Consider the following 57,166-nt stretch of genomic DNA (forward strand, 5'->3'; position numbering starts at 1 on the left):
CAAGCTATGCGTGATGAAATCATTCCAGCCTTCCTTGAGGAGCATGAGGCGGAAATCATCTATGTAGCAGGAAATTCCACCGATACCTTGGCTAAGCTGCAAGCCCAGCGTGGAAACCAAGAGCTTGATGTAGTGCTGATGGATGATGGCCCGATGTACCAAGCTATTAATCTAGGCTTCTGCTCACCGATGCAAAATACCGCTATGTTAGACGATGTCTACGACATTGCACGCTTCCCTGATGACAAGGCTGTTGGTGTTGGCTTAGTCGCTTCTGGTTTTGCATACAATGCCGAAATGTTTGAGCGTAATGGATGGGAGCCACCTTCATCTTGGAATGATCTGGCCGATGAAAAATTTGCCGACAAGTTGGTCGTTCCTTCCATTAGCAATACGTATGGCGTGCATGCCTTGGTGATGGCGGCACGACTTAACGGTGGGGGGGAAAGCGATATCGATCCTGGCTTCATCTTTATGCAAGAAGAAGCCGCGCCCAATATTCTCTCTTTTGAGCCTTCTGCAGGCAAAATGTCAGAACTTTTCCAAAATGAGGAAATTGCTTTATCAGTTTGGGGTAGCGGGCGTTTACGCGCGCTTGCTAATACCGGTTTCCCTGGCGCCTTTGCATATCCTGAAGAAGGTGCCGTTGCTTTGATGGTTGCTGCCTGTGTAATAGAAGGTAGCGAAGAACGCGAGTTAGCCGAAGCGTTTGTTGAACATTTGCTGACCCCTGAGTCTCAAGAATTGTTGGCTGATACGCAAGGCTGGGGGCCTGCGCAGCGAAATGCAGAATTACCCGATGATTTAGCGGAAATCCTTCCTTATGGGGAAAAGGTCGACCAGCTAGTGGCTGTGGATTGGGATGTTATTAACCCTAATCGTCTTGAGTGGACTAATCGATGGAACCGTCAGGTTGAGCGCTAATCCTGCGCTTAATCTCTTTCTTTATTGATAACACTTAAGACAACACACCCTTGCTTTCAACACGATAGGTAAGGGTGTGTGGGAGTCCTATACCATGAGTTTTCTGCATTTAGAGTCACTGACTAAGCGTTATGGCAATAACGTGGCTGTGCAAGATATGACGCTTGATATTGCCCAAGGCGAGTTTGTCTCCCTGCTTGGCCCATCGGGGTGTGGGAAGACAACTACATTGCAAATGATTGCTGGTTTTGTTGAGCCTTCTCGCGGGCGCATCTGGATGAACGGCGATGATATTACGTCCTGTAAACCCAATCAGCGGGGAATAGGAATTGTGTTTCAAAGCTACGCCCTTTTTCCCCATATGACCGTCGCAGAAAATGTTCGATTTGGTCTGGAAATGCGCAAAGTTCCGATCAGTGAGAGTCGCCAACAAGTATGGGAAGCGTTGGAACTGGTTCGTCTTGAGCATCTGGAAGATCGGTATCCTCGCGAACTATCTGGCGGGCAACGCCAACGTGTCGCCCTGGCTCGTGCTCTCGTAATTCGTCCGCCGTTGTTGCTACTTGATGAGCCTCTTTCAAACCTTGATGCACAATTAAGAGAAAACATGCAGATTGAGCTGCGGAATATTCAGCAGCAGGTTGGCACTACAACCCTGATGGTTACACATGATCAATCGGAAGCACTTTCACTTAGTGATCGTGTTGTGGTTATGAATGAGGGCAAGGTAGTACAAGTTGATGAGCCATTTTCAGCTTATGAAAATCCTAAAAATAAATTTGTTTCATCTTTTGTTGGAAAGACCAATTTATTTGCTTGCCACATAGATCAGCAAATCGGTAGCCAAGCTCAGGTCAAACTAGGTGATTATCAGCTTGAAATCTCTGTGCCTATCGATATTCAAGGTGATCAGGTTCAATTATCAATCCGTCCAGAAAAATTAGAGCTAACACATCAAGGTGCTGGCCAACTAAACGGATGTGTTCGTACAAGGTTATTTCTAGGGAATCACTGGTTATACCAAGTGGATAGTAGTATCGGCGAGCTATTAATTACTCAACCTAATTTAGGAGTGCAGGGAGCCGCAGTTGGCGAAGATGTAGGAATTCGCTGGCAGGAAGGAGCTGTACGTATTCTGGGGGAGCAAGCACATGACTGAGCTCACCTCTAGCCTATCTCCTTCTATGTCGCGTACTCGTACAATTAATCCGGTGCCGTGGTTACTGAGTGCGCCAGGTGCTATTTTTTTTCTTGCCCTATTGGGCATGCCACTAATAATGACGCTGATACTTAGTTTTAATAGCTTTGATTATTCGATTGGTATTGTTTCTTCATTTGGCCTTGAAAACTATTATGAAGTTCTTCGAGATAGTTACTTCCACGAAATATTTCTGCGTACCTATAGTATTAGTATAGCAGTAGTAATTCTCTGTATTATTATAGGCGTACCAGAAGCTTATATTCTTTCAAGAATGCGTAATCCGTGGCGTTCGTTATTTCTAGTCGTTACTTTGGCACCATTATTAATCTCAGTAGTAGTGCGAACACTTGGTTGGGTATTGCTGATTGGTGGTAATGGCTTACTGGGTAAATTTTTGGAAGCAATTGGTATTGCTGAGTCTAGTGCAGGTAACTTGATGTACACTCACACCGGCGTAATTCTTGCGCTGGTACATGTTTTAGTTCCATTGATGGTGATCTCGGTTTGGGCCGCTCTTCAGAAGCTTGACCCTGCGGTAGAACATGCTGGTTTGTCGTTAGGCGCTAGCCACGGGACAGTTTTTCGACGCGTAGTCATTCCTCAAATATTGCCCGGTATCCTTTCCGGCAGCTTGATTGTATTTGCCTTATCAGCCAGTGCTTTTGCCACCCCAGCCATTATTGGTGGGCGCCGTCTAAAGGTAGCGGCTACTGCTGCTTACGATGAGTATCTCAACACTATGAATTGGCCTATGGGGGCTGCAATAGCCATTGTGCTGCTGGTGGCCAATGTTGTCGTGGTGATGAGTTATAACCGCATGATGGAGCGGCGTTTTCGTCGCACCCTGGGCTAGGAGACTTCCGAATGCTACATAACAGTAAACTTGCCCTTACGTTTCACTCGTTATTTGTCGTTTTTCTACTTGCTCCCTTAGTAGTGGTAATGCTGGTAGCTTTTACACCGAATGGCTATATCTCTTACCCGACAAATGGATTTTCTCTTCGCTGGTTCGTGGCAATCTTTGAGTACCCTGCTTTTATCCGTGCTTTCTGGAATAGCCTTTATCTTGGCGTTGCTGCTGCCAGTATTTCGGCCCTGTTAGCGGTGCCGGCAGCGCTAGCTATTGTCCGCTATAGTTTCCGTGGTCGTGATGCATTAGTGGGTTTGTTTTTATCACCGCTAATGATTCCTCATGTTGTACTTGGGGTAGCATTCCTCAGTTTCTTCTCTCAAATAGGCATTTACGGTAGCTTTTGGGCACTCATTGCAGCTCATGTGATTATCGTTATGCCCTATACCATGCGCTTGGTGATGGCATCTGTATTTGGCATGGATCGTAGTGCGGAAAAGGCTGCTTTATCACTAGGCGCTTCCCAGTGGACGATGTTTCGGCGCATCACCATACCGATGATTCTCCCAGGAGTCGCCGGTGGCTGGATCTTAGCGTTTACTACCAGCTTTGATGAGTTGTCGATGACCATTTTCGTGGCCTCACCCAGCACAACAACGCTGCCTGTTCAGATGTACAACCATATTGCTCATACCGTCGATCCATTAATTGCCTCTGTTTCTACGGTGTTAATCGTTTTGACGGTGCTATTTATGGTGCTGCTCGACCGGCTCTATGGAATTGACAAAGTTCTTATCGGTAAAGGTTAAGGAGCCGACTATGCAGCAGTGTGATTTCGCCGTCATTGGTGGGGGATTAGTAGGTAGTGCAATTGCTTATGGCCTAGCCAGCCAAGGTCACCAAGTTAGCATACTAGATGAAGGTGATGTGGCCTATCGTGCATCGCGAGGTAATTTTGGATTGGTTTGGGTTCAAGGAAAGGGGCAGGAAATACCGCGTTATTCCCAATGGAGTATGCGTTCTGCATCCAAGTGGTCGGCACTTTCTCAAGAGCTCTTTGAGTTGACTGGGGTCGCAACTCAGCACCACAACCCGGGGGGAGTCCATCTTTGCTATAGCGAAGCGGAATTGGCGAGTCGCGAAGTAGATCTTGATGCACTTTCTCAAGCAACGGATCGCCAGTTTTCGTTCAAAATGCTGAACCATAGCCAGTTACATGACTTGATTCCTGAAATTGGCGAAAGCGTAACGGGCGCTTCATGGTCAAGCTGGGATGGGCACGCTAATCCTCTTTATCTGCTTCGAGCGCTACATGCTGGCATTCGTTGCCATGGAGGCCGCTTCCTTGCTGTTGGCAAGGTAAAGGAGATTCGGCGTAATGGGGAGAGTTATGTGATCGAGAGCAATCATCAAACCATTACGGCGGACCGTGTCATTTTGGCTGCAGGGCTTGGCAACCGAGAACTAGCTCCGCAGGTAGGGCTAGATGCACCATTAATACCTAATCGGGGTGAAATCCTGGTTACTGAACGAATGCGGCCACTGCTTAACCTACCAACGACCTATCTACGTCAGACCGGAGAGGGCTCAATTCTCATGGGCGACTCTCATGAAGACGTCGGTTTCAATGACGGTACTGAAACACCCGTGCTTGCTCAAATTGCTAAGCGCGCCGTAAGAGCGTTACCGGCACTTGCAAATACTCGAGTGGTTCGCAGTTGGGGAGCCTTGAGAGTTATGACACCTGATGGTTATCCGCTTTATCAAGCATCTGAAAGTCATCCTGGGGCTTTTATCGCTTGTTGCCATAGCGGTGTGACGTTAGCCGCAGCCCATGCAAAGTGTTTGGCGCCCTGGTTTGCAGGCGCTGAAGCACCTTCTGAAATCACCCCTTTTACTGCGGAGAGATTCCATGTTCAAACGTCTATCCCCGCCTGAAGCCACTAACGAAGCGGTAGTAACTTTCCACTTTGATGAGCAGACCGTGACGGCTCGCCTTGGCGATACTGTCGCTGCGGCATTACTCACTTCGGGCATTAGTATCTGCCGGAGTACGCCGGTTAGTAATGCCCCTCGTGCTCCTTACTGCATGATGGGTGTGTGCTTTGAATGTTTGGTGGAAGTTGATGGCAATCCCAATGTTCAGGCCTGCCAAGTGGAGGTTCGCGATGGGATGCATGTCCATACACAGCAGGGTGCCAGGAGATTAACTTCATGATTACGCATGACCTAGTCATTCTCGGTACAGGCCCAGCAGGTATGGCCGCAGCAACTACTGCCCTCGAATATGGCATTACGCCGGTGGTAATAGATGAGCAGCCTGCGGCGGGTGGTCAAATTTATCGTGCATTGGAAAGTACCCCTGTGCGTGATCGGCGGATTCTTGGCGAGGATTACTGGTCTGGCGAGTCTCTAATCAAGGGGCTTAAAGACCCTCAAATTGACTATCGTCCTGCAACCACCGTGTGGCAGTTGACCCGGCAGCGCGAAATCGGGCTATTGCATGATGACAAGGCAGAAATGATCTGTGCGCGACATATCATCCTTGCCACAGGAGCCATGGAGCGGCCAATGCCAATACCTGGTTGGACATTGCCAGGGGTCATGACAGCAGGAAGTGGTCAAATATTGCTCAAGAGTGCCGGGGCCGTGCCCCAGGCTCCAGTCGTATTAGCCGGCTGTGGCCCCTTATTATTGCTGCTAGCCACTCAGTATCTTCGCGCAGGTGTCGAGATAGCGGCCATTCTTGATACTACGCCACGGAATCGATATCGCGCCGCTCTTAAGCACACTCCCGGTGCGTTACGTAATGCCAGCACCCTATTAAAGGGGGTGGGACTCTTACGTGAACTACGTCGTGCAGGTGTTCGCCACATTAAAGGCGTAAGCGCTCTGCGCGCCGAAGGTAGTGGTCAGTTGGAGCGCGTTTTATGGAAGCAACAGGGCGATGATAATTGGCAGACACTTGAAACGCCTACCTTGCTGCTTCATCAAGGCGTTATCCCCAATACCCAAATCACTCGGGCGGTGGATTGCCACCATGAGTGGGATGAGCAGCAATTATCTTGGAGGCCACGTCTGGATGAGTGGCTGAGCACCGATATCCCAGGTATTGCCGTAGCGGGTGATGGAGGCGGTATCGTAGGAGCCAAGGCCGCGGCCATGCAAGGTCAATTAGCGGGCCTGGGGGCTGCCCTGGCGCTAGATAAATTAACCTTGGCAAACAGTACTGAACGCGCCCAACCAATTCGTAAAGCACTAGCGCGTGACACTGCTATTAGGCCTTTTCTCGATGTGTTGTATAGACCTGCAAAACAATGGCGTTTACCCGATGACGATACGCTAGCCTGCCGGTGCGAAGAGGTAACCGGCGGAGAAATCCGGCGTATGGCCGAAATGGGCTGCCGAGGGCCCAACCAAACTAAGTCGTTCACTCGTTGTGGCATGGGGCCGTGTCAAGGCCGTATGTGCGGTATTACCGTGAGCGAACTGCTGGCAGATGCCAATCAGCAGAGTGTTGAAGAGACCGGCTATTACAGGCTGCGACCACCTTTCAAACCGATCACCCTCGGACAGCTTGCAAAGGCGGCGGAGGAAGGCTGATGTCTCGTCGTGTAGTGGTTGTGGGCGCGGGATTTCATGGTTGCAGTGCTGCGCTGCGATTAAGTAATCAAGGGTATGAGGTCACTGTCATTGATAAGGCCTATGCCGGTCGCCATGCCTCGGGCGTCAATGCCGGTGGTGTACGTCGGCTCGGCAGGCACCCGGCAGAGATACCGTTAGCGATAGCTGCTTGGGAACGCTGGCAGAACATGACGAGTATTGTCGGTGACGATTGTGGGTTTCGTCCTGTTGGGCAAATCAAAGTGGCTGAAAACAATAATGATATGGCCATCCTCAACGAACGTGAGCGCCAAGTGCAAAACCTGGGGTACCACCATGAAAAGCTTATCAACCGTGATGAGCTACGCAAGCGGCTACCGGCGTTGGCTGGCCATTGTCCAGGTGGGCTTGCGTGTGATGGCGATGGCTTTGCCAATCCTTATCGCACTGTTACTGCCTGGCGTCGCGAAGCTGAACGCCAGGGCGCCTGCTTCCGCGAAGGTATCGAGATAACTGATATAGAGCCTAAGGGAAATGGCTGGCGCCTAAGTGGAGGCGAAGAGCATTTTGATGCCGATTTGCTTGTCAATTGTGCTGGCGCTTGGTCAGGAGAGCTTTGCAAATGGCTTGGAGAACCGGTTCCCCTCACTGCTGAGGCTCCCATGCTAATGATCACTGAGCGACTATCGCCATTTTTAGGGACAGTAGTGGGCGCCACATCGCGGCCATTATCTTTTAAGCAGTTTGAGAACGGTACTGTTTTGATTGGAGGAGGGGTGTGCGGTGTCGTGGATATTGCTCGCCATGTGGCCGAAACCCGCTTGGGTGGGTTGGCGGAGAATGCCGATACCGTCGTCAGCCTGTTTCCGTTCATGAAAGAGGCACGCATCATGCGAACCTGGGCAGGCGTCGAAGCAGTCATGCAGGATCACATTCCTGTAATAGGTCTCAGCAGTCAACACGACAATGTTATTCACGCGTTTGGGTTCTCTGCTCACGGCTATCAGTTAGGCCCCATTACTGGAGAAATAGTCGCCGATCTTGCCATGGAGCGAGAGCCCAAGCTCCCCATTACTCCTTTTTCTATTCAAAGGTTTCAAACACCTTGTCCTGAATAGGACGAGTTAACGTACGCCAATTAAGGCAAACTGGAGATTATTATGATTAAACGACATATCCAAACACCTATTATGCACCGCGCTGTAGAAGCGAATGGCTTTGTTTTCTTCGGTGGAATAATTGCTGATGATCTTACGCTTGATATGGCAGGCCAAACACGCCAAGTGCTTGATAAACTGGAAAGCTATCTAGCCGAAGCAGGTACAGATAATAAGCGAATCGTTACCGCAACTGCTTATGTCTCTGACTTGAATCTCAAGAAAGGTATGAACGATGTGTGGACTCAATGGTTTGATGCTGACCATCTGCCAGCCCGAGCCACATTAGGCGTTGCTGACCTTGGCGAGAATGTACTTTTAGAATTAGTAGTGACTGCGGTTAAGTAATCGCGTAACACTATTGCTGGCGAACTTTTACGCCAGCAATAGTGCTTGATTGCTCTATCTAGCCACGAATCCCCAGCGCCTCACGCTGCTGTTCACGCAACTCATTGCCTGCTTTTTCAGCGAGGTCGAGCATGGCGTTGAGCTCGGCGCGGTTAAAGGCGCCCGCTTCAGCGGTGCCCTGTACCTCAATCAGCTCGCCGCTTTCGGTCATCACCACGTTCAGGTCGGTGTCGGCTTTGCTGTCTTCCGGGTAGTCCAGATCCAGCACCGGCTCGCCTTTATAAATGCCCACGGAAATGGCGCTCACCAGCTGCTTGAAGGGATCCCCTTTGATCTTCTTCTCGCGCTGCAGGTAGCGAATGGCATCCACCAGTGCTACACAGCCCCCGGTAATCGCAGCGGTGCGGGTGCCGCCATCCGCCTGAATGACATCGCAATCCACGGTAATGGTGAATTCGCCCAACTTCTTCAAATTTACCGACGCGCGCAGGCTGCGGCCAATTAAGCGCTGAATTTCCAGGGTGCGACCACCTTGCTTGCCGCGGGTTGCCTCACGGCCGCTACGTGAGTGGGTAGCGCGGGGCAGCATGCCGTATTCGGCGGTGATCCAGCCCTGATTTTTGCCACGCAGCCAGCGCGGCACGCCCGCTTCTACGCTGGCATTACACAGCACCTTGGTATCGCCAAACTCCACCAGTACGGAGCCTTCCGCGTGGCGGGTGTAATCGCGGGTTAAGCGAATATCGCGGAGCTGGTCGGCTTCGCGACCGCTGGGGCGAACAACATCAGGACGCATAGCACCTCACATCAGACTATTGATAAAAACAGTGACCCCATTGTACACGTCAACACAGCGGCTGACGGGTCTATTCAAAGCGGGCCTCTCAACCTCGTCTGGATCGGGTAGACTGTCCGAAATGCGCGACTAACAGGAATCACGAATGGCCAGCCCACGCCACGTCCACAGTATGACGGCTTTTTCACGCGCCGAGCACGTCGCCTCCTTCGGTACCTTGCAGGTGGAAATTCGCTCGGTTAACCAACGCTACTTAGAACCGCACTTTCGCCTGCCTGACACTCTGCGCGAGCTAGAGCCGCTGCTGCGCGATGCCCTGCGCGAGCGCTTAGCACGGGGAAAAGTGGAATGCAGCGTGCGGTTTGACGCCGCTGAGGCCAATCAAGCCCCGGCGGTAAATAGCCAGAGACTAAAAGATATCGCCGACGCTCTGGCGGCGGTTCAGCAGCAGGTGCAAAGCGCCGTGCCGCCGACTACCCTGGAGCTACTTAACCAGCCGGGCGTGCTGGAAACCCAGCACCTTGACCAAGAGGCTATCAAAGCTGCTGCCGCCACTTTGTTTGATCAAGCGCTGGACGAGCTGATCGACGCCCGCGCCCGGGAAGGCGAAAAGCTCGCCGAGATGATTACTATGCGACTTGCGGCAGTCAGCGAGCAGGTGATTACCGTGCGCGGCCTGCTGCCGCAGATCCTGGAGCGCCAGCGCGCCCAACTGCTGGAGCGCCTGGAAGTCGCCAAGACCGAACTCGACCCGCAACGCCTGGAAGCCGAGTTGGTACTGGTGGCGCAAAAAGCTGATGTGGATGAAGAACTCGACCGCCTAACCGCACACGTTGAAGAAGTCAGCCGCCAGCTCGCCCAGAAAGGCCCCAAAGGTCGCCGTCTGGATTTCCTGATGCAGGAGCTCAACCGCGAAGCTAATACGCTCTCGTCAAAATCTGTCGTAGCGGAGACGACTCGCTGCGCCGTGGAGTTGAAGGTGTTGATCGAGCAGATGAGGGAGCAGATTCAAAATATTGAGTGACTTCCAGTTAAATCCAATATCGTGTATTAAATATTGATTTTATTGATATTTTTATAATTTTTTGTCCAGTTGTGTCCAGCGATATCTAGCTTAAGCCAGCATAAAGTGGGGAGTAGATTGGGGAGTAGGTAGGGCTACTCCCCACAAAATGAGGTAAAATATAAGAATATACTCCCCACTTTCAATAAAAAATCTATATTTTTCATATAGTTGTGTTAATTTCATGATTTTTTATTATTTTAGAAATCAATAGGTTACGGGTGGCTCAGGCGCAGAGATAGGGAACACGCTATATGGGAAGCTTTACAGCCCGACGGGTACAAGCATATGTGAAAGATGGCAAGCCAGGCCGCTACAGTGACGGCAATGGCCTTTACTTCATGATTCCTAAAGGGGGTGCCGCTCCCTACTGGATGCTGCGCTACACGATTAATCGAAAGCGGCGGGAGCTGACTTTGGGTAAATACCCGCATGTGTCGTTAGCGGAAGCCCGGATAAAGACAGTCGAAGCTCAGGGTTTGATTCGTGACGGGGTTGATCCCATTGAGGCTCGTAAGCGTGAAGAGCAAATCACGATCCGCACGGTCGATGATCTGTTTTTAGATTGGCACAAAGAATTACTAAAGCGGCTGAAGCATCCGGGCATCCCTGAGCGAATTTTTAATAAAGAGATCGCGCCGTCCCTTGGTAGCATGACGGTTGATAGCGTTACTCCGATGGATGTTCGCGACATCATCAGAAAGGTCTCAGCAAGCGGGCGCCCTACCATCGCTAACGATACCCTGATGTATCTTAAGCAGCTGTTTAATCATGCCATCAAACTGGGCTTGCTGACATATAACCCAGCATCGGCTTTTAATGTAAATGACGCAGGTGGTGTCGAGAAAAGCAGGGATAGAGCGCTTAGCATTGATGAACTCCATCACGTCTTCAAAATCTTCAGAGATAACAACGACAGCTTTAGCCGTGAGAATTATTTAGCCTGTGCTTTGTTGCTCGTGCTAGGAGTGCGCAAAACGGAGCTGATTGAAGCTCCGTGGACAGAATTCGATTTAGAAAACCAGCGTTGGAAGCTGCCCAGTGAACGCAGTAAATCGGGAACAGGGCTCATCATCCCGCTCCCGCGCCTTGCCGTCACATGGCTTGAGGAGCTGCATGTACGTGCATGTGGCTCTCCTTATGTGTTTCCGAATCGCCGAAGCAGCAAACAGCCTTTTATGGGGAAAGACACGCTCAATCGTGCCATTGCCAAGCAGTTTGGTCATGAGGCAGGAAAAAAGAAGCAGCCAGCGAATAAAATGGGCGAGACACAAATGTTTACGGTCCATGACCTCAGACGTACCTGCCGCAGCTTGCTAGCTGAAGCTGGGGTGCCTGGTCATGTTGCTGAACGCTGTTTGAATCACAAATTAAAAGGGGTCGAAGGAATTTACGACCGTTATGACTACTTTAAAGAGCGCAAGCAAGCGTTAGAGAAGGTCGCTTCGTTGGTGTGGCCTATGATTGAAGCTCCTGAGTCCAAGACCTGTTAGGGCCAGCCTATAAGGAACCCGCGCAATTTAAGCGTGGCTGCCATGGCAGACATAGGCTTGGCGGGTGTGTTGCCCTAAACCCTGGAGGCCAAATGCCGAGCATTCAAAATATTAATACCTGTTATGCCGGAGACGCGTTGTGCCGTTTAGGCCAAAGCAATGAGAGCTAGAATCAATGTCTCATCATTACTTGCTGTTGCAGCCAGGTATCAATTTCTTCCTCTAGCCAAGCAACAGCTCTTGCTCCAAGCTTGATTTGCTTCGGGAAAGTAGGGTCGTAAGCCGATGATTTTGGATCAAGTTTGCTGTAGATGGTAGATCTGGACAACCCCGTTCTTACCTTGACGTCATTGATTCGTAGCATACAGGTAGACGTAAATCCTCCGTGTTTGTATGGCTGAGTGGTGCTGCGGTAGGGCTCGATATTCATGAATGTCTCCAGGTTCTTATGTCACAAAATTAACTGATGTGTTTATATAGTGACATTCTAGCCCGATTCTAGACGGAGTCAACTCAATATGTACGAAACAACACGATTAGCGATCGCCCTACGGATGGCGCGGGCCGCTTGCCAATGGACCCAGCAAGAGATGGCTGACAGGTTAGGCGTCACAAAAAGCGTCATTACTCGTAATGAAAAGCCAGATATGGCGATGCGAGCGGATACGCTGGTAAGGCTTGTCTACGTCATGCGGGAAGAGAAGGTAGAAATTGATGTCTTCAGTACGCTTGATTGCGTCAGGCTATACGCAGAAGGGGAGATGCTTGACGCCATGGCAATGCGCGTGGCCCGTGCAGCACTGAATATCAGCCAACAATCTTTTGCAGACCAGGTAGGCTTGACCAAGCCGTTAGTGACACGTGGGGAGAGGCCTGATCATAAAATGCAAGAACCCAGGTTTTTTACTATGGCCGATAGCCTTAGAAACCAGGGTATTAAAATTGATTATGTACCAATCGTCAGTGACCTTACCGTTACCATACAACGACACGCTGTGGAGCTTATTGAAGCGAGATCCGGTAGTTCTGCTTTGCCAGGTGAGCCAACGCAAGAACTGATTCCGACCAGTTTTGCAGATAAGCTTAGCGGGAAAACTTATAAAAAACATGAAGTTAAAGACAAGGTGTAGATATCGCTTCGTACATGGTGAGCTTACCCGTGATTGGTTCACAATAAGGGGGAGGCGAGGATGATTTGCGGCAGCTGTTATTTCTATTTTTATCAGTAATGTTTTGATTTTAATGGCTAAAATCCATATTTTATTTTTTGTTCATGTCGTGTTTTTGTATTTTAAAGCCTGAAGGTATAGAGTAATTCCAGTCATTGCCCAGCTACTGGAGGCGTTACATGACCACTCCAACACTCGAGTCACGCATTCGTGACAAAATTCGCAAAAGTCGGCGAATGGTGTTTCTACGTGATGATTTTGCTGCTCTGGGTGGTTACGACCAAGTTGGACGTGTGCTTCGGCAATTAGAAGCGCAGGGAAGATTAGTACGTATTGGTAAGGGGCTATATGCCAAAGCGCGCCAAAACCGTATCACGGGTAAGCCAATGATTGCGGCGCCCGGTGGCTTTGATCAAGTCGCCAAAGAGGCATTGAATCGCCTAGGGGTTCAGTGGGAGCCAGCCAGTGCAGAAAAGGCTTATCAGGCGGGACGCACACAAATTCCCGCGCGAGTGATGGTCAAAGTGAAAGGCCCGTTTCATCGCCAGATTGCCTACGGGAAATATCGCTTGGGTATTGAGCGTGCTTCAGCATGAACATCGATCCGGGGTTGTTTCCCGACGTGGCCGATGCGCTGGGCATTGATAGCCCCGCTATCGTGGAAAAAGATGTATATGCTGTCCAGTTACTGAGTCTGCTTTCAGAGCTGCATTCGGGAACTTTTGAGTTGGTATTCGCAGGCGGTACCAGCCTGGCAAAAGCCCACCACAAGCTTTTCCGTATGTCCGAGGATATCGATATCAAGCTTGTTCCCCGCGATGGGGTAGCAACGGGCATGTCTCGAACGGCGCTTAAGGCAGCAAGGAAAGCGGTTCTGTCTGAAATAGAAGCAATCATCAGTCGTTCCCAGATCCTGGCAATTGATCCCGATAGTGAGGTCGTCAAGCGTAACGAGTACCGCTATGCGGAGTTTACCGTTCGCTATCCCCGTACCCAGGGCAGCATTTCAGCGCTTCGACCTGACTTGAAGCTAGACGTCACTGCATCAGAGCTATACGAGCCCGCCGTGGCTTGCTCTGTCAGCTCTTTGTATGCCAATGCTCTTCAGCTACCGCCAGAGGTAGCTTCCTTTCCGGTGGTTAGCCTAAATGCCACGATCAGCGAAAAGCTGGTGGCATTACTGCGCCGTACAGCTCATGTGAATCGTGATCCTTCCCGAAAAGACGATGAAACGCTAGTGAGGCACGTCTACGATCTTCACATGGCGACATCTGGCGGATATGACATGGCCGCATTACGCACGCTGGTAGAGGCGGTCATAAAGACCGACTTAGCTCAGTTCGGTAATCAACATGCGCAATTTGCCAATAGCCCTGCAGATGAATTGCGATATGGCCTCGGGTGCTTACAGACCGATCCTATCCATCAGGATCGCTACGAGCGTTTTATCGGCCCGCTGGTTTATCACGATGAGCCCGCGTCCTGGCATGAAGCCTTGCAGACTGTGGACGAATTGGCCAAGCAGCTGCTGCCGGATGCTAGTGCTGAGTGCTGAAGCTTGCTTTTACCCATAATGCCATCTGTTGTTCGCCTATCACGTCGTACCTTGAATAACGGCCTCAGCCGCTTTGGGCGGCTTTCTATGCCGTTACCTAGCTACCTATTAGCTTTATGGAATAAAGCCTGGGAGGCGTGGGGTATCGTTTTTGGATAAACTACTAATCTTTTAGGCATTTTAGCGGCTATGAAAATTTCTTCTGCCCCCGTCAGCTATCAGACCCACGTTCGTCCGGCGCAAGTGCGTGACATGATTCGATGCTGTGAGGATCTACAGCAGACATTCAACCGTCTGGCCGATGCGACGACCAAAAACCTTGACCATTTTCAAGATGTTAGTAAAGAACCCGACTGGAAAGCAGTAGCGCTTCGGTGGCCGCAGCATTCAGCAGTACGGGCATTCAAGGAAGCCGCGCTCAATAACCACTTCGTATGTGCCAATTGGAAGACGTTTGATGAGCTTCAAAGTGAAGCGTATCGGTCACGCGAAGAATTGCTGACAACACGGTCTTTAGTGCCAGCGGAGGCTGACTTCATTTGGCTACGCCGTTTCATTCATTCAGTGGTGATGTGGGAAATTAACACGATCGAACCTTATCCGCCGACGCTGCGGGTGGCGCGGGCAATTCAGGGCTGGAAGGGTGTCGCCAATGCCTTACAGAAGGAGCTGAATAAGATCGATGGCAGTGACGACCCTTGGGCGACACTAAGACGTTGAGGTTATTTAGCGTTCAAAGTGTTCTGCCAACCTGTTGGCATGCCGGCTATCATCACCGACAGCATTGATTAAAACATCGTCGAAATGCCAGAAAATGCTCAGCAATTAGTAGGGCTCCTAGGTGACATATTAGTCACAATCTGTAAATTACAGCCATCATGCGGCGTGCAATGCAATGCAATGGAGAGGCAATGAGTAGCGAACACGACTTCTCGTACGACCCTAGAACAGGCGAGTGTGAGGCCCCCAAAAATGAAAACTGGGGTATACCACCAAATCCGTTTTTTCAGCCGCCCGCCCAAAGCAACGTGCTTTCAGAGAATTCCCCTTCTCACCACGCCCAGCAGCAAGTAGTACCAAAATCTTCAATAAAGGCGAGGGGCGGGAATCGAAGTCGTAAAGACAGGGTCGTGACTGAAATTTATCACTTGTTAAAAAAACATTATTTCAAAGGCATGACACCTCGTGGTACGGAGCTGTTGATTAATTACAAAACCTCACTTGCAACCCCCTTGGAAGTGGAGGGTTTCGTCAGCGATATTCAGAGCTTGGCTCTTCACACCACAGGTCTAGCGATTAATACCAAAGAAGTAGGGTTGGCATTAGGAGCTATCAAAGGCGATGAACCTGATGCTCAAGGGGTGGCGGCGAGTACTGGATTGACAGTACTAGGTGGGCAGGGAAGTCTATATTTATTGGCTCATGAAGAGATTGTCGAAATTCATGCGCAAATGGGGTTCCACCCATTGAAACAGTTTCAGGAACCTATCGGCTTCGTTCGCCTAAAAAATGCGAGGCCACCAATTTTTTACGCTCTGTATGGTCAGGTAGCTTATCAGCCACTAATTAGCTTTTTAGATCTGCTAAACGTGCCTAGGGAAAGCCAGCTACTAGTTTTAGCGTGGCTAGTAACTTGCTTGATTCCCAATGCTGATAATGTGCTTTTAGAAATTGTTGGTGAGCGCTTCAGCGGGAAAAGCACGCTGCAGTCTGCTTTGAAAACCTTGATAGATCCTAGTTTAGAACCGTTGATAGGTGATACTCCCCAAAAAGAGGCACAAATGTTCGAGCTAGGCAAGCGAGATCACGTGATCAGCCTAGATAGGGTAGACAAAATGTCCCCAAAAGCCCAAGAAGCATTAATGACTCTTTTGAAGGGCAAGCTCACTGACATTAGTGCAAAAAAGTCCTCGGGACAAACGCGAGTATTCCTTAGTCATCCTGTCATTATCAATAGCGCTGAAAGTGTGGTGACGTGGGCAGATTTGGCCGATCGCAGCATCTTGGTTTCGTTACCCCGGCTAGAAAAAATTGTGGATCATTTTCTTGAAAAACCGGCGGCTAATAGTTCTTTTCAGCCTGCCTTTGCAAGTTTAGTTGCCTTGCTAAGTTATGTTCATGCTAGTTGGAAATCCGTTAGAGCGACTGCAGCTCCTGCAGGGATGGTGGATTTTTACTGTATTGGTATAGCGGTAGCTGAGGCGATGGGAGGAAGCGCTTCGGACTTTGATCAGCAGCTGACGACAAGCTTGGAACGGCGTTTCGAGATGGAGCTTTATGAGTACCCTGTAGCAGCAGCTGTTAGGGATTTACTGGGAGCTTCTGGCAAAGAAAGCTTGGATCTGCCTGTCGGGGAGCTGTTGCAAAAATTAAATGACTTTCGGCCTGATGATGCACTGGATAGCCAGTGGCCTCGTGGCCCAAGAGATCTAGGATCAAAGCTAGATAAATGTTCAGGCTTGATGGAGGCATATGGCATGCGTGTCGGCCCAACTGAGCGTAAAGGAAAACGCGGTGTTTACCATCGTAAAATTGAAAAATGCACCCCTCAGCTATACCGCGCACGATCACCATTTTAAAAATTGCTAATCCTCTAACCAAGGATCAGGTAATTTTTCGAGGCAGGATGTCTGGAGGTGTAAAATTAATTTATTTGTTAATTTTCTGTATTTATAGCGTTTATTTTTAATAAATAAGCTATAGATGTCCAGTTATCTGGCTGCGGTGTCCTTCTAGCCACCGGCAAAGCAGCGTCTGCCCTGGACCTTTCGGATAGCGCCGCCCCTGCAACCACTCCTCCAGGGTGCGGCATGGCACCCCCAGCTCTTCAGCCATCTGGACTTGAGTGATCCCTCGCTGCTTACGCACGGCAGCAGCATCGCGGATTAGTCGGCGCTTGGGTTCATCTTGCTCCATGGCGGCTAGTCGTACTTGGTCGGGGTCTAATGTTTCCGGCAGGTACACCTGTGACTGGGGCTGAGATGGCGTGTTTGAACCAGCAGCATTGCTTATCGACGCGGTAGGGTGTTGCCAAGGGTATCGTGCCATGAGAACTCTCCTGTATACCAAAAGGAAAGGCCCGCGTTGACGGGCCTATATCATGGTAGAGCAGGTGCTACTTATTGCTTGTCAGTAGCCCCCTGTGGCGCTGACCATAGACTTTGGTATGCGCCTTGCAGAAATAGCTCATCCGGTAGAATGCTTCAGAGAACTGGGCGTATTCATCACTGGGTTCCAGGCGGTAAAAAGTACAACCAATCTTTTTCCTTGTACATTGCACCCTTTTCCCGGCTTCTGTTGGTGAGATCTCCAACGCACTGGCCCAAGCATCAGCGATACGCAAAAAATTGTTTTCACCCTCGTAATCCCTACTCCCCATCGTTCGAAAGGCATTACCGTTCAGAAGCAACATGACGTGAAAATGGGGGCGCTGGCTGTTGGTGCCAATTTCACGGGCAATAATGTGGCGAACCGGGCACTTATGTTTCACGTTGTTTCGCTTCAAGTGTGAATCGATCTTGCTCTGAAACGAGGATAAAAACCGCCGAATTACCTTATTGGTCTCGGCATCGTCTGGCAGTGTAAGCCCCAGCGGCAATTGCAAGTCAAAGCGCAGCACCAATACCCGCTTGTGTGCATTTATGGCCTTTTTAAAGACTCGATACCCATCTTCCAGGTAGTCAGGGAGTAGCGGGCCTTTGTCGGTCATTACATCCATGTGTGTGTCGTCGGAGGTAATGAATATTGGCTCGTAAAGGAGGCTGTGATTGCGATTGGCTTTTAAGCGCTTTGGTTTGTGGATCATGATGATAAGTCTCGCTGACGATTAGGAAAAAGTGAGCAGATGAAGCTCACGGCTATCGCCACGATTCATTGGCAGAGGAACCATTACCCGCCTCGAATAAGCACCATATAGCCATCAGGGATAATTTAGCGTTGCTAGTATCCCGAATTGACGGCTTCCCATGAGTGAGCTTGCTACGCGCTCATCGTTGCTTACTCGCGCTGTATTACTCCTTCGGAGATACGCTTAGTTCGATGTTCCTATATATACTAACGGACCCCTAAAAATCAGTAAGATACGTCAAGGGAGCTAGGCTGGGTTTCGTTACCTCAAACACCGTCTGTACCCTCGCTTGGCTGGTTTTTAAAGCTACGTCAGCTACTCTCACCGGAAATGAACTCGTGGCATCAGATAGCCACGCCGTGTAAAGAATTACACCACCCTGTCTAAGTACTCCGGCACTTGCCGCCGGAGGCCGTAATTCCCCACTTTTTTACGTTGCTGCCGGATACATACTATGTACACATCGAGCGCAACTTTCTAAATCGATTGAAAAAAATCTCAACTACGTACTACCTCCATGAAGCTATCAGGAATGGCTTGATACGCATCCATTCGCTGTCCTTGGAGGAAAATCATCATGACGATCCATTGCCCTAACTGTGGTTCACCACACGTTATATCCCGCAATGTTGGAAGAAAGCTGGGCGGTACCACTGGAGCGGCTGCCGGTGCTGCCTCTGGTGCAGCCGGTGCCCTTAGCGGTGCCAAAGCAGGTGCGCTGGTCGGCGCAATGGTCGGGCCCGCAGGCATTACGATTGGCGGTTTGTCCGGTGCCGTATTTGGTGGTTTGTTAGGCGGCACAACCTTTGGTGTTGCCGGTGCCAAGCTGGGCCATGAGATTGATCAAAAAATGCTCGATAACTACGCCTGCTGTGCCTGTAAGTGCACCTTTCGTCCCCACGCTGAGTAACCGCCTGTCAGCGGCCCTTTCTAACGCTTAATTCGTTCACTCCCCCTATCCGCATCCGCTTGCCCGCCTTATTCAGGGCGGGCCGTTATGCCGTGTGCGCTCATTAATATTGAAAAATCTGAAGGAGTTTGTAATGGCTCATCTCGTTGAACAAATGGCTTACGTTGGCGATACCCCTTGGCATGGCCTGGGGCAGCAACTGACCCGTCATCAACCGCTGGAAGTCTGGCAACAACAGGCCGGTATGAACTGGCACATTGAAGAAGCCCCGGTGCGTTTTATTGCCGAGGGTGCAAGCCACTTGGGCAGCATCCATTCGTTCCCGGAGCAAAAGGTGCTCTACCGCTCGGATAGCAAGGCCCCACTGTCGGTCGTCTCGCAGCGCTACAAGGTGGTGCAGCCTGAGGAAATCCTGGAGTTTTACCGCGACCTGACCGAGTACGCGGGTTACGAGCTGGAAACCGCCGGTGTGCTCAAGGGCGGGCGTAAGTTCTGGGCCCTGGCACGCAGCGGTTTGAGCACGTCGCTGAAAGGCCAGGATGAGGTGAACGACTACCTGCTGCTGGCCACCTCATGCGATGGGACGCTGGCGACCATGGCCACGCCGACTACGGTGCGGGTGGTGTGCAACAACACGCTGCAAATTGCCGTGGATGGCACGTCGCAGGCGGTGAAGGTGCCCCACCGCTCCGAGTTCGACCCGCGTGCGGTGAAACGTCAGTTGGGGATATCCGTTTCCCAGTGGAATGACTTCATGTACCGCATGAAGGCCCTGTCGGAACGCAGGATCGACCACCGTGAAGCGCAACAGTACCTGCAGTCGGTGCTCTGCGGTGCCGAGAAAGCCATGGACGATCCCTCCAAGCTGCCCAATTACCGGGCGCTCAATAAGGTCCAGAAGCTTTACCACGGCGAAGGACGAGGCTCGCACCTGGTAACCGCCAAGGACACGGCCTGGGGCCTGCTCAATGCGGTAACCGAGTACGTCGACCATGAGAAACGGGCACGCAGCAACGATACCCGCATGGATTCGGCGTGGTTCGGCCAGGGTGCCCAGCTTAAGCAGGAAGCCCTGGACGCAGCCTTAGCGCTGGTTGCATAGCCCGCCAGCCTGGACGCTCTTCCCCAACAAGCTGTTTCCATTTCCATGAACCCTATCCTCACGGCATAGACGCCCGGCCCCTCAAAGGCCGGGCGTTTTGCTATGGGGCCAATATGACGAGGTACCGACATGACATTCGTATCCAACACCGTCGAAACCGGGCTGACCCGACTGACCGAAGCCCTGCTGGCCAAGCAGGCCCACTACGCCGACACGGTGGTCTGTGCCCAGGGCAAATTCTACCGGGCGGAAGTCCGCCTGGAACCCATTGATCCCGAGGCGCTGGCCGAGCACATGGTTGACTAACCCGATACCGAGAGAGACACCTCTTCTCGCCCTGATTTTCTGTTGATTAATTTCTGGAGGTGCCCCATGGCACAGCGTCACTCAACACCCCACACATCATCCACGACCCCATCACCCACCTTGGTTAATGGCGCCGCATCAGTGAACGTGCCTGCGTCAGTTGAGGCCCACCCAACCGCTGACAGTACCGCGATCATTCAGGTGATCGAGCGGGCCGCACTTAACCCTGACGTCGATATCGACAAGATGGAGCGCTTGCTACAAATGCAGGAACGCGTCATGGATCGCCAGGCGATGATGGCCTACAGCGCTGCCATGGCGGCCATGCAGACCGAGCTGCCCAGCATTGAGGAACGTGGCCAGACCAACAACGGCCACTACGCCACGCTGGAAGACATCGTCGATACCGTGCGCCCGATCATGCAGAAGTATGGCTTTGCGGTGAGCTTCCGTATTCAGACGCAGGAACGCGGTATCCAGATCACAGGCGTACTGATGCACAAGGACGGCCATCGCGAAGAGACCAGCATGCTGTTACCGGCGGATATCAGCGGCAACAAGAATGCGGTGCAGGCGTTTGGTTCCTCTACCAGCTATGGCAAGCGCTATGTGCTGTGCGCACTGCTCAATATCACCACACGCGGCCAGGACGATAACGGTAACGCCAGCACCAAAGCGGGTATTAAGACAGTGACCGCTTTCCAAGCGGGACAGATCCAGCGGCTGATCAGCCAGTGCCCAGCGACGACCCAGGAGTGGTTCAGCGGCAAGTACGGGTCTGCCGTTCAGGTGCCCTACAGCGACTTCGACAAGCTACGGGCGTCCCTATCCAAGCGAGCGGTTAAGTAACAGGCCTTTTCCCCCTATCTAACCCAAGGAGGCGACCATGCAGATCCTCAACATGACGCAAGGCTCTCCCGAGTGGCTGGCGGCGCGTTTGGGGCGCGTCACCATGTCGGAGCTCAAGACCTTGCTGGTCAACGGCAAGGGCCCTGGTGGATTCGGTGCCGGGGCCATTACCTACATGCACCAGTTGATGGGCGAACGGATGACCGGTGAATTGGCCGAGCCGTTTCAGGGCAATGCCCATACCCGTCGGGGGCACGAGCTGGAAGGCGTGGCCCGTTCGCTCTACGTCAATGCATCCGGCGAGCCGAACCCGCAGGAAGTTGGGATTATCCTCAACCATGACGTGGGCTATTCGCCCGACAGCCTGGTCGGCGCTAACGGGCTGCTGGAAATCAAGACCAAACTGCCCAAGTTCCAGATCGAGGTTCTACTCAGCGGGGAGATTCCGGCAGAGCACGTTGCGCAGTGCCAGGGCGGCTTATGGGTCAGCGAGCGGGAATGGATCGACTTTGTAAGCTACTGGCCGGGGATGCCGCTGTTTATCAAGCGCGCCTATCGCGACGACATTATGATTCGCATGATTGCTGAGCGGGTCGACGCTTTTCATGAAGAGATGGAGCGGCGAATGAGCCAAGTGATGGCAGCGTGACAAAACCCTCCCATAGTTATACCAATCGATCATTAACGACATAGACGCCGGGGCCTCCACCCGGCGTTTTTTATTTTTTGGAGACAACCATGACACACGCCAAACTCAAAGCTGGGGAAGTGACTGGCACCTACCTAATCACTACTCCTGTTACCGAAACCGATATCATCACCATGGCCAAGCGTTTTACACGACGTAAACTCGCTAAAGGCCGCAAAATTACACAGCCTTCGCAGGCAATTGAACATTTACAGCTGCTGCTTCAAGACTACGAGCATGAGGTGTTTAGCGTGCTGTTCCTGGATAGCCAGCACAGGGTTATCTGCTTTGAAGAATTGTTTCGAGGCACCATTGATGCGGCAAGCGTTTATCCACGTGAAGTACTAAAAGCCGCCCTTGCCTACAATGCCGCAGCGGTCATCTTGGTACACAATCACCCCAGTGGAGACCCCGAACCCAGCGAAGCAGACCGACGTATTACCGAGCGACTGAAGGAGGCACTGGGGCTGATGGATATCAGAGTGATTGATCACGTGCTAGTGGGAAGTGACGGGTGTAAGTCGTTTGCGGAAATGGGGTATTTGTAGATTTTCACTGAGACCAATGGATCCGGCCACATGGCCGGATCAAGGGTCGTATCCATTATTTTTTTGTCAAAGACAGGTATCGGCCAAAAGCGGTCTTTTAGGCGACACTGATATAATTCAAAGGCAAGTTTCAAAAAGAGCAACGTAGAAGGCGACAACTTGCTCCAATTGTTTTTCAGTCATTTATTTGTGGTCCACGTATGTGACTGGGCGGTCTCAATGACCAAGTGCAACACCTAACCTATCAGGTAGGGTATTGCCATGACTCACTGTTATCGCCATCTTTCTGCTGCAGACAGAGCCGCTGTCGGCCTCGCCTTGCCCAAAGCTGCTTCTCGATGGTGAGCTATTCGAGCTGGTCGTTTACCTGCTGCGCAAGTACTGGTCACCAGAGCAAATAGCCCGCACACTGAAGCGCATGTTTCCTGGTAACACTGACCGCCACGTCTAGCACGAAGCCATCTACAATGCTCTCTACCTCATGCCGCGCGGCACGCTCAAGAAAGAGCTGATTGCCTGTTTGCGCCAGGGTAACGGTAAACGACGCCCTCGCAGCCGTGGCAAGGATAGGCGGCAACAGATTCCTGACCTGGTGAGCATCCACCTGCGGCCACCTGAGATTGAAGACCGCCTGATGCCTGGCCACTGGGAGGGGGATCTCACCATTGGCGCTAACAATCGCTCTGCCGTTGGTACATTGGTGGAGCGCACGACGCGTTTAGTGATCCTGGCGAAAGTGGATGGCACCACGGCCACAGCGGCGGCTGTTGGCTTCAGCGACAAGCTCAATGAGGTGCCGCGCGCTCTACGCCTGTCCATGACCTATGACCAGGGCAAAGAGATGGTGAAACATGCCGAGATCACTCAGAAGACGGGGACAGCGATCTACTTTGCCGACCCGCATAGCCCATGGCAGCGGGGTTCCAATGAGAACACCAACGGGCTGTTGAGACAGTACCTGCCAAAGGGCACGGACCTGTCGGTCTACAGTCAGGATGAGCTCGACGAGATCGCCGACTCACTCAATACACGGCCGCGCAAGACACTGGACTGGCGCACGCCGTTGGAAGTTTACGCCGAGGTACTCAAGAAATCCGTCGCCGGCCCGAGCACGCTTCAATAGTTTTGCACTTGGAACTTGAGGCCGCCCAGCTAGGCCAGAATGAAAAGGATACTCAACAACTTTAAGGAGGTCGGAAGTTGACCAGTGTCCACTCTTGCCGGGTAAGATCAATGAGACAGACTAGACAATACCCGACGGGCAAACCCGATAGTGTTGCCAGGCTAACGCGATTTGTTATCGCCCGCGCGAACGGGTACTTTTTACCGAAATTTGGTTAAAAAAGATACCGAGCGTAATAAGGTGTGCGGACAAGACAAAGGCGACGTCATAAACGATGCCCTCGGCCCCGGCGGTCACGAATATCTTCTACTTTTTTTTAAGGATACGAACCATGAGTCAGGCACATAGGGTGCTATTGGTCGAAGATGATCAGGCCGATGCTTACATCACGCAGAAGGTCTTTCGAGATATTGCAGAAGATATTGCCCTGTCGCATACGGAAACGGGCGAAAGCGCGCTGGAATGGCTAGCGGCGCGCCAAAAAGAAGGCACGCTGCCCGACCTTATCCTGCTGGACCTCAACATGCCAAGGATGGATGGCTTTACCTTTCTTGAGCAGGCCAAAGGGCAAGAGAGACTGCGTTCAATTCCCGTGGTGGTATTAACCACATCGGCATCGCAAGGCGATGTCGATCGTGCCTATGCCCTCGGAGCGGCGGGCTATGTGGTGAAGCCAAGCAGCATTGATGACTTCACCCACTACATGCAGCGGTTAGTCAGCTACTGGTTCAGCTTGGTAAAGCGGCCTGATTAGGACACGATTTCTTATAGGTAACCATGATGCAAAAATTATCCGTCGTACTGGTTGAGGATGAGCCGGGCGATGCTGGTTTAATCCAGTATAGCCTGAAGTTTACTAAAGGAGATCACGAAGTCCACTGGTTGACCAGTCTGGAAGATCTCAACACGCACCTTAGAGCGACAACGTCGGCTCCTGACGTCATTCTGCTCGACCTAAACCTGCCTGACTCTAGTGGGCTTGACACCATCTCACGCTGCAAAGCAATGGCGCGCGGTATACCCATTGTGGTATTGACCGGCCACGATGATATGGACTTTTCACTTAAAGCATTGGAGACGGGAGCCCAAGATTACCTGATCAAAAATAATGTCGAAGCGGATGCGCTTTTACGTGCGATGCGTTACGCCATGGAGCGCCACCAGCTCGAACGGCGCTTAAAAGAGTCCGAAGAGCTGACGACAGCTGCCATCGAAGGAGGTGGCCTAGGTATCTGGGAGTGGAACCTAAAAACGGATGCCTGCTACACCAGCGAGCGCTTGCGGAAAAACGCAGGATTCGATGTGGATGATGACACCGCGCCGCAAACATTATCGGAGTGGATGACGCGAACGCACCCTGACGACACTGACGCTATCGATGAGGCGCTCAAGCGCCATGTGAAGGGTGAAGAGAAGCGATATGAAATCGAGTACCGACTCAAGCACAAACAAGGGCACTGGGTCTGGGTATTTGAGTCCGGTCATTTAGTCAGCCGTGATGCAGAAGGCAACCCGGAGCGAATGGTGGGCATCCTGCAAGACATCTCTTCTCGCAAGGAAATGGAAGAGCAGCTGCGCACGCTTGCCATGCGCGATCCCTTAACAGGGCTTTTCAACCGCCGCAGCTTCATGGAAACCATGGACAGCGAATACGGCCGGGTCAAACGGCATAACGATTATCACACCAGCATATTGATGATGGATATCGATCACTTTAAGCACGTTAACGATACCTATGGCCACGCCGCAGGCGATGACATTCTCAAGAGCTTTGCTCGCACGATTACCAACAACCTGCGCGAAAATGACGTATTCGGTCGCCTAGGCGGGGAAGAGTTTGCGATTTTACTACCGGATACCGACCAAGACGGCAGCACTCATGTTGCTGAAAAAGTGCGGGCCGCTGTCGAAGCCATGCGCGTACAAGCGGAAGATGAAACGATCCGTATCACCACCAGCGTCGGCATAGCCATGCTATCGGCCAACGACAAACGGCCCGACGGTGCCCTTGCCCGTGCGGATGCCGCGCTTTACCGTGCGAAACAAAATGGACGTAATCGGGTTGATCAGGCAAAAAGCTCAGCTGATACACCCATAGCATCGGAATAACGTATTGATATCGCACACTGATACAGCAAAGGACACCTCAATGCCCTTACCTGCTTGCCTCCGTTCGCTGATACGGGGGTTATTGGCCGCGACGCTAATACTTTCACAGGCTGCGGTGGCCGCCCCCTCGACAACGCTGGGTGTTTTTGCATACCGCGACGTTGAAACGGTTCGCGAGCAGTTCGCCCCTGCGATTGAGGCGATGCAGCGGGCGCTTCCGCGTCATCAGGTGCACATGCAGGTGTTGTCACTTGAGGCGCTGGATGACGCACTCGAAGCGGGCAACATCGACTTTATTCTCACCAATCCGCGCCATTTTTTAGCCGTGCGGCAGCAATATAATGTCAGTGGCGCCTTGGCGACGCTCAAGGCATACCAGGGCGGCCGTAGCCTAAGCTTGCTCGCCGGCGTCATACTTGCCCCAGCTGAAGCCAACATAGAAACACTGGCTGAACTCGAGGGGCGCATCATCGGCGTGCCCGGCAAACGTTTTCTTGGCGGGTTTCTTACCCAAGCCTATGAAATACATCAGCAAGGGTACGATCCTGAGCGCTTTGCCGACTACCGAGAGCTCGGTTCTCACGACGCGGTCATGCAGGCACTGCTGAACGGCCAGATTGACGCCGGCTTTGTGCGCAGCGGCATTTTGGAAGATTGGTTAGCGAGCGGACGCTTAGCGCCGAATACGCTTAATGTCATACACACGCACTCGTTGCACTCGCATACACGCCTCCCACTGGCACATTCCACCCGGCTCTATCCGGAGTGGGCACTGGCCGCCATGCCGCATGTGCCAATGGAAGATATCCGCCGCGTCAGCAACGCCCTCTTGCAGCTTGATGGCGTCGTGCCGAATGGTAATAACTCGGTTGGATTCGACCCTCCGCAGGACTATCTCTCGGTTGAGTTGGCGGCGCGCGCCCTCGGCGTTGCGCCTTTCGCGGCAACGCCTCAAACGCTTTGGCAGCAGCTGAAATCTCGCTTCGGCACTGCCATATGGCTACCGATAGCTCTTGCAGCGGCGTGCATATTGTTGCTAGCGCTTTTTATCGGGCTTTATATTCGTAAATCTCGGCTATTTGAACGCTTTACTGCTCTGTTTTACTACTCACCGAGTGCCAAGTTACTGCTGCATACCGACGAACAGGGTCGCTTTGTCATTGCAGAAAGCAATTACGCAGCGCTATCGCTGTTTAAAGCGCAAAACACTGACGACTTACTTGGCAAGGACATTATCGATCTCTCGCCTAACACGCAGCCTAACGGCCAATCCTCCATCGCTCGCGTGAGAGAACTACTAACAAAAGCCTCCCAACAGCGCCAGCGTTTCATCTGGGAGCACAAAGACCTACAGGGCGCGCCCATTCTAGTCGAAGCCGTATTGATTAAGTTTACACACAACACGTTACTGGATGTGTTGCATCAAAAACCAACATTTTTGGTAGCCCTACACGACATCACCGAACACGAGAATGCCCGTATCAAACTAGAAGAAGAACGCAATGCGCTGCAAAACATCCTATGGGGCACCGCGGCTGGCACCTGGGAATGGAACGTTCAAACGGGCGAAACACGCTTCAACGAACGCTGGGCCGAGATGGTGGGATATCGCCTTGATGAACTGGGACCTACCACCATCGATACGTGGATGTCGTTCTGCCACCCCGACGATCTCAAGCGTTCGGAAGCGTTACTAACCGAGCACTTTGAAGGCAAGCGTGATGCCTACGATTTTGAAGCACGCATGCAACACCGTGACGGCCACTGGATCTGGGTGCAAGATCGTGGCCGCGTCATTACACGCACCGAGGCCGGTGAGCCGCTATGGGTCGCCGGTACGCATACGGACATCACCGCACGCAAAGAGGCCGAAGCACGCGCCAACGCCGCCATGGACCAGACACGCAAGCATGCGGCGCTGCTGCCGGGCATGTTGTACCAGTTCTGGCATCACCCCGATGGGCGCAGCGCCTTCCCCTACGCCAGCGTTGGTATTCAAGATATTTATGGCTTTACACCCGAGGAGGTGCAAGAAAATGCCAGCGCGGTATTCGATGTCATTGCCCCTGAAGACGTCGCGGCGGTAGCCGACAGTATTTCCACCTCGGCCACTGAACTAACCACATGGCGACAGACATATCGCATCAACCACCCCGACGGCCAGCAAATATGGGTCGAAGGCATTGCCACGCCTGAGCGGTTGGATGATGGCAGCACCATGTGGCATGGCTACTTACGCGACGTCACCGATGAGCACACGACCCAGTTGCAGCTTGAGCAGTATCGCGAATCGCTTGAGCGCTCTAATAAAGAGCTTGAGCACTTTGCTTACGCCGCGTCGCACGACCTTCGCCAGCCGCTGCGTATGGTGACCAGCTACGCCCAACTGCTGGAACGCCACCTCGGCGGGCTCGATGAAGACGGCGAAATGATGCTGCACTATATGCGCGATGGCGCAAAGCGTATGGACGACATGTTGCTATCGCTGCTGGACTACTCGCGCGTGGGGCGCAAGGGGCAACCCATGCAGGATATGCCATTAAAGGATGCCCTTGATGAAGCGCTGCATTTTTTGACACCGGATATCGAGCAAGCCAATGCCGCCATCAAAGTGACGGGAGACTGGCCCACCGTTAATGCCAGCCCTGATGAGATGACGCGGCTATTCCAAAACCTGGTCAGCAACGCCCTGAAATATTGCTCACCAGACAGCAACGCCGTGGACGTCACCATCGACAGCAAAGCGCTGACCGATAGACAACAGTGGCAAATCAGCGTGACGGATAACGGCATCGGCATCCCCCCAGATCAGATTGAGCGCTTGTTCAAAGTGTTTCAGCGCCTACACACCCGAGAGCAGTACGAGGGCACCGGTGTGGGCTTGGCCGTATGCCGCAAAATTGTCGAGCGCCACGGCGGGCAAATTTGGGTGGAATCCGAGGGGGAAGGCAAAGGAAGCCGTTTCACGCTAACACTCCCCATGAAACTCACCACAAAAGGGGAAACATGATGCGGCGAACTCGGCGTTTATGCCTTGCCATCTGTGCCATTGCCCTTTCGTGGCTGCCGGTGACAGGTTGGGCCATGTTGGACTTTAGAACATTTTTCGAGGAACACTCGACGCCGATGTGGATGCTTTCTGTCGATAACGGAGAAATTTTGGAAGCTAATCGGGCAGCAGAAGATTTTTACGGCTTCGAGCAGCTAGAGGGCATGCATATTGATCAAATCAACATGCTGACGCCGGAGCAATTAGAAGAAGAACTAAAGCGTGTTGCGCAAGCCGAGCGCAATCACCTTTACTTTCGCCATCGTCTCGCCAATGGCGAAGTCAAGGTAATGGGCGTATATACTGATCGTTACAACGTCGATGGGCGTGAGGTGATGATCTCTTCGCTTTACGATACCAGTGAATTTGAAAGCTCCGCCGAGCGGCACTATATCGAACGCGTGGAGGAGCAGGTCGACTTACAAACGCAACAACTTCAAGCTTCACGGCAACGGACGCTTTGGCTGGCGATGGGAGCGACCCTGCTGCAGCTTGGGGTCATCGCCATTCTCTTGGTGATTTTGCAACGCTTACGTCGCTCTCAGCGAGAAAACCGCCGCTTGATCGACGAACTTTCCTTTCGCAACCAGGAGCTTGAGCGCTTAAGTCATGTGATGGCGCATCACTTTCAGGAGCCCAGCCGGCGGCTCGTCAGCTTCGCCCAGCAGCTGTCCCAACAGCTCTCTCAAAAACCGCCCCAACAATCGTCTCAACAACCGTCTCAACACAATTCTCGGCTGCTTACTGAGGCGGATAACGAAGAGGTGTTGATGGCCGTGGGCTTTATCGAGCGGCAGGCCAAACAGCTCAAGGAACTGGTCAGTGAGATTCAGCGCTATCTCAGCCTCGATATCACGCCAAAGCCGGAAACACTCGAACCGGAACGAGTGATTGAAGCAGTCTGCCATCGTGACCCAGAGCTTGCAGAGATAAGCCGTGCCGGCGCAGTGGAAATTCCTCAGCGACTGCCGCCGGTAAACGCGGATGCACGCCAGCTCAAAATGATTTTCCGCGCCCTGTTGCACAACGCCTGGCTTTACCGCGACCCTGAACGCCCCCTCAGGATTCGAATCACGGCACATACGCTCGGTGAACGCGTAGAATTTCGCGTCGAGGACAACGGCAGCGGTATTGCCCCTGAGTATCGCGAACAGGTATTAGAAATATTCTCGCGCTTAGTACCGCATAGCGAACAGTACCCAGGCACCGGGATGGGGCTCGCCCTGGTGGTAAAAGCCCTGCGCAATGTCGAGGGGCATATCGCTATCGAAGAAGGGATCTCAAGCGGCACCGCCATTATTTTCGACCTACCACGCGCAAGGTGAAGTGTTGTGACAATGGAAAGTGATTTTACCGTTCTTCTGGTTGAAGACGAACCGGCTGATGTCCACCTGACAAGGATGGCCTTCAAGCAGAGCCGGCTGCTGGTCAACGTATACGATGTCGGTGACGGGGTTGAAGCATTGGCCTTTTTACGCCGTGAAGGCAAGTACCATGATGCCCCATGGCCGGATATTATCCTGCTAGATCTCAACATGCCGCGAATGGACGGCAAGACCTTTCTCGATCATTTAAAACGGGATGAAACGCTAAAACGTATTCCTGTCATTGTCCTTACCACGTCAGAGGCAGAAACGGACGTTATGGATTCTTACAACCTTGGCTGCGCCGGTTTCGTCACCAAGCCTGTGGATCTTACGCAATTTTTGAAGGCCATACAGAACGTCGAAGATTACTGGTTAACGCTGGTCAAACGGCCTTAGCTGAACATACTGCGAGAACATTGATGAGTGATAGCCCCGAGCACGCCGATTACGCCACGCTGGTTGAGCACCACCCGTTTATGCTCAATCGTTTTTTGCCGGATACCACGCTGGTTTACGTCAACTCGGCAATGGCCACCTTTTTTGAGGCTAACCCTGACGCACTGATTGGCAAACGCTGGTTGGACATGGTGGGTGAAGAAGAACGCCGTCAGTGGCATGAGCACTACGCCCAATTTACGCCGGAGGCACCACGCCATCAGCTGATCAATTGCGTGGGAGGGTCAAAGGGTGATTCGCACTGGGTAGAGTGGACCAATACGGCGTTTTTCGGCGACGACGGCTCGCTTATATTCATTCAAGCCGTCGGTATCGATGTGACCGCCCGCATGGAAGCCCGCACCGCCCTGGAAATAAATGAGGAGCGCTACGCGCTTGCTCAGCAAGCCGCAGGGTTCGGCGTTTGGGAGTGGCACCCTGAACGCGATGAAATTGTTTGGGACTCTCAATGCTACCGCATGCTCGGGCTTTTGCCTTCTGATAAACCGCTGACGTTCGCCGAGTGGCAGGCACGATTGCACCCCGACGATGTCGAGTGCTGCAGCAAAGCAGTGAACGAGCAGCTGCTTGAAGGGAACGAATTCATCATTGAGTTTCGCTACCAAACGGCCAGTGGCTACCTCTGGGTACAGGGGCGCGGCCAAGTGTTCGAACGCGATACATCTGGGGCACCGCTGCGTCTGATCGGTACTCATCTGGATATTCAATCGCTCAAATCTGTACAGCAAGAGCTGACACGCTCAAACCAAGAATTGGAGCAGTTTGCTTACGCGGTTTCGCATGATTTGCGACAGCCACTACGCATGGTCAACAGCTACTTGCAGCTTTTAACCCGCGAGCTTGGCAACGACTTAAGCGATGATGCCCAAGAGATGATTCATTTTGCCCGCGAGGGCGCTGAGCGCATGGACAAGATGATTTTGGGGATTCTCGACTACTCGCGCGTGGGACGTAAAACATCCCCAATGGAATGGGTCGACAGCCGCGCCGTGCTAGATGACGTCATGGGCTTTCTTAAACCCATGCTGACAGAAAGCGGCGGCCACGTTCACATCAAAGGCGACTGGCCCGAGGTTTACGCTAGCCGCGACGAGCTCACGCGGCTACTGCAGAACCTGCTGGATAATGCGCTAAAGTACGTAGAGAACGGCACGACCCCAGACGTCACCATCACCGGTCACAAGCAAACGTACGAATGGCAGGTAGACGTGCAAGATAACGGCATCGGGATCGCACCGGAACAACAAGATCGACTCTTTGGTGTTTTTGCGCGTTTGCAGCCGCGCAGCCGCTTTGAGGGCACGGGTATTGGGCTCGCTATTTGCAAACGCGTCGTCGAACACCATGAGGGGAAGATTCACGTCACCTCGCCCGGCGAAGGTGATGGCAGCTGCTTTACCTTTACCCTGCCAATCATGCGACACTATCTAAACACTAGTGAGCTGGACACCTCTGACTCTGCCCTTTAACACGGCATAAATGCCATGAAGCCTCCCCTCGTGGTCGAGGTCATGCGGACGGCCCGCTACCTGATCCCAGAGGGCATATCGCTTGGAAGTGTTAATGGCTCCCCATCCTCTCAAGGTTTGGAGCCTCCCGGAATCCCGGTGTGTTTTAGGCGATTCAGAAAGCCTTGAAAAAATAGATGATAGGTAAGCGCTGTTCAGGAATTTAAGAACTTTTCGACCTTAAGCTAATAACAATACGATTCCTTCCTGTCTCCTTGGCTTCGTAGAGCCCATTGTCAGCGCGCTTGATAGCGGCTTTTAAGGTCTTTTCGCCTCTTTCGATGTGCGTCACACCGAAAGAGGCGGTAATGTAAATGGTTGTAGGGACGTCGGCGTTCTCAATGGAAACCTGGGCCTGTTCCACGGCAGCCCGTATGCGTTCTGCTACTTGCTGGGCTCTATCAAGCGCGGTACTGGGAAGCAAGATGGCGAACTCCTCGCCGCCAACACGGCATAAGAGGTCTTCTTGACGCAGTAACCCTTTAATCACGTCGGTAAAACGTTTAAGTACTTCATCGCCTGCGTCATGGCCGTATTCATCGTTGATATGCTTGAAATGGTCAATATCGATGGCGATGAGGGAGATAGGCGTGTCGTGCCTTGAGGCGCGGGAAATCTCGATGCTGGCCTGCGCTTGCAAGTAGCGCCGATTGAAAACCCCGGTTAACGGATCGGTCATGGCCTGGGCGCGCAGTTTTTCTTCAAGTTGCTTCCGCTCAGTGATGTCAAAGACCGTGGCATTGGAGTACATAAAGCGATTATTTTCTCGATACCCGACGGCTTGAATGATCACATGGCGCGTTTGGCCGTCGTCGGCCACCAGCGTGCATTCTGCTTCAGCTTGTTGGCCTGCTTTGACATCCTGAAACGCGGCTTCAACATCTGGCAGTGACGCTGGCGAAACAAAGTCTAGATAGCAACGTTGCCCGATGGCATCACGGTCCAGGTTCAGCCAGTCAAGTTCGGTCTGGTTCATTTTAAGAATCACGCCATCAGCGTTTAGTGAGTGGTAACCGCAGGGCGCGCTATCATAGAGCTTGCTGACTTCATTGGCATGCAGCACAGCCTGGTGACGCAGCTTGCGCTGCTGATGGCTGCTAAATGACCAATAGATGCCCAATGCCACCGCCGTGGAGTAGGTGAGCAATAAAAACCAGATAACACTGGCATCATCTTGCAGCAGCGTTTTCCAGGTGGGCATCGTTAGGCTAACTCCCAATACCCATGGGAGGGTATCGTCCTGACTGAAAATACGTCCCGCGAGTCCTTGGTAACCTTGGCTGCGTATATCAAAACGCTGAAAACGCAATTGATGGTTTCCCAGGGTAAACGCCCCTTCGACTTGCTCGGTAACAGGCTGCCAAGGTTCAGCGGCTAATCGGGCGTAATTGTCACCAAAGCTGATCATCGGCAGTCGCTGGCTACCCTCCGTGAGCAGCCAACCCCCCTGGGCATCGGCTAAAAGAACGCCTGCATCGGGGTCAATGTGCATGGCCTGATGAACGGCCTCGGACAAGTGCTGCCAGTTGAGGCTAAGCAGGACCACGCCCTCGCGTTCGCCTTGATCGTCAAAAATGGGGGTGGCGACATTGACGACAGGTATCACTTCGCCGCTGAAAAGCTCATATTGAAGATTGCGACCGGGAGGCGAGATGTAAAGGTCACGGGCAAGGAGCTTGCTAGCGGCTTTGAAGTAATCCGTACTCGCATGACGTTTGGCAGTAAAACGCGGGTCAGAGGCAAGTTCAGTTGGTGCGCTCAGAACCTCGTTGCCCTGATTATCGATCAGGGTCAGTTTTGTGTAGCGCGGGTAATGTCTGACCAGCGTCGATAAAAAACTGCTCAATTGCGCCGACGTTGAATTCTCAGTATTTTCAGTGTCTTCGCTTGTCATGTGAGCTTTGATGATCGGCATCTCAGCGATAGCAAGCGCGTAGCTGAGCGTCTCGTTAATATCGCGCAATAAGGTGCTTTCACCGACTTGCAAAATGGCACGAGTTTCTTCGCGAATGCTTTCCTGGCGGGTTTCCAGGTGCATATGAAGCACTGGCCACAGCGTAGCGGTGACTAAAATCAACGGTAAGAGCACGGCCAAAATGAGGCGTGCGTACAAGCGTTGCTGAGTCAATTGCGTCTTCCTGTAGTGGACGAGACGGGGCATTCTGGATGACTAACTATCATACGTCGCCAAAAGGCAGGCCAATACGCTACTAAAGGCGCTGCCCACGGGGCATTTAACGTTTATCTAACTGATGCGGAAGTCGCTTTAATTCTCTGAAAGGGATAGGCCGAGAGAATAAAAACCCCTGCAGTAGATCGCACTGGCGTTGGCGTAAATCGTTTTGCTCTTCTGGCGTTTCAATGCCTTCGGCAACTACCACCAGATTGAGGTGGTGTGCCATGGTAATGACGCCTTGAACAATGGCCGCGTTTTTCGGGTTATGGGCAATTTCGCGAATAAACAACCGATCCAACTTTACCTTGTTAATCGGCAGATCTCGCAGGTAGCCAAGGCTTGAAAAACCCGTACCAAAGTCATCCAGCGCAACACTGACGCCCAATGCTCGCACTTGGTCAAGTAACGTAATCGCTTGGTCAGTGTTACACATCAAGGTGCTTTCTGTGACCTCTAGCTCCAATAGCCTGGGCGGTAAACCGCTTTTTTCCAACGCGGATTCCAGTTCGGTCAAGAAGCCACCGCGCTGAAACTGCATGGGTGAGATATTCACCGCCACTTTAAGTGGCTGAGTGCTTTCGCGGTTCAGCTCGGCAATATCACGGCAGGCGCGTTCAAGCACCCATTGACCAATCGCAATAATTTGCCCTGTTTGTTCGGCAATGGGCATAAAATGCCCAGGCGATAACAGCCCCCGCGTGGGGTGGTGCCAGCGAATTAACGCTTCCACGCAGCAGATGGTGCTGTCCTGAGCTGCCACAATCGGCTGGTAGTAAGCCGCTAGCTGGTTGTCGTGAATCGCCTCATGTAGCTCCCGGCGAATGATGACGTGCTCAGCAACATTGTCGACGTTCTCGCCACAGTACCATTGCCAGGTATTGCGGCCCTGGCGTTTGGCGTCTTGCATGGCAAGGTTAGCATGATGCAGAAGCTCTTGTGGCCTGGCGGCGCCGCCCCGCTCAGACGCAATGCCAATACTGGCACTTATATGTAAGCACAGTGAATCCAACGTGAACGGCTCGGCAATGGCGCTGAGGAGGCGGTGGGCGAGGTTGATGACCGCCTGCTCACTGGGGTAGCCGGTCAACATAATGACAAATTCATCGCTGGACAAGCGTGCCACAAGATCATCGGATCGTATTAGCTGGCGTAAGCGTTGACTGATGGTTTTAAGCAGTTTGTCGCCAACCGTATGGCCAAATGCATCATTAATGGGTTTGAAATCGTCAAGATCGATATAAAAAAGCACTAAGTGTTGGTTCAGTCGAGTTTTATCTAAAAACACCTGCTCCAGGTGCATTTGTAGCGAGCCAAGGTTAGGGAGCCCCGTCAGACTATCGTGGGAAGCTTGATGGGCAATGCGTGCCTCTTGTTCACGCTGATGGGTAATATCTTCCTGCGCGCCGATAAAATGCGTACATACGCCCTGGGGGTTGATCACCGGGGTCAGCGTGAACTGATTCCAGAAGGGCGTGTTATCACGGCGGTAGTTGAGCAGTACCACTTTAACGGTTTTGCAGTGCGCAATGGCGCGACGGATTTCTTGTATGGCGCTAGGGCTCGTGTCTTCGCCTTGTAAAAAACGGCAGTTCTGGCCGAGTACTTCTTGTCGGGTATAGCCGGTTAAGCATGTAAAGGCTTCATTCACATAAATGAGGGGGAGTCCGGGTTGGGTGGCATCAGCCACCACCATACCGTTTGGGCTTGCCTCAATCACCTGGGTTAATAAATGACGTTGCGATTCACCGAACGGGTACTGATTAATCTCTAGGCAGCGACCATAGACGCTGACTACCTTGTCCTGTTCAAACACCGCCACTAAGGTGAGGACTAGCCACTGTGAGTTCCCTAGAGCGCTGGTCGTTTTGCAATGAAACGACTGAGCTTTGCCTGTGCAGGCGGCTTTGAAGGCCCGCTGCATGAGGGAATGATAAAAAACAGGAAGTAGGGACAAGTAACTAAGCCCCGTTATCTCGGTCTCGGTTTTGTCGAGGACTGACAATAGTCGAGTATTCCAGCGTAGCAGTTTGCCTAGCGGATCAAGCTCAAAGAGTCCCTCGGGGTAACTCTCAAACAAGGCATGATGGTGCGCCTCCAAGCGATGAAGCGCGAGGATGGCAGCGGTCTGGGTCGCCGCCGCAGGCATTAAGGAACGAAAAGATGGCGTCATGGCAGGCAACCACGCTGTTAAAGGTAAGCGTCAGGGCGGCTAGATGAGGGGAGGCGCCTCATCCACTAGTTCCCATTTTAAAAACGTGCGGCGGAGGCCTGTCGTCCACCGCACGCTCAGTATTAATTAACCCACTATGCGTTCAGCTTAAAAAGCTTCCCACTCGGGTTCCTCTCCACTATTTGAGCGCTTTGGCTCAGCGGGGAGGCGCGTTGATGAGACAGCAGGTGCTCGACTGGTGCGAGAAGGTTGTTGAGCATCACTGGGTAATTTAAAGCCAGCAATTAACTGGGCAAGTCGGCTTGATTCCTCTTGCAGTGAATCTGCTGCCGAGCTGGTCTGGGTGACCAGTGACACGTTCTGCTGGGTGGCTGAGTCCATTTGGGTAATGGCCGTGCTCACCTGATCAATGCCGCTTTTCTGCTCATTAACGGCCAGGGCAATTTCCTGCATCAGGTCAGTGACTTGTGTAATGGCTTCAACTGTCGTGTCCATGCCTTCGCCGCTTAGCTCTGATTGATGTACACCATCTTTAATGCGCAAGGCGACATCATCAATGATGCCACGTATCTCGCCTGAAGATTGGGACGTTTGCGTGGCCAGTTTGCGAACCTCGCTTGCCACGACGGCAAACCCGCGACCATGTTCACCTGCTCTGGCAGCTTCAACCGACGCATTCAGTGCCAGTATATTAGTTTGGAAGGCAATGCTCTCGATGACTTTAATAATGTCCTGAACCTTTTTGGAATGTTCTTCCATTTGGTTCATCAATTCGGTGGTTCGATCGACTTCCTTGCGAGTTTCAAGGGCCTTTTGCGATGCGTTTTCGGTTAGCTGGCGTGCCGAGCTCGCGGCTTGGTTGTTCTGGTGAACTGTGGACGACATCTCTTCCATGCTGGAAGCGGTTTCTTGCAGCGCACTGGCCTGCTCTTCGGTGCGAGAAGCCAGATCATCACTACCGCTGGCAATTTCCCGGGCGCTGTTGGCAACTAACTCTCCCGTGTTGTTTAGCGTGACCATCATGTCGGTCAGCTTGCTTTGCATGGTGCGCATGGCTTGATAAAGCTGGCCAACCTCGTTGCGCCCTTCGTTTTCGATTCGGCTGGTCAAATCACCCTGTGCGATATTTTCACAGATATTGACGGCGCGGCTGAGCGGCTGGACGATAAAGCGACGCATGCCTATTTGAAGCACAATAAACAGCACGATGGCGACAACCAGTAACACCGTAGCGATCGAGATAGCCTGGGTGCTGGCGGCATCGGCTGCAGTCTCCATTTCGCTTGCACGTTCACTGGCAAAATGATTGAAGTCGCGTACTGCTGAGGTTAAGCCGCGTGCGTTATCTTCAAGGTGTTGTTCATCGGCAGTCATTTGCGACACATCGGCCGCCTCAATACCTTCAATAAGGTCGCTGGTAACTAATCCACGGTACTGACGCTCTACTTCCATGTAGTAAGGGTAGCGAGGCAAGGTTTCGTCGATGTCATAGGCGTCAAAGGCATCAAAACGAGCTTCAGTGCGTTCAAGGCTGGTGCGTACTTGGTCAAGGGTCGTACTGGCTTCTGAGCTACCTTCGTTGACGTACTCAATATAACGGGCCATGCGTAAGCGTAGCTCCATCAGGTTGACTTCCATCCTGTTAGCGGCGACTACCTGCTCGGCACTCAACTCAGACAGTTCATTGATGTCGTCCATACTGTTGCGCGAGGCGTTAATCGCAAAGGCGCTAATAACACCAATGATAAGCACCAACAGCGCCATGGCACCGGTCAAGCTGTATTGAATACGTATGTTTTTCATTTACATTTCTCCGCCGGGAGGGTTCGCAAAGTTATAAATGGCCAAAATGCTTATAATTTTTTATATTCTATTTTGCTGTATTAGCAGTTTAAGAAAAAGTTATCGACCTTGCAGGGAGGTGTATCGCCATAAAGTATGCCGAGTTTTTCCAATCATGTCGTGCAGTGGCTTAATCTAATCAGTTGATTTAAGGATAAAAATAGCCCCTTTTTCGTTGGTAAAAAGGCGAGAAATAATTAAAGAAGGCACTCTTTTGGTCGATTACATATGCGGTTGAGTGAGCTGACGGTGCTAACCTTGTCCGCAATAGCTAGCCGCCCTGTCGTTCGCAAATATCTTTGGTCAAATGGCCTGCTCACAATTTTATGTCTATTCAATGTGGGTAGTAGACTGGGGGGTAAATCTATTTTTACATCCCTATTTTTATTTTAAGTAATTGTTTTATTTGAATTTTATATATTTTTTCAATATTCAGATTCAGAATATTGAGTGATGTCTATGATGATTTATTTAGTTTTGTAAGTTACTGTTTATAAATATTTTATTGCAGTTTTTGTCTGCGCGAGTCTGCCAATATCCAGTGTAGTGGGCAATGGCAGGCAGCCCGACCTTATCGACTTCATCCTGGAAAAAGATAATTCCTCTTTGTCATACTTTTTGATCAGCCTAGTATGCTACTGCCAGCGGCTAAGCCGTTTACGACCATAATGGCTGTATCTCGCAGCAAGTATTTGTGAAGCACCTCAGTGAACGCGTTATACTTTATTCAATCAAAAAGCCAGCCCAGCTTGGGCATTTTTTCACAGACGCATCCGGTAACTTATGGCGACGGCAGAGCAAATCAAAGCATTATTGAAGAGCCACGCTGATCACGATGATCAGCGGTTCTACTCTATTGCCTTGCAAGTCGCGGCCAAAGAGGCTCGCAAAGGCCACCATAAATTGGCCAGCGAGCTAAAGGAAACCATCGAGCGCTCACAGAAGTCGACCAAAAGTCTTACTGTTGCGCCTTCTAAGCTGACCCCTCTCGCCCAGCATCCAAAGGGCGATTTGAAGGGGCTTCTGGAGCTGACGCACTCCATCGCTCGCAAAAATGAGCTAGTGCTGTCGAGTGAGGTGAGTGAACGGCTGGATAAGGTGCTACTTGAGCAACGGCAAAAAAGCCGCTTGGCTCAGTTTGGCCTTTCTCCAAGGCGCAAACTGTTATTTACCGGCTCTCCGGGCACGGGTAAAACCCTATCGGCCGCTGTATTGGCCTCAGAGCTGAAGCTTCCGCTTTACACGATCGTTCTGGACAACTTGATCACCCGCTTTATGGGGGAGACCGCCGCGAAGCTTCGGTTGATTTTTGATCACATCAAGCAAACGCGAGCGGTGTATCTGTTTGATGAATTTGACGCTATCGGCACGCAGCGGGGCGCTACAAACGATGTTGGTGAAATACGCCGGGTGTTGAACTCGTTCCTCATGTTCGTCGAGCAGGACACCTCTGAAAGCATCATTTTGGCAGCCACTAATCACCCAGAGCTTTTGGATAAAGCGCTCTATCGGCGTTTTGACGACATTATTCAGTTCGAAAAGCCTGGTCAGACGCAAATAAAGCAACTGATTGAAAATCGTCTATCAGCTTTTGAGACCGGCAGCCTGAGTTGGGAAGAAATCACCCAGGCAGCATGCGGGCTCAGCTCAGCTGACGTAACCCGAGCCTGTGAAGATGCGGCCAAAGAAGCTGTTTTACACCATGATGCCCAAATTACCACTGCAATGATTATCAAGGCCTTGCAACGCCGACAAAACGGAAAACAATAAGGGGACTTCATGGCGGATCAGAAACCGCATCTACTGTTAGGCGGTATTGGCCGCAACGAAGATTTTCAGTCCCGCAACCAAATTAGAAGTACCGGTGTTCCACTTAGAGATCGCTATACACATGGCACCGCTCTAAGGCAGCAATACTCGGATATACTTTCTAGGCATCAGGCTCGCCAATCTGAACCACAGATTCCCATTACTGATGAAACGGGTATTTACGTTGAGATCGTAGGGTTTGCGGATGTCGAGCTTCCTCTTGATAAGCTCGATAATCGTGCTTTTAAGCTTCGGTCATGCCGTAAAGTGGATGGAAGCGAAGTAGCAACGGTGTTTATCCCTGAACCTCAGCGAGAAGCTTTTCAAAACAAGGTGCATGAGTACTTAAATAAGGATAGAGCGAAGGGAAAGCCTGCCAATCAACCGCTCATCGACAGCATCGCTGAAATCAAGCTGGCAGACTTGCGTTCCTTCTGGACAGATGACCTAGCGCTATTCCCCAAAGTGACTGATCAGCCCGTGTGGTGGGAACTGTGGCTGAAAAAGCGTGCTACAGATTTACCTGCTAAAGAGGTTGCCGACCAGCTTGCTGAGCGGCTTAACGCTGAGCTAAGCAACACCTCACTTAGCTTCTTCGATAGTTTTGTTATTCTCATCAAAGCGTCCGTTGAACAGCTTGAGTCAGCACCAGAGCTGATTGCCAACCTTGAAGAGTTGCGTCGCGCCAAGCAACCCCCTAACGCGTTCATTTCCATGCCTGCCAAAGAGCAGCACGAGTGGGCTAGTGAGCTAGCTGATCGGATACGGCTAGACGAAAATACCACCACGGCTATTATGGTTCTGGATACAGGGATAAATTACCACCATCCACTGTTAAGCCAGGTTACTACGCAGCAATTAGCACAAGCGTGGGAGCCTTGCTGGCCTCTCTATGATAACTACCAGCCTACCTACCCCCTTGCGGCCTATAATGATCATGGTTCTAGGCAAGCGGGGTTGGCAGCATTAGGCGAGCTAGATAAGTCGTTACTCACTTCTCATGAGGTCTGGCTCACTTACAGAATCGAGTCTGGCCGCATACTGCCACCGGCTGGCAATAACGATCCTGAACTTTACGGTGCTATTACCGTAGGCACCGCTGCGAAGCTTGAAATTAATAACCCCGAATTTTCCCGCGTTTATTCTCTGGCTGTTACCTCGCCTGCTGACTCAATCAGTGGGCAGCCTTCGTCCTGGTCTGCCGAAATTGATCTGTTCGCTTGCGGCCTGGAAGACGACTTACAGCGGCTGTTTGTGATTTCTGCTGGTAATAACGAGAACTTAAACGCGACGGTAGATTACGGGGATCAGGTACTCCTCGCAGAAATTGAAGACCCGGCACAAGCATGGAATGCCCTAACCGTTGGTGCCTACACAGAAAAAACTATCAACGACGACCCAGTCTTTGCAGGCTGGGCACCCTTTGCTAAACCTGGGGATGTTGCCCCTGCTAGTCGATCATCGGTGAATTGGGGCTGGAAAAAACAAGCGCCTTACAAACCGGATGTGGTCGCAGAAGGTGGTAATCGGTTGTTATCGCCTGACGGCATGGAAGTGTCCGATGCCGACGTTGTTTCGCTACTAACCACCTCAGGCAGAACTAGCGGGCAGCTATTTGAGACCACCAAAGATACCAGCGCCGCCTGTGCCTTGGTGTCTAGGCAGGCCGCGCTGCTGATGTCGGAATACCCTGACTACTGGCCTGAAACGATACGCGGGTTGATTGTTCATTCAGCGGAATGGACACCCAGGATGAAGGAGCGCTTTGATTTACTGCAAAAAGACCAAACGCATTCAAATGCCGCTAAGACGATGCTGAGATGCGTTGGGCTTGGTGTTCCCAGCTTAGAGCGTGCACGGTACAGCGCGAACCATGCCTTGACGCTGATTGTTCAGGATTTTCTACAGCCTTTCAACAAACCTAGCACCAGAGCTTCTAGCGATCCAAAGCTGAACGAAATGCAGCTTTACCAGTTGCCCTGGCCTGTTGAAGAATTACGCAAACTGCCGCCAGAATTGGATATTAAATTACGAGTGACGCTTTCGTACTTTATTGAGCCAAACCCTGGCCGCAGAGGCTACCGCCAGCGTTACAGCTATCAATCCCACGGGTTGCGCTTCACTGTCATTCGCCCCGGCCAGCCGTTAGAAAACTTTCGTGCTGCGATTAACCGAGTAGCCAATGACGCTACTGAGGGCTATCAAGGTGTCGAAGGTGATGGTAGTGGTTGGCTATTAGGTTCCCAAATTAGAACCCGAGGTTCGCTGCATTCCGATACGTGGGTGGGATCAGCGGCGGATCTTGCCGATATGCACACGCTAGCGGTTTATCCCGTTGGAGGCTGGTGGAAATACCGAGCGGGAGAAGAGCGCTGGCAAAACCGCGTTCGCTTTAGCCTGATCGTCAGCATTGATGTGCCGGATAGCGAGGTGGATATCTACTCAGAGGTTGAGAATCTGATTGAAACCAGTATTCAAGTGTAGGCCTATGGGCGGCATCCCCACAAAGGCAAAGCCTTTGCCTAGTTCCAGTAAAAACTGTTGTAGGTTACTAATAATGGCCTGCTCTAGCTGACTTTCCTGATAGGTTTGGTTTTGTAGGTTAAGGAAATCCAGAATGTAGGGATCATGCAGGTAGTCTTTAGCGGCTTCCGCCAACGGCAGGGTGCTTTATTGCGCTTCGACTTCCACCAGGAATTTGTCTTGGCTGGCCAGCAGGCGCTCGTGGTAGAGGGCGCTAATCTGGCGTTCTAGAGTTCTGGCACTCCAGCTTTGGTTGATTGTTTCTTGCAAATACCAGTCGCGAGCTTGGGCATTTTCTATACGCAGTTGGACTCCGATAGTGAGTTCAGCTCAATTCGGTACGCACTGCGTTCTGTTTTGGAAAGCTTTGATAAAACTGGCGCATATTGCGTAGATTACGGATATCAAAACCCTATCCAGCCGCTCGGTAAACTGTTGTGAGAGCTGTTGCTCGCTGTGCTGAGCATATTCTCGGCCACTGCCCCGGCAAACGAGGCAATCTGGCAGGCGCTTGAGGAAGGCGGCTTGGTGATTCTCATGCGCCTACCCCCTGGCTGGATTCGTTCTTCCGCGGGCGCGGTGATCAGGCGTCAATCACTCAAACCGCCCAAGAGCAGATTGCCGCATGGCAGGGGCCGGGCAATTTGCTGCTAGTCACTCACCAGGTAAATATCACGGCATTGGTGGGTAGCGGTGTGGGCTCAGGAGAAATGATTGTGGTGCGCCCAGTGGGTGATGAGATGCAGGTCGTGGGGCGGATAAGCGGTAGTGGTCAATAATTCGTTTCTTATCCGCATGAGACTTTATACAGTGAAGAACGCTAGAGTTTAGGAGTTCTTTATGAAAGCCGTTGTTTTTGAGGAATTTTCCGCCCCACCAAAGATCCAGCACTTGCCTGACCCTACGCCTGAGGCGCATGGCGTTGTTGTGAAGGTGATGGCGAACGGGGTATGCCGCAGCGACTGGCATGGCTGGGTAGGGCACGATACCGCTATCCAACTGCCCCATGTGCCGGGGCATGAGCTGGCAGGCGTTGTCGAAGCCGTGGGTAAAGACGTAAAAAAGTGGTGCATTGGCGATCGCGTCACGGTGCCGTTCGTTGGCGGTTGCGGTACTTGCCCAGAGTGTCACTCCGGCAACCATCAGGTTTGCGATAACCAGTTCCAACCAGGCTTTACGCACTGGGGATCGTTTGCCGAGTATGTAGCTATCCACTACGCCGACGTCAATTTGGTCGCGCTGCCAGAGACACTCGACTTTGCGACGGCGGCGAGCTTGGGTTGCCGGTTCGTTACCTCTTTTCGGGCCGTGGTGGATCAGGGCAAAACAGCGGCAGGCCAGTGGGTGGCCGTCCACGGCTGCGGAGGTGTTGGTCTCTCTGCCGTGATGATTGCCAACGCCGTCGGTGCCAACGTGGTGGCCATCGATATTTCGGAAGACGCGCTTAATCTCGCCCGTCAATTGGGTGCCACTGCCACCGTGAATGCCGCCAAGGTACCCAATGTGGTCGAAGCGGTTGCGGAGATAACCCGGGGAGGCGCTCACGTATCGCTGGATGCACTGGGCCATCCGACGACCTGTCTTAACTCCATCAGCAATCTGCGTAAACGTGGCAAGCATGTTCAGGTAGGGCTGATGTTGGCCGAGAACAGCACGCCGGCCATTCCCATGAGCAAAGTTATTGCCCACGAACTTGAAATATTGGGCAGTCATGGCATGCAGGCCCACCGTTATGACGCCATGCTGGCGATGATTCAGTCTGGAAAGCTGGCGCCTGAAAGGCTAATCGGCAAACGAATCAATCTTGAGCAGTCGATTGATGCGCTGATGAACATGGATAAGTTCGAAGGGGCAGGCGTGACGGTGGTGACTGAGTTTTGAGGAAACCGCTGAGACGTTTAATAACAATTTCCTTCAACGAAACGGGGCAAATTATTCGCTCCTCATCTGCGGGTTGAGGTTTTACGCTGGGCGTATTGATAAGGAGTAAATTATGCCATCAGATACAAACCAAACAGTCCGCCGCGTGATCGCTCAGCACCCGGCCAAGCGCGATGATATCGGCGATTTAACTACCCGTCGGCCATTGCCGGGGCCGCAGATTGAGCAGCTCGATCCGTTCCTATTTCTTAACCATCATGGCCCGCAGACCTATCCGGCCAATAACCGTGGCCTACCTTTCGGCCCGCACCCGCACCGGGGCTTTGAAACGGTGACCTTTATTCTGGAAGGCTCGCTGGCCCACGCTGATAGCACCAAGCATCAAAGCGTGATCAACGCGGGTGGCGTGCAGTGGATGACGGCGGGCAGCGGCATTGTGCATGCGGAAATTTCGCCAGAGGAGTTTCTGCGTGACGGCGGCCCTTTGGAAATCCTGCAGCTGTGGGTCAACCTGCCGTCGCACTTGAAAATGAGCGAGCCGCGCTACGTGGGGCTGCAGCAAGAATCGATACCCGCTATTGCGCTGCCGGGTGGTGGTGAGCTGAACCTGATCTCAGGTGAGTGGCAGGGTAGTGCTGGCCCTATCGATACGTTGACGGGCGTATTTATGTCAACGCTGCGGCTGCCGGCTGGTAGCCAAGAACAGTTACCCGTGGCGCCAGGCCGGCAGGTGTTTCTCTACGTGGTGGAGGGCGATGTCGCAGTGGGCGGTGAGCCCGTTAAGTCCCATCATCTGATAGAAGTCGATCGCGATGGCAACAGCCTCGAAATTGAAGCCAGCAGCGACGCACGCCTGCTGTTTGGCCACGGCGAGGTGATCGATGAGCCGGTCTATTCCCACGGGCCCTTCGTGATGAATACCCGCGAAGAGATCGTTCAGGCGGTCGATGATTATCAGAACGGCAAATTTGGCGGGCTCGACGCCTAAAGTTTGTACAGAAAGTCGCTATAAGGGCTCGCCGCGGTAGTAGTGACGCAGAAGTACCAGTGCCACAAATAGCGAGCCCACGATAGGCGTTGACTTTAAAATCCGAAATCTTCAAACTGGATATAAATGGACTGGGAGTGCCCGGTCGGCGTCTAAACCTCGGTGAGCTTCATCGGGGTTTTTCGCTATCTAGGGGAAATGCTTTAGCCCCCACTGATCATAGCCATTCCCAACCGCCTGTCGGCCTCCCTCGCAATAAAACTTGTGTTTGAGAACTTCAAACGCTTGATTAGGCTGATTTGGAGCCAATACATGTCGACCGATAGGTCGCGCCACTAGATCCGCAAGCTGCAACCCGGCTGAATTGCTCGCTTTCGCCGCCATACGAATTTTAAATGGCAAGTCGCGCTGGTATTTATTTTCGCCATCACAAATACGGCGAAACTCTAGTTCGAGCTCGTCATCTTCCTTCGCTCCCCGCTTTTCAACGATGACATGTGTTTCCAGCGATTCTTGTCCTTTTTCTTTGACGAGATCGAACAGCGTCTCCAAGCAATGTCGCAACGCTAGGTGGTAGGGGTTCGACATCTCTTCACGGCTGGTCAGCCTGTGTTTGTCGATCACGCATGATGCAAGAATGAAGTTACTTTCGTCGATCAAATGGCTCAAACGCCCCATGAATGCCTGCTTTTCAGCTCTATCCTTAAACACCCTAAAATCGCCTTTCTCTTTGCGTATTTCATGCTCATGGAAGATAACGGGGTCGTGGCCGAAGTAATCGAATTTTAGCTGCTGAAGTGCGGGCACTACCTTTGCCATGTAATGCTGTTTATAGAATATGCAGAAAGCCAGCACAAAAACCGGATAGTTGGGATCGATATTAAGCAATCCGTGATCGCCACTTTCATCGACATACACCACAAAGTCGCTGAATCCATGCTCTTGACCAGTATTTTCCTCTATATCGCTAGTAGCCATTATGTTATTTCCCTTCTACTTCTGTGCCATGCTCGGCTAGCCCTAGCTTGAGCGTCTCGTTATCTGGCATTGATGATCGTTAATGTTAGAAGAGGCGTTGGCCCCTTCGTGATGAATACCCGCGAAGAGATTGTCCAGGCGGTCGAGGACTATCAGAACGGCAAATTTGGCGGGCTCGACGCCTAAAGTTTGTACAGAAAGTCGCTATAAGGGCTCGCCGCGGTAGTAGTGCCACAGAAACAGCGACCCCGCGCTGCGCCAGGGCGCCCAATGTTCCACCAACTGGCGGGCCTGCTTGGGCGTGGGTTTCTCGTCCATGCCTTTTAAGCGGCCTAAAGCGACACGCAGGGCGAGATCGTCGGCGGGAAAAATATCGGGGCGCTTCAGCGAGAACATCAGATAGATCTCGGCACTCCAACGGCCAAAGCCGCGTAGCTGGGTAATGGCGGCTATGGCTTCGTCATCGCTTAGCTGTTCAAGCCCCTCGGCGCTAAAAGTGCCTGCCAACTCTGCTTCTGCCAGCCCTTTAGCGTACTCGATCTTGCGCCAAGAGAGTCCCGCATCGCGCAGCGCCTGGCCTTCAACGTCGATGACTGCGTTGGCATGCAATTCGGGCAGCAGCGCATTGACGCGGCCCATAATGGCGCTGGCCGCTTCGATGGATAGCTGTTGGCTGACGATGGTGGAGAAGAAGGTCGCAAAGCCTTTATCGCGCTCGCGAGGCGAGGGTGCGCCCACCAGCGGGTAAGCGCGGGCGATATCGGGGTCGGCGTTGGCCAGTGTCTGCATGGCCTGTTCGATGGTGTCGGGCGTCATGGCGACCTCGCGCTGCTAAATTGAACCGTATTGTGCGCAGACTCGTCATTAAAGCTCAAACCGTGGCCGAATTCCTCAATAAGCGTTACGCATTCTCTTTGCCCGCTAACTTTTTAAGTGTTGCGTATTTATACCTTCGTCTAATCCTGCGATCATTCACCTCATAAAAGCCGGTTTGTTAAGCAGGCGCTAAAGGTGCCTTGGGGAACATTATGCAGGAATCGTCATCTGGGTTGGCGCGTAACCCGCGTCTGGCCGAATTTGTATTGGCGCTGGGTGGCTTTGGTATTGGTACCAGCGAATTTGTGATTATGGGGCTAATGAACCGCGTGGCGGGAGATTTAGCGGTCACCGTGCCCCAGGTGGGTTATGCAATTAGCAGCTATGCCTTGGGCGTAGTGGTGGGCGCGCCGTTGATTTCAGCGCTGGCCGCACGAGCACCTAAGCGGCTGCTACTGATTGTGCTAATGCTGGTATTTGCACTGGGCAACATTGCCAGCGCCATGGCGCCGGGCTTTTGGTCATTTGTTGGCCTGCGTTTTATCGCTGGCTTGCCCCACGGCGCCTACTTTGGCATTGCAGCGTTAGTCGCCGCTGGGGCGGTGCCAGTCGATCAACGGGCGCGGGCTATTTCCCGAGTAATGTTGGGCTTAACCGTGGCGATCCTGATTGGCGCACCGCTGGGCACCTGGGCGGGTAATTTGCTTGGCTGGCAAATCGCCTTTGCTGGTGTCGGCGGCATCGCGCTGCTCACCGCCCTATTGATTCGGTTTTATGTGCCGATTCAGCCCGTTGATGCCCTGGCGAGCCCCGTGCGCGAGCTGTCAGCGCTGCTTAAACAACGCGTCTTAGTCACGTTGGCACTGGCCTGCATTGGTTGTGGCGGCATGTTTGCGATTTTTAGCTATGTGATGCCGACGTTAACCCAGCAAGCGGGTATGAGCGAAGCGCTGGGGCCCTTGGTACTGGTGATCTTCGGCCTGGGGTCGATTGCCGGTAATTTAATCGGCGGGCGCATGGCGGATAAAAACCTGATGCGCGCTATTCCGACCATTCTTGTGTGGTGCGCGGTCATTCAGGGCCTGTTCTACTTTGCAGCAAATAACGTTTGGTCAGGGCTTTTGTTTGTCGGTTTGGTAGGCACCAGCATGGCGTTGGCGCCTTCGTTGCAAACTCGCCTGATGGATGTTGCGGAAGATGCCCAAACCATGGCGGCCTCGCTCAATCACGCGGCCTTCAACGGCGCCAATGCCTTGGGCGCGTGGCTTGCCGGGCTTGCGATCAGCGCAGGCTTTAGCTGGTCGAGCACCGGGTTGGTGGGCGCTGGTTTGGCGCTCTGCGGACTGGTGATTTTTGCCGGCGGGCGGTGGTTGGAAAAGCGCCGCCCACCGACCGCCGCACATTGTGCTCGCTCGTAACCAATGGCATGAATTAGCGGCATAGCGTGAACCCGCGCATACCCAAGTGAAAATGATCGGCATGGGCGGCGTTATAGTCGGGTCCTAGCGTGTTGCCGAAAAAGTCGCAGGTCTCGTCGCGCACGTCGTGAAGAAATGCACCTTTTGCGTTCTCGCTGGCCCAGTCGTTACGCAAGGTAATGTGCTGGCCGTTTTCCAGTTGAAAGCCGGACACGTCCAGCGCTTCGGCGGTGGCATGTTCGCTGAGCCGACCGCTTTCGCGGCCATAAACATTGCGGCAGGCAAAGCTACCAAGATGGTTAACTTGGCGTACCCGGCTGCCGAAGGCCGTCTCGGCACTGGGTTGTAGCGCGTGGCGCTCGAACATCACCCAGGCCAGCGCCAGGGGGCAGGAGGCCACGAAGCTCTGATTGAAGGCGACGCTGCTTGATTGCATGCGCACGATATTGGTGAGCGGACAGTTGCTGGTTGGCGAGTAATCGGCCAGCGGCGTGTAGCGCAGCTCGCCCTTGGGAACGGTATCTAACGCGGCTAAACAGCCAGCGCGGTCATTGTCCAAGCGGTGAAGCTTCAGCGACGTTACCGGGGTTATCGGGTCGTCGACGTGCAGCGGCGCCCACGGTGCCCAGTGGCGGGGGATCTCGATCAGCCCTTTGTCCAGGGCAACGCCTAGTGCGATCAAAGCCACTATTAATAGAGTGCTGCGCATCGTGGTTCCTCGTTAAGGCGAAACGCTACAGTCGAAGCAGTGGGTGTGCGATACTGCGGCCCTTCCATACACTGCTCTGATCGCATGAGTTTACTTCGCCAATAAGGGAAGCGCGTATGTCCCAAGGTACACTGTTTGTTGTTTCTGCGCCGTCGGGGGCAGGTAAAACCAGCCTGGTTCGCGAGCTGATTGAAAGTCTCGATGGTATTCAGGTGTCGGTATCGCATACGACGCGCGCCAAGCGTGACGGTGAGGTAGACGGGGTTAATTACCACTTCACCGATGCGGCAACCTTTGAGGCGATGATCGAGCGCGGTGAGTTTTTTGAGTATGCCAAGGTGTTCGATAACTACTACGGCACCTCGCGGGAAGCGGCTCAAACGGTGTTAGCTGCGGGGCAGGACGTGATCCTGGAAATCGATTGGCAGGGGGCTCAGCAGGTGCGCGCACAAATGCCTGACGCCGTGTCGATTTTCATCTTGCCGCCTTCGCGCAGCGAACTCGAGCGACGCTTGGCCAGCCGGGGCACCGATGAGCACGCTATTATTGCGCGGCGTATGCGCGATGCGATCAGCGAAATGTCTCATTACGACGAGTACGATTACTTAGTGATCAACGATGACTTCACCACGGCGTTGCAGGAATTACAGTCGTTGGTCATTAGTCGCCGGTTATCGATCTCTCTAATGAGCGAACGTCACGCCCCCTTGCTGGCAACGCTCTTGTCACAAGCGCCCGGCGTCGAGTAATCTACACGGTTCTACACCCTCTTTTGCTGGATCGACCCGTTTGACCCCTTACGGAGTCGATTCAGCGCTGTTATTACAGGAAGGCACCCATGGCTCGCGTTACCGTTGAAGACTGTCTTGATAATGTGGAAAACCGTTTCAAGCTCGTGATGATTTCCACCCAGCGTGCCCGTCAGCTGGCGCGGGGCACCCGCGATTCACAACTGCCTTGGGAGAATGACAAACCCACCGTGATGGCGCTGCGTGAAATTGCCGCGGGTTTGGTGGATCACACGGTTCTGGACGAACCAGTTGAAGCCCCCGTTCGCGCTCGTCCAGCAATAGCTCCCAGCGCACAAATCGACGAATAAGGTTCACGACCGATTAGAGGCGCGGTGAATGTTTACCATTGATGACCTGGCCGACCGACTCGGCGGCTATTTACCTCCCGACGAGATCCAACAGGTCAAACGCGCCTTTTATTACGCCGAACAGGCCCATGATGGTCAGCGGCGTCGCTCCGGCGAGCCTTACGTTACCCACCCGCTAGCGGTCGCCAATATCCTGGCCAATATGCACATGGACCATCAAAGCCTGATGGCCGCCATGCTGCACGATGTCATTGAAGATACCGGGGTGTCGAAAAAAGCGCTTGGCGCACAATTTGGCCATCCGGTCGCCGAACTGGTCGACGGGGTCTCTAAGCTGACCCAGATCACCTTCGAAGATAAAGCCGTCGCTCAGGCGGAAAACTTCCAGAAGATGGTGTTGGCCATGTCGCGGGACATCCGCGTGATTATCGTCAAGCTGGCCGACCGGCTGCATAATATGCGCACCTTGGGTGCGTTGCGTCCTGATAAAAAACGCCGTATTGCCCGCGAAACGCTGGAAATCTACGCTCGTATAGCCGGACGATTGGGGATCAACACCATCCGCGTTGAGCTTGAGGATCTGTCCTTTCAGGCGATTCACCCGATGCGTTCTGAGCGTATTAAGCGTGCCGTTTCCAATGCCCGGGGGCATCGGCGCAGTGCGATGCGCGAAGTGCAGGCAACGCTGCAAAAAAGCGTTGATGACGAAGGCTTAGATGGCACCGTGGTTGGCCGCCAGAAGCATCTGCTGTCGATTTATCGCAAAATGCGCGATCAGCGCAAACCGTTCGCAGAAATTATGGATGTGTTCGGTTTTCGCATCATCACCGAAGACGTTGCCAGCTGTTACCGTATTTTAGGCGTGGTGCATAATCTCTATAAGCCGGTACCGGGGCGGTTTAAAGATTACATCGCGATTCCCAAGGCCAACGGTTACCAGAGCCTGCATACCACGTTGTTTGGACAGCGGGGCATGCCCATTGAAGTGCAAATTCGCACCCGTGAAATGGAAGCCATGGCTAACAACGGCATTGCCGCGCATTGGTTGTATAAAGCGGGGCAAACGTCGCATCCGATTGCCGAGGGCAGCCACGCTCGGGCACGTGCCTGGGTGAAAGGACTCTTGGAGATGCAGCGCCATGCGGGCGACTCCCTCGAGTTTATCGAACACGTTAAGAACGATCTTTTTCCCGACGATATCTACGTATTCACGCCCAAAGGCGACATCATGGAGTTGCCTCAAGGGGCTACCGTTATTGATTTTGCCTACACTGTGCATACCGATATCGGCAATAACTGTATTGCCTGCCGGATTGACCGCCATCTGGCCCCACTTTCCACGCGCCTGGAAAGCGGCCAGACCCTGGATATCATTACGGCACCAGGGGCACGGCCTAACCTGGCATGGCTTAATTTTGTCGCCACGGCCAAGGCACGCTCGGCAATTCGCCATGCGTTGAAGCATCAGCAACATACCGAAGCGGTAATGCTGGGACGGCGATTGCTAAACAAAGCGCTAGCGCCGTTCAATACCAGCTTGGAAGAGCTTGAACCGACGGTGCTAAGCCGCGCGTTTGCGCAGCTTGATGTCCCCTCCGAAGAAGCGCTGCTAGAGTCATTAGGGCTTGGTAACCGCGTTGCCCATGTGGTGGCGCGACGCTTAGTGGACGTGGCAGACGGTCATCCAAACGACTTGGTCAACGAGGGCACTAACAGCAAAGCGGTGGTGATTAGCGGCAGCGAAGGCATGGTGATCAATTTTGCTCGCTGTTGCCACCCGCTGCCCGGCGATACTGTCGTTGGGCACCTTTCCGTTGGTAAAGGGCTCGTGGTGCACCGCGCCGAGTGTAAAAACCTGACGGATAAAGACGACCCCGATAAAGTCTTTGCCCTGCAGTGGTCCGACCAGATAGACGAAGATTTCCCCGTGGCCCTGCGCATTGAAATCGAGAGTCGCCGCGGCTTGGTCGCCGAACTGGCTGGGCTGGTCACCGATGCCGATGCCAACATTGAACGTATCGGCATTGAAGAGCGCGATGCGCGCCTGGCCACTGTGAATCTCACGCTTTCAGTGAAGGGCCGCGTTCACCTGGCCCGTATTATGAAACGCATTCGTAACCTACCCAACGTCGGCAAAATAACCCGCATGGCAAATTAATCGCCCGCTGTGGCTGACGCTAGCCAATGGCTGGCCAGCGTTAGCTATGGCAGCGCCCATGTTTTTTTAACGTTTAAGGCATCAAGGAGCACGATATCCAATGAGCAATAAAGCTGTTATCAACACTGAAAAGGCCCCCGCTGCTATCGGCCCCTATTCCCAAGCGGTCAAAGCGGGCAACACCGTGTATCTGTCCGGCCAGATTCCTCTCGACCCGGCGTCGATGGACATCGTCTCTGACGATTTTGAAACTCAGGCGCGCCAGGTATTTACCAATCTACAGGCGGTATGCGAAGAAGCCGCAGGCACGCTTGGCGATATCGTCAAACTCAACCTGTATTTGGTCGATTTAGATAACTTTGCGATAGTGAACAAGGTGATGGAAGAGTTCTTCTCAACGCCGTTTCCGGCCCGTGCCGCGGTAGGGGTAAAAGCGTTGCCGAAGGGTAGTCAGGTAGAAGCCGAAGCGGTAATGGTGATCGGCGACTAGCCCTTTTGCATACCGCCATGAGCGAGCCAAGTGCTCGCTCATGGTTTTCGCTTGGCGTTCAGGGTTAAGCTTTTTGCGCCTGACCAAAACCACCCTCTTTCATCACCTGAGCGTAGCCCTCGCGGTAGCTGGGGTAGCGGAATTGATAGCCCGCCTCAAGGATGCGCCGATTATCGCAACGCTTGCTGGTGCGCCGACGCAGCGGCGACTGCATGGTCTCGGTAGATTCGACGTTGAGCTGCTTGGCGATCCAGGCCATTACGTTATGCATCGTGACCGGCTCGCAATCACTGCCCAGGTAAAGGTTCGCCAATGACTGGCCGTTCTCCTGGGCGTGGATTAGGTGGGCCAGAATACCGGTGCAGTCGTTGCGGTGAATGCGGTTGGAATAAATGACTGGGGTCACCGGGGCGATTCGGCCTTCAACGACTTGGTGAATAAGCCGGTCGCGGCCAGGGCCGTAAATCCCTGAAAAACGCACCACGGTGCCAGGCAGGGGGTGATTGATCAGTGCTTGCTCGGCCTCGCACATTAACGTGCCGGAAAAACTGGTCGGCTCGGTGGGGCTTTCTTCGTTGACCACCTCGCCTTCTTGCTGGCCGTAAACGCTGGTCGACGAGACAAAGAACACCCGGCGTGGTGGTGTGGCATGTTGCTCCATCACGCTCAGCACGCGCTTTAAGCCCTCTGGGTAGGCACTTTGATAGGCACTTTCTTCAAAGTGATCCGCGCTGACCGTGTAAATGACGTAATCAGCCTCGGGCAGGGCGCTGGCACCGGCGTCTTCAAGCGCATTAAGATCCAGCGCTAGGGGTTCGATACCCGTGTCTTGCAGCGCATCGACATGGCGGCGAACGCCAATCACGCGGTGGCCTTCGCTGAGAAGCTCGCGGCCCAGCGTTATGCCAATATCGCCACAGCCAATAATCAGTACCGTAAGCGTCACGTTGCTCACTCCTGTTGATAAATAATCCCTATTAGATACAAAGTCCCTGATCTACAATTACTTAAACGATAAGCAATAGTAGAGACGAAATCGTCAGCAGGGCTTGCCTGTCCTTTTCCTACTCGCTAATTGTCACGCTAGTTAGTCACAAGCTGCTACGAGAGGATGCCACTGGCACCACTATGACTTTAACAGAACTTCGCTACATCGTAACCCTTGCCCAAGAGCGCCACTTTGGCCGTGCTGCTGAACGTTGCCACGTTTCCCAGCCCACGCTGTCGGTGGCCGTCAAAAAGCTTGAGGATGAGCTTGAAACGCCGTTGTTCGAACGCTCCAAGGCGACGGTTCAAGTCACCCCGTTAGGCGAGAAGATCATCGCGCAAGCCCAGCGCGTCCTAGAGCAGAGCAGTTTAATTTTCGATATGGCCAGCGCCGGGAAAGATCAGCTCGCCAATCCGCTGCGCATCGGGGCCATTTACACTATCGGCCCTTACTTGTTTCCGCATCTGATTCCCGAACTGGCCAAGGCCGCGCCGCAAATGCCCCTCTATATCGAAGAAGGGTTGACCGGTACGCTGCGTACCAAACTGCGCAGCGGTGAGTTGGATGTGATTATCGTGGCACTGCCGTTCACCGAAACTGACGTTGTCACCAAACCGATTTACGACGAGACCTTTGAGATCCTGGTGCCGGCCAATCACCGTTGGAAAGAGCGGGACGCGATCCATAAAGAAGAACTACTCGAAGAGCGGTTATTGCTCCTCGGCGAGGGCCACTGCTTCCGCGATCAACTGTTAGAAGCTTGCCCGGCGATCATGCAAAAGCTGAACAACCCCAATAATACGTTAATTGCCGAAGGGGGGTCGCTGGAAACGATTCGCCACATGGTGGCCTCAAAACTGGGCATTACGGTGTTGCCGCAGTCAGCGCTGGGCATGGATCAGTATGAAAATGCCATGCTGATCAGCCGCCCCTTTGTCGGGCCAGCCCCCTCGCGGACGGTAGCCATCGCCTGGCGGGCCAGTTTCCCTCGCCCTAAAGCGATCGATGCCCTAGTGAATGCGATCAATCAGTGCCATCGGCCAGCCAAGGCGGCGACCGCTGTTTCATGAGCATGCTTTCGGCACCGGTGACTGAGCTCAAAGGCGTTGGCGAAGCGCTGGCGTTGAAGCTAGCCCGCTTAGCGATTGAGCAGGTAAGCGACCTGCTGTTCCACTTGCCACTGCGCTACCAAGACCGAACGCGGCTAACGCCCATCAGCGAGCTTCGCGCAGGCGCCGAGGCAGTTATCGAAGGCGAAGTCACCGCCTGCGACGTGGTCAAGGGGCGGCGGCGCAGCCTGCTGGTGCGGCTGCGGGATAACAGCGGTATTTTGAGCCTGCGCTTTTTTCATTTTTCCCCTGCCCAGCAACAACAGCTGCGCCCTGGTGCCATTGTTCGCGCGTTTGGCGAGGCGCGGGCTGGCGCCACGGGGCTGGAGATTTATCATCCCGAGTACCGACTAAGCGGCGGCAGCGACACGCCGGTGGAAGAGTACTTCACGCCGATTTACCCCACCACCGAGGGGCTACACCAAACGCGTTTGCGGGCCCTAACCCAACAGGCCTTGGAGCTACTTGAAAACGAACCTGAGGGGTTGCCGGACGTTATTCCCGAAGCGTTGCGCCAGCGTTTTCAGTTACCGGGGCTGCATGCCAGCTTGCAGCTTCTCCACCAGCCGCCGCCGGACGTGGATTTAGAGCAGCTGACCCACGGCCACCACCCCGCCACGCGTCGCTTAGCGCTGGAAGAGCTGTTGGCTCACCAGCTAAGCCTGCGTGAAGTGCGCTTGCGTATTCAGGCCGATGGCGCCCCCGAGTTACCGTCCGGGCGCAACCTTCAAGCGCGCTTTTTAGCCCAATTGCCGTTTGCGTTGACCGGTGCCCAGGGCCGGGTGCTTGAAGAAATTGCGCTGGATCTTGCCCGCCCTGCGCCCATGCTACGGCTGATACAGGGCGATGTCGGGTCGGGGAAAACCGTGGTCGCTGCTATGGCCGCGCTTTCGGCGCTGGCTGGCAACTGCCAGGCGGCGATCATGGCGCCCACCGAGATCCTCGCCGAGCAGCATTACCGGGCATTTAAAGCTTGGTTTGAGCCACTGGGCATCGAGGTGGCCTGGCTAGCCGGGAAGCTCAAAGGCAAAGCGCGGCTGGATGCCAAGGCAGCGATTGCTGACGGTCGCGCGCGGATGGTCGTGGGCACCCACGCGCTGTTTCAGGACGATGTGCATTTCCAATGCCTGGGGCTGGCGATTATCGACGAACAACACCGCTTTGGTGTTCACCAGCGCTTGGCACTGCGCGAAAAAGGCGAAGCGGGCGGCTTAACGCCACATCAACTGATCATGACGGCCACGCCGATTCCCCGCACGCTGGCGATGAGCGCTTATGCGGATCTGGATGTCTCGGTGATTGATGAACTGCCCCCAGGGCGCACGCCAGTGAAAACCGTGGTGGTTGCCGACGAACGCCGCCCCGAGGTGGTCGAGCGTATTCGCAGTGCCTGCAGCGAGGGGCGCCAAGCCTACTGGGTCTGCACGCTGATTGAAGAGTCCGAAGTGCTTCAGTGCCAAGCGGCAGAAGTGACCCGCGACGAACTAACCGAGACGTTGCCGGAGCTCGCGATTGGCTTGGTGCATGGACGCATGAAAGCCAGCGAGAAAGCCGAGGTGATGGCCGCCTTTAAAGACGGCGAGTTGGATTTACTAGTCGCCACCACGGTGATTGAAGTGGGTGTCGACGTGCCCAACGCCAGCCTGATGATTATCGAAAACCCCGAGCGTTTAGGGCTTTCCCAGCTGCATCAGCTGCGCGGGCGCGTGGGGCGAGGCAGCACGGAGAGTTTCTGCGTACTGCTGTATCACCCGCCGCTGTCGAAAAGCTCACGGGAGCGCTTAAGCGTGATGCGCGAAACCACCGATGGCTTCCGCATCGCCGAAAAAGACCTGGAAATTCGTGGGCCCGGTGAAGTGTTAGGCACTCGCCAAACCGGCCTTGCGCAAATGAAAATCGCCGACCTGGAACGCGATGCCGACCTGCTGGATCAGGTCACCGCCCTGGCCCAGGCGCTACAGAGCCATAAGGACATCACCGCCGTGCTGGTA

The 57,166-nt window shown here is 53.0% G+C and carries 54 protein-coding genes and 1 pseudogene (2 of these 55 running past the window's edge); 43 read left to right on the top strand and 12 right to left on the bottom strand.

Features of this window, described 5'->3' with window-relative positions; genetic code table 11:
- The 9 genes from BLR97_RS00290 to BLR97_RS00330 form a co-directional block, all read left to right on the top strand.
- Positions 1-924, top strand: partial view of an ABC transporter substrate-binding protein gene (locus BLR97_RS00290; protein WP_027958524.1) — the 3' portion only. 111 nt of this gene lie to the left of the window's left edge; only the last 924 of its 1,035 coding nucleotides appear in the window; its start codon lies beyond the left edge, outside the window; the stop codon is at positions 922-924.
- 94 nt (positions 925-1,018) lie between these two features.
- Positions 1,019-2,083 carry an ABC transporter ATP-binding protein gene (locus BLR97_RS00295; protein WP_089701330.1) on the top strand — a complete coding sequence of 355 codons (1,065 nt, stop codon included), beginning with the start codon at positions 1,019-1,021 and terminating at the stop codon, positions 2,081-2,083.
- Positions 2,076-2,978, top strand: coding sequence for an ABC transporter permease (locus tag BLR97_RS00300; RefSeq protein ID WP_089701332.1), 903 nt, complete (start codon positions 2,076-2,078; stop codon positions 2,976-2,978). The genes BLR97_RS00295 and BLR97_RS00300 overlap by 8 nt, the downstream gene beginning before the upstream one ends.
- An 11-nt stretch (positions 2,979-2,989) precedes the next feature.
- Positions 2,990-3,784, top strand: a complete 795-nt coding sequence (locus tag BLR97_RS00305) for an ABC transporter permease (RefSeq protein ID WP_089701334.1) — start codon at positions 2,990-2,992, stop codon at positions 3,782-3,784.
- A 10-nt stretch (positions 3,785-3,794) separates the two neighbouring features.
- Complete coding sequence (locus BLR97_RS00310; RefSeq protein WP_089701336.1) at positions 3,795-4,913, top strand: NAD(P)/FAD-dependent oxidoreductase; 1,119 nt, start codon at positions 3,795-3,797, stop codon at positions 4,911-4,913.
- Positions 4,888-5,193, top strand: coding sequence for a (2Fe-2S)-binding protein (locus tag BLR97_RS00315; protein ID WP_089701338.1), 306 nt, complete (start codon positions 4,888-4,890; stop codon positions 5,191-5,193). Before BLR97_RS00310 ends, BLR97_RS00315 begins: the two co-directional genes overlap by 26 nt.
- A complete protein-coding gene (locus BLR97_RS00320; protein ID WP_089701340.1) occupies positions 5,190-6,578 on the top strand; it encodes an NAD(P)/FAD-dependent oxidoreductase in 1,389 nt (462 codons plus the stop codon). The genes BLR97_RS00315 and BLR97_RS00320 overlap by 4 nt, the downstream gene beginning before the upstream one ends.
- Positions 6,578-7,696, top strand: coding sequence for an NAD(P)/FAD-dependent oxidoreductase (locus tag BLR97_RS00325; protein WP_089701342.1), 1,119 nt, complete (start codon positions 6,578-6,580; stop codon positions 7,694-7,696). Before BLR97_RS00320 ends, BLR97_RS00325 begins: the two co-directional genes overlap by 1 nt.
- Positions 7,697-7,738: 42 nt before the next feature.
- Entirely contained in the window at positions 7,739-8,083 is a 345-nt protein-coding gene (locus BLR97_RS00330) for a RidA family protein (protein ID WP_089701344.1), read from the top strand.
- A gap of 58 nt (positions 8,084-8,141) precedes the next feature.
- Here the strand turns inward: BLR97_RS00330 and rph are convergent, their stop codons facing one another.
- Positions 8,142-8,879, bottom strand: a complete 738-nt coding sequence (rph, locus tag BLR97_RS00335; protein WP_089701346.1) for a ribonuclease PH — start codon at positions 8,877-8,879, stop codon at positions 8,142-8,144.
- A gap of 145 nt (positions 8,880-9,024) precedes the next feature.
- Here rph and BLR97_RS00340 point away from each other — a divergent pair, with 145 nt between their 5' ends.
- Positions 9,025-9,903: a YicC/YloC family endoribonuclease gene (locus BLR97_RS00340; RefSeq protein ID WP_089701348.1), complete on the top strand. Its 879-nt coding sequence runs from the start codon at positions 9,025-9,027 to the stop codon at positions 9,901-9,903.
- Positions 9,904-10,196: 293 nt separating this feature from the next.
- On the top strand, positions 10,197-11,435 hold the full coding sequence (locus BLR97_RS00345; RefSeq protein ID WP_089701350.1) for a tyrosine-type recombinase/integrase: 1,239 nt from the start codon (positions 10,197-10,199) through the stop codon (positions 11,433-11,435).
- A gap of 172 nt (positions 11,436-11,607) precedes the next feature.
- On the opposite strand, the gene BLR97_RS00350 is transcribed toward BLR97_RS00345, so the two are convergent.
- The gene (locus tag BLR97_RS00350; protein ID WP_211605010.1) at positions 11,608-11,865 is read right to left on the bottom strand and encodes a helix-turn-helix transcriptional regulator; all 258 of its coding nucleotides are present in this window, start codon (positions 11,863-11,865) and stop codon (positions 11,608-11,610) included.
- Between the two features lie 88 nt (positions 11,866-11,953).
- Between BLR97_RS00350 and BLR97_RS00355 the strand changes: the two genes are divergently transcribed.
- The 5 genes from BLR97_RS00355 (at position 11,954) to BLR97_RS00375 (ending at position 16,738) form a co-directional block, all read left to right on the top strand.
- On the top strand, positions 11,954-12,565 hold the full coding sequence (locus BLR97_RS00355; protein ID WP_089701352.1) for a helix-turn-helix domain-containing protein: 612 nt from the start codon (positions 11,954-11,956) through the stop codon (positions 12,563-12,565).
- 218 nt (positions 12,566-12,783) lie between these two features.
- Positions 12,784-13,200 (top strand): DUF6088 family protein, encoded by a 417-nt coding sequence (locus BLR97_RS00360; protein ID WP_211605012.1) that lies wholly within the window; start codon positions 12,784-12,786, stop codon positions 13,198-13,200.
- Positions 13,197-14,159 carry a nucleotidyl transferase AbiEii/AbiGii toxin family protein gene (locus tag BLR97_RS00365; RefSeq protein ID WP_089701354.1) on the top strand — a complete coding sequence of 321 codons (963 nt, stop codon included), beginning with the start codon at positions 13,197-13,199 and terminating at the stop codon, positions 14,157-14,159. The genes BLR97_RS00360 and BLR97_RS00365 overlap by 4 nt, the downstream gene beginning before the upstream one ends.
- A gap of 189 nt (positions 14,160-14,348) precedes the next feature.
- Positions 14,349-14,879 (top strand): hypothetical protein, encoded by a 531-nt coding sequence (locus BLR97_RS00370; protein ID WP_089701356.1) that lies wholly within the window; start codon positions 14,349-14,351, stop codon positions 14,877-14,879.
- A 191-nt stretch (positions 14,880-15,070) separates the two neighbouring features.
- The gene (locus BLR97_RS00375; RefSeq protein ID WP_089701358.1) at positions 15,071-16,738 is read left to right on the top strand and encodes a hypothetical protein; all 1,668 of its coding nucleotides are present in this window, start codon (positions 15,071-15,073) and stop codon (positions 16,736-16,738) included.
- Positions 16,739-16,856: 118 nt separating this feature from the next.
- Here BLR97_RS00375 and BLR97_RS00380 read toward each other — a convergent pair whose 3' ends face one another.
- Positions 16,857-17,207, bottom strand: a complete 351-nt coding sequence (locus BLR97_RS00380) for a helix-turn-helix domain-containing protein (RefSeq protein WP_089701359.1) — start codon at positions 17,205-17,207, stop codon at positions 16,857-16,859.
- Positions 17,208-17,274: 67 nt separating this feature from the next.
- Positions 17,275-17,964, bottom strand: coding sequence for a YagK/YfjJ domain-containing protein (locus BLR97_RS00385; protein WP_089701361.1), 690 nt, complete (start codon positions 17,962-17,964; stop codon positions 17,275-17,277).
- Positions 17,965-18,583: 619 nt separating this feature from the next.
- Here BLR97_RS00385 and BLR97_RS19855 point away from each other — a divergent pair.
- The 13 genes and pseudogenes from BLR97_RS19855 to BLR97_RS00450 all read left to right on the top strand — a co-directional run bounded on the left by BLR97_RS19855 (position 18,584) and on the right by BLR97_RS00450 (position 31,982).
- Positions 18,584-18,916 (top strand): hypothetical protein, encoded by a 333-nt coding sequence (locus tag BLR97_RS19855; protein WP_089701363.1) that lies wholly within the window; start codon positions 18,584-18,586, stop codon positions 18,914-18,916.
- Positions 18,917-19,049: 133 nt separating this feature from the next.
- On the top strand, positions 19,050-20,018 hold the full coding sequence (locus BLR97_RS00395) for a DUF932 domain-containing protein (RefSeq protein ID WP_089701365.1): 969 nt from the start codon (positions 19,050-19,052) through the stop codon (positions 20,016-20,018).
- 129 nt (positions 20,019-20,147) lie between these two features.
- Complete coding sequence (locus BLR97_RS19680; protein ID WP_170832953.1) at positions 20,148-20,324, top strand: hypothetical protein; 177 nt, start codon at positions 20,148-20,150, stop codon at positions 20,322-20,324.
- Positions 20,325-20,390: 66 nt separating this feature from the next.
- The gene (locus BLR97_RS00400; protein WP_244511083.1) at positions 20,391-21,173 is read left to right on the top strand and encodes an ERF family protein; all 783 of its coding nucleotides are present in this window, start codon (positions 20,391-20,393) and stop codon (positions 21,171-21,173) included.
- Positions 21,174-21,210: 37 nt separating this feature from the next.
- On the top strand, positions 21,211-21,822 hold the full coding sequence (locus tag BLR97_RS00405) for a lambda exonuclease family protein (RefSeq protein WP_089701367.1): 612 nt from the start codon (positions 21,211-21,213) through the stop codon (positions 21,820-21,822).
- A 173-nt stretch (positions 21,823-21,995) separates the two neighbouring features.
- A complete protein-coding gene (radC, locus tag BLR97_RS00410) occupies positions 21,996-22,409 on the top strand; it encodes a RadC family protein (protein ID WP_479694205.1) in 414 nt (137 codons plus the stop codon).
- Positions 22,410-22,725: 316 nt separating this feature from the next.
- A pseudogene (locus BLR97_RS00415) lies at positions 22,726-23,532 on the top strand (IS30 family transposase); the annotation flags it as partial.
- 331 nt (positions 23,533-23,863) lie between these two features.
- Positions 23,864-24,286, top strand: coding sequence for a response regulator (locus BLR97_RS00420; protein WP_089701371.1), 423 nt, complete (start codon positions 23,864-23,866; stop codon positions 24,284-24,286).
- Positions 24,287-24,312: 26 nt separating this feature from the next.
- Positions 24,313-25,641, top strand: coding sequence for a diguanylate cyclase (locus BLR97_RS00425; protein WP_170832954.1), 1,329 nt, complete (start codon positions 24,313-24,315; stop codon positions 25,639-25,641).
- 40 nt (positions 25,642-25,681) lie between these two features.
- Positions 25,682-28,651 (top strand): PhnD/SsuA/transferrin family substrate-binding protein, encoded by a 2,970-nt coding sequence (locus BLR97_RS00430; RefSeq protein ID WP_089701375.1) that lies wholly within the window; start codon positions 25,682-25,684, stop codon positions 28,649-28,651.
- A complete protein-coding gene (locus BLR97_RS19500) occupies positions 28,648-30,015 on the top strand; it encodes a sensor histidine kinase (protein WP_170832955.1) in 1,368 nt (455 codons plus the stop codon). Before BLR97_RS00430 ends, BLR97_RS19500 begins: the two co-directional genes overlap by 4 nt.
- A gap of 12 nt (positions 30,016-30,027) precedes the next feature.
- Positions 30,028-30,453, top strand: a complete 426-nt coding sequence (locus tag BLR97_RS00445; protein WP_089701379.1) for a response regulator — start codon at positions 30,028-30,030, stop codon at positions 30,451-30,453.
- 23 nt (positions 30,454-30,476) lie between these two features.
- Complete coding sequence (locus tag BLR97_RS00450) at positions 30,477-31,982, top strand: sensor histidine kinase (protein ID WP_089701381.1); 1,506 nt, start codon at positions 30,477-30,479, stop codon at positions 31,980-31,982.
- A gap of 202 nt (positions 31,983-32,184) precedes the next feature.
- On the opposite strand, the gene BLR97_RS00455 is transcribed toward BLR97_RS00450, so the two are convergent.
- From BLR97_RS00455 to BLR97_RS00465, 3 genes are all read right to left on the bottom strand, one after another.
- Positions 32,185-34,149 carry a sensor domain-containing diguanylate cyclase gene (locus tag BLR97_RS00455; RefSeq protein ID WP_089701383.1) on the bottom strand — a complete coding sequence of 655 codons (1,965 nt, stop codon included), beginning with the start codon at positions 34,147-34,149 and terminating at the stop codon, positions 32,185-32,187.
- A gap of 106 nt (positions 34,150-34,255) precedes the next feature.
- Positions 34,256-36,367, bottom strand: a complete 2,112-nt coding sequence (locus tag BLR97_RS00460) for a sensor domain-containing protein (protein ID WP_089701385.1) — start codon at positions 36,365-36,367, stop codon at positions 34,256-34,258.
- 147 nt (positions 36,368-36,514) lie between these two features.
- Positions 36,515-38,170: a methyl-accepting chemotaxis protein gene (locus BLR97_RS00465; protein WP_089701387.1), complete on the bottom strand. Its 1,656-nt coding sequence runs from the start codon at positions 38,168-38,170 to the stop codon at positions 36,515-36,517.
- Between the two features lie 942 nt (positions 38,171-39,112).
- Here BLR97_RS00465 and BLR97_RS00470 point away from each other — a divergent pair.
- Complete coding sequence (locus tag BLR97_RS00470; protein ID WP_244511084.1) at positions 39,113-39,979, top strand: AAA family ATPase; 867 nt, start codon at positions 39,113-39,115, stop codon at positions 39,977-39,979.
- Positions 39,980-39,988: 9 nt separating this feature from the next.
- Positions 39,989-42,502: a S8 family peptidase gene (locus BLR97_RS00475; RefSeq protein WP_089701390.1), complete on the top strand. Its 2,514-nt coding sequence runs from the start codon at positions 39,989-39,991 to the stop codon at positions 42,500-42,502.
- On the opposite strand, the gene BLR97_RS19860 is transcribed toward BLR97_RS00475, so the two are convergent.
- Positions 42,461-42,676 (bottom strand): PDDEXK nuclease domain-containing protein, encoded by a 216-nt coding sequence (locus BLR97_RS19860; protein ID WP_244511086.1) that lies wholly within the window; start codon positions 42,674-42,676, stop codon positions 42,461-42,463. The genes BLR97_RS00475 and BLR97_RS19860 overlap by 42 nt on opposite strands.
- Between BLR97_RS19860 and BLR97_RS20065 the strand changes: the two genes are divergently transcribed.
- The 4 genes from BLR97_RS20065 to BLR97_RS00495 all read left to right on the top strand — a co-directional run bounded on the left by BLR97_RS20065 (position 42,647) and on the right by BLR97_RS00495 (position 45,410).
- Positions 42,647-42,772: a hypothetical protein gene (locus tag BLR97_RS20065; protein ID WP_280140169.1), complete on the top strand. Its 126-nt coding sequence runs from the start codon at positions 42,647-42,649 to the stop codon at positions 42,770-42,772. The genes BLR97_RS19860 and BLR97_RS20065 overlap by 30 nt on opposite strands.
- Before the next feature lie 413 nt (positions 42,773-43,185).
- On the top strand, positions 43,186-43,320 hold the full coding sequence (locus BLR97_RS20070; RefSeq protein ID WP_280140164.1) for a hypothetical protein: 135 nt from the start codon (positions 43,186-43,188) through the stop codon (positions 43,318-43,320).
- A 61-nt stretch (positions 43,321-43,381) separates the two neighbouring features.
- Positions 43,382-44,422: a zinc-dependent alcohol dehydrogenase family protein gene (locus BLR97_RS00490; protein WP_089701391.1), complete on the top strand. Its 1,041-nt coding sequence runs from the start codon at positions 43,382-43,384 to the stop codon at positions 44,420-44,422.
- A gap of 112 nt (positions 44,423-44,534) precedes the next feature.
- Entirely contained in the window at positions 44,535-45,410 is an 876-nt protein-coding gene (locus BLR97_RS00495; RefSeq protein WP_089701393.1) for a pirin family protein, read from the top strand.
- Positions 45,411-45,599: 189 nt separating this feature from the next.
- Here the strand turns inward: BLR97_RS00495 and BLR97_RS00500 are convergent, their stop codons facing one another.
- On the bottom strand, positions 45,600-46,388 hold the full coding sequence (locus BLR97_RS00500) for a DUF3800 domain-containing protein (protein WP_089701396.1): 789 nt from the start codon (positions 46,386-46,388) through the stop codon (positions 45,600-45,602).
- Positions 46,389-46,460: 72 nt separating this feature from the next.
- Between BLR97_RS00500 and BLR97_RS00505 the strand changes: the two genes are divergently transcribed.
- A complete protein-coding gene (locus BLR97_RS00505) occupies positions 46,461-46,574 on the top strand; it encodes a pirin-like C-terminal cupin domain-containing protein (protein ID WP_089701398.1) in 114 nt (37 codons plus the stop codon).
- A gap of 18 nt (positions 46,575-46,592) precedes the next feature.
- Here BLR97_RS00505 and BLR97_RS00510 read toward each other — a convergent pair whose 3' ends face one another.
- The gene (locus tag BLR97_RS00510) at positions 46,593-47,204 is read right to left on the bottom strand and encodes a DNA-3-methyladenine glycosylase family protein (RefSeq protein ID WP_089701400.1); all 612 of its coding nucleotides are present in this window, start codon (positions 47,202-47,204) and stop codon (positions 46,593-46,595) included.
- 212 nt (positions 47,205-47,416) lie between these two features.
- Here BLR97_RS00510 and BLR97_RS00515 point away from each other — a divergent pair, with 212 nt between their 5' ends.
- Positions 47,417-48,622: an MFS transporter gene (locus BLR97_RS00515; RefSeq protein WP_089701402.1), complete on the top strand. Its 1,206-nt coding sequence runs from the start codon at positions 47,417-47,419 to the stop codon at positions 48,620-48,622.
- A 13-nt stretch (positions 48,623-48,635) separates the two neighbouring features.
- Here the strand turns inward: BLR97_RS00515 and BLR97_RS00520 are convergent, their stop codons facing one another.
- A complete protein-coding gene (locus tag BLR97_RS00520) occupies positions 48,636-49,331 on the bottom strand; it encodes an extensin-like domain-containing protein (RefSeq protein ID WP_089701405.1) in 696 nt (231 codons plus the stop codon).
- 116 nt (positions 49,332-49,447) lie between these two features.
- Between BLR97_RS00520 and gmk the strand changes: the two genes are divergently transcribed.
- The 4 genes from gmk to BLR97_RS00540 all read left to right on the top strand — a co-directional run bounded on the left by gmk (position 49,448) and on the right by BLR97_RS00540 (position 53,078).
- Positions 49,448-50,080: a guanylate kinase gene (gmk, locus tag BLR97_RS00525; RefSeq protein ID WP_089701407.1), complete on the top strand. Its 633-nt coding sequence runs from the start codon at positions 49,448-49,450 to the stop codon at positions 50,078-50,080.
- An 89-nt stretch (positions 50,081-50,169) separates the two neighbouring features.
- Positions 50,170-50,430, top strand: a complete 261-nt coding sequence (rpoZ, locus tag BLR97_RS00530) for a DNA-directed RNA polymerase subunit omega (protein WP_089701409.1) — start codon at positions 50,170-50,172, stop codon at positions 50,428-50,430.
- Between the two features lie 28 nt (positions 50,431-50,458).
- Complete coding sequence (locus BLR97_RS00535; RefSeq protein ID WP_089701412.1) at positions 50,459-52,588, top strand: RelA/SpoT family protein; 2,130 nt, start codon at positions 50,459-50,461, stop codon at positions 52,586-52,588.
- Between the two features lie 100 nt (positions 52,589-52,688).
- Positions 52,689-53,078, top strand: coding sequence for a RidA family protein (locus tag BLR97_RS00540; RefSeq protein ID WP_089701414.1), 390 nt, complete (start codon positions 52,689-52,691; stop codon positions 53,076-53,078).
- A gap of 64 nt (positions 53,079-53,142) precedes the next feature.
- Here BLR97_RS00540 and BLR97_RS00545 read toward each other — a convergent pair whose 3' ends face one another.
- Positions 53,143-54,024 carry an SDR family oxidoreductase gene (locus BLR97_RS00545; protein WP_089701416.1) on the bottom strand — a complete coding sequence of 294 codons (882 nt, stop codon included), beginning with the start codon at positions 54,022-54,024 and terminating at the stop codon, positions 53,143-53,145.
- A 182-nt stretch (positions 54,025-54,206) separates the two neighbouring features.
- On the opposite strand from BLR97_RS00545, the gene BLR97_RS00550 reads away from it, so the two are divergent.
- Positions 54,207-55,136 (top strand): hydrogen peroxide-inducible genes activator, encoded by a 930-nt coding sequence (locus tag BLR97_RS00550; RefSeq protein WP_089701418.1) that lies wholly within the window; start codon positions 54,207-54,209, stop codon positions 55,134-55,136.
- Positions 55,133-57,166: the 5' portion of an ATP-dependent DNA helicase RecG gene (gene recG / locus BLR97_RS00555; RefSeq protein ID WP_089701420.1), read on the top strand. 45 nt of this gene lie beyond the right edge of the window; the window shows 2,034 of its 2,079 coding nt (coding positions 1-2,034); it begins with the start codon at positions 55,133-55,135; its stop codon lies off the right edge, out of view. The genes BLR97_RS00550 and recG overlap by 4 nt, the downstream gene beginning before the upstream one ends.

The sequence above is a fragment of the Vreelandella arcis genome, from assembly GCF_900103865.1.
GTDB classification, from domain to species: domain Bacteria; phylum Pseudomonadota; class Gammaproteobacteria; order Pseudomonadales; family Halomonadaceae; genus Vreelandella; species Vreelandella arcis.

Bases quoted from the DNA above. Each gene is read 5' to 3' on its own strand.
- BLR97_RS00340 (WP_089701348.1), top strand. From the start codon at position 9,025: ATGGCCAGCCCACGCCACGTCCACAGTATGACGGCTTTTTCACGCGCC.
- BLR97_RS00420 (WP_089701371.1), top strand. From the start codon at position 23,864: ATGAGTCAGGCACATAGGGTGCTATTGGTCGAAGATGATCAGGCCGAT.
- BLR97_RS00405 (WP_089701367.1), top strand. From the start codon at position 21,211: ATGCAGATCCTCAACATGACGCAAGGCTCTCCCGAGTGGCTGGCGGCG.
- BLR97_RS00465 (WP_089701387.1), bottom strand. From the start codon at position 38,170: ATGAAAAACATACGTATTCAATACAGCTTGACCGGTGCCATGGCGCTG.
- rpoZ (WP_089701409.1), top strand. From the start codon at position 50,170: ATGGCTCGCGTTACCGTTGAAGACTGTCTTGATAATGTGGAAAACCGT.
- BLR97_RS00490 (WP_089701391.1), top strand. From the start codon at position 43,382: ATGAAAGCCGTTGTTTTTGAGGAATTTTCCGCCCCACCAAAGATCCAG.
- BLR97_RS00445 (WP_089701379.1), top strand. From the start codon at position 30,028: ATGGAAAGTGATTTTACCGTTCTTCTGGTTGAAGACGAACCGGCTGAT.
- BLR97_RS19680 (WP_170832953.1), top strand. From the start codon at position 20,148: ATGACATTCGTATCCAACACCGTCGAAACCGGGCTGACCCGACTGACC.
- BLR97_RS00495 (WP_089701393.1), top strand. From the start codon at position 44,535: ATGCCATCAGATACAAACCAAACAGTCCGCCGCGTGATCGCTCAGCAC.
- BLR97_RS00385 (WP_089701361.1), bottom strand. From the start codon at position 17,964: ATGATCCACAAACCAAAGCGCTTAAAAGCCAATCGCAATCACAGCCTC.
- BLR97_RS00360 (WP_211605012.1), top strand. From the start codon at position 12,784: ATGACCACTCCAACACTCGAGTCACGCATTCGTGACAAAATTCGCAAA.
- BLR97_RS00315 (WP_089701338.1), top strand. From the start codon at position 4,888: ATGTTCAAACGTCTATCCCCGCCTGAAGCCACTAACGAAGCGGTAGTA.
- BLR97_RS00305 (WP_089701334.1), top strand. From the start codon at position 2,990: ATGCTACATAACAGTAAACTTGCCCTTACGTTTCACTCGTTATTTGTC.
- BLR97_RS00520 (WP_089701405.1), bottom strand. From the start codon at position 49,331: ATGCGCAGCACTCTATTAATAGTGGCTTTGATCGCACTAGGCGTTGCC.
- BLR97_RS00450 (WP_089701381.1), top strand. From the start codon at position 30,477: ATGAGTGATAGCCCCGAGCACGCCGATTACGCCACGCTGGTTGAGCAC.
- BLR97_RS00370 (WP_089701356.1), top strand. From the start codon at position 14,349: ATGAAAATTTCTTCTGCCCCCGTCAGCTATCAGACCCACGTTCGTCCG.
- BLR97_RS00320 (WP_089701340.1), top strand. From the start codon at position 5,190: ATGATTACGCATGACCTAGTCATTCTCGGTACAGGCCCAGCAGGTATG.
- BLR97_RS00430 (WP_089701375.1), top strand. From the start codon at position 25,682: ATGCCCTTACCTGCTTGCCTCCGTTCGCTGATACGGGGGTTATTGGCC.
- BLR97_RS00425 (WP_170832954.1), top strand. From the start codon at position 24,313: ATGCAAAAATTATCCGTCGTACTGGTTGAGGATGAGCCGGGCGATGCT.
- rph (WP_089701346.1), bottom strand. From the start codon at position 8,879: ATGCGTCCTGATGTTGTTCGCCCCAGCGGTCGCGAAGCCGACCAGCTC.
- BLR97_RS00355 (WP_089701352.1), top strand. From the start codon at position 11,954: ATGTACGAAACAACACGATTAGCGATCGCCCTACGGATGGCGCGGGCC.
- BLR97_RS00515 (WP_089701402.1), top strand. From the start codon at position 47,417: ATGCAGGAATCGTCATCTGGGTTGGCGCGTAACCCGCGTCTGGCCGAA.
- BLR97_RS00500 (WP_089701396.1), bottom strand. From the start codon at position 46,388: ATGGCTACTAGCGATATAGAGGAAAATACTGGTCAAGAGCATGGATTC.
- BLR97_RS00350 (WP_211605010.1), bottom strand. From the start codon at position 11,865: ATGAATATCGAGCCCTACCGCAGCACCACTCAGCCATACAAACACGGA.
- BLR97_RS00510 (WP_089701400.1), bottom strand. From the start codon at position 47,204: ATGACGCCCGACACCATCGAACAGGCCATGCAGACACTGGCCAACGCC.
- BLR97_RS00505 (WP_089701398.1), top strand. From the start codon at position 46,461: ATGATCGTTAATGTTAGAAGAGGCGTTGGCCCCTTCGTGATGAATACC.
- BLR97_RS00540 (WP_089701414.1), top strand. From the start codon at position 52,689: ATGAGCAATAAAGCTGTTATCAACACTGAAAAGGCCCCCGCTGCTATC.
- radC (WP_479694205.1), top strand. From the start codon at position 21,996: ATGGCCAAGCGTTTTACACGACGTAAACTCGCTAAAGGCCGCAAAATT.
- BLR97_RS00345 (WP_089701350.1), top strand. From the start codon at position 10,197: ATGGGAAGCTTTACAGCCCGACGGGTACAAGCATATGTGAAAGATGGC.
- BLR97_RS00330 (WP_089701344.1), top strand. From the start codon at position 7,739: ATGATTAAACGACATATCCAAACACCTATTATGCACCGCGCTGTAGAA.
- BLR97_RS00460 (WP_089701385.1), bottom strand. From the start codon at position 36,367: ATGACGCCATCTTTTCGTTCCTTAATGCCTGCGGCGGCGACCCAGACC.
- BLR97_RS00550 (WP_089701418.1), top strand. From the start codon at position 54,207: ATGACTTTAACAGAACTTCGCTACATCGTAACCCTTGCCCAAGAGCGC.
- BLR97_RS00395 (WP_089701365.1), top strand. From the start codon at position 19,050: ATGGCTCATCTCGTTGAACAAATGGCTTACGTTGGCGATACCCCTTGG.
- BLR97_RS00375 (WP_089701358.1), top strand. From the start codon at position 15,071: ATGAGTAGCGAACACGACTTCTCGTACGACCCTAGAACAGGCGAGTGT.
- BLR97_RS00295 (WP_089701330.1), top strand. From the start codon at position 1,019: ATGAGTTTTCTGCATTTAGAGTCACTGACTAAGCGTTATGGCAATAAC.
- BLR97_RS19855 (WP_089701363.1), top strand. From the start codon at position 18,584: ATGACGATCCATTGCCCTAACTGTGGTTCACCACACGTTATATCCCGC.
- BLR97_RS00400 (WP_244511083.1), top strand. From the start codon at position 20,391: ATGGCACAGCGTCACTCAACACCCCACACATCATCCACGACCCCATCA.
- BLR97_RS00310 (WP_089701336.1), top strand. From the start codon at position 3,795: ATGCAGCAGTGTGATTTCGCCGTCATTGGTGGGGGATTAGTAGGTAGT.
- BLR97_RS20065 (WP_280140169.1), top strand. From the start codon at position 42,647: ATGCAGGTAGTCTTTAGCGGCTTCCGCCAACGGCAGGGTGCTTTATTG.
- BLR97_RS19500 (WP_170832955.1), top strand. From the start codon at position 28,648: ATGATGCGGCGAACTCGGCGTTTATGCCTTGCCATCTGTGCCATTGCC.
- BLR97_RS00325 (WP_089701342.1), top strand. From the start codon at position 6,578: ATGTCTCGTCGTGTAGTGGTTGTGGGCGCGGGATTTCATGGTTGCAGT.
- gmk (WP_089701407.1), top strand. From the start codon at position 49,448: ATGTCCCAAGGTACACTGTTTGTTGTTTCTGCGCCGTCGGGGGCAGGT.
- BLR97_RS00535 (WP_089701412.1), top strand. From the start codon at position 50,459: ATGTTTACCATTGATGACCTGGCCGACCGACTCGGCGGCTATTTACCT.
- BLR97_RS00475 (WP_089701390.1), top strand. From the start codon at position 39,989: ATGGCGGATCAGAAACCGCATCTACTGTTAGGCGGTATTGGCCGCAAC.
- BLR97_RS00300 (WP_089701332.1), top strand. From the start codon at position 2,076: ATGACTGAGCTCACCTCTAGCCTATCTCCTTCTATGTCGCGTACTCGT.
- BLR97_RS00365 (WP_089701354.1), top strand. From the start codon at position 13,197: ATGAACATCGATCCGGGGTTGTTTCCCGACGTGGCCGATGCGCTGGGC.
- BLR97_RS00380 (WP_089701359.1), bottom strand. From the start codon at position 17,207: ATGGCACGATACCCTTGGCAACACCCTACCGCGTCGATAAGCAATGCT.